The sequence below is a fragment of the Allobosea sp. 01N443 genome, from assembly GCF_056399325.1.
Window position 1 is genome coordinate 168077 of record NZ_JBFTRC010000001.1, and the last position, 41342, is coordinate 209418.

Sequence of the window (41342 nt, forward strand, 5' to 3'; positions counted from 1 at the left end):
GAAGGTTGCAATGCTCGCTTTTTCGACCTTCGGCCATCCGGCGGGCGAGCGCTCCGAGAAGGTGCGCGAGGCGGTCAAGATCCTCGATGGGCAGCGCGTCGATTTCGAATATGACGGCGAGATGGCGGCCGATGTCGCGCTCAATCGCGACGTGATGAGCCAGTACCCGTTCTGTCGCCTGACCGCGCCGGCCAATGTGCTTGTCATGCCGGCGTTCCACTCGGCGTCGATCTCGACCAAGATGCTGCAGGAACTCGGAGGCTCGACCGTGATCGGTCCGCTGATCGTCGGTCTCGACAAGCCGGTGCAGATCGTGCCGCTCGGCGCCAAGGATTCCGACATCGTTAACATGGCGGCGCTGGCAGCCTTCAATATCGGCGGCTAAGCGCGCTCGGCAATCCAGCGCCCCCGGTGCTGGATTGCGTCGCGGCCTCTTGGCGATGACGGCCAGGAGTTCGGGACGCCTTCTTCCTGCGGGTCTCGGCCGTCCTCCTGGCCGGGGCCGAGCGTTCGGGGTCCGGCCTTTGGTGCGGCCGCTCGCAATCGGTATGCTCCGGCCCGAACAGGTCTTGTTGCCGCCGCCGCTCTCATTCGTGCGCCTGGCCTCGCGCCTTTGCTTGTCGGTGCAGGCGGATTTGTTGCCGTGCGGCATGGCTCCATCGCAGGTTTCTCGGTGGGGCAACTCACTGTTCCAGATCGGGTTCGAGCCGGGCGCCGGCGCAGTTCGAAGGCTGGGCCAGTCCTGAAATTGCCACGGATAGCGCAGAATCTGCGCTCTCGGGCCTTCTTCTGCTCAACCCAACTTGGAACGGGACTCGTCCGTCGATGCCGGATGAGTTCGCTCGACCGGGAGGACGTGATGCGTGAACCCGATATGCAAAAACTTGACGCCCTGATCGGCAATCTCGTGGGCGATGTCGGCGCCTCCGTTTCGGGCGCGCTTGTTGTGCTCGGGGACAGACTTGGGCTCTTCAAGGCGATGGCGGATGGAGAGCCCGTCAGCCCGCAGATGCTCGCGCAAAGGACCGGCTTGAAGGAACGCTATTTGCGGGAGTGGCTGTCAGCGCAGGCGGCCGCCGGCTATGTGACCTATGACGAGGGCAAAGACCGCTTCAGCCTGACCGCGGAACAGGCGATGGTCTTCGCCGAGGACGACAGTCCCGCCTTTTTCGCGGGCGCCTTCGAAATCGTCCAGTCGATGTGGATCGATGAACCCAAGGTTGCGGAAGCGTTCCGGACCGGCAAGGGCTTAGGCTGGCATGAGCACAGCAACTGCCTGTTTCGCGGCACCGAGCGCTTCTTCCGGCCCGGGTACAACAGCCACCTTGTGGCAGACTGGCTCCCGGCACTGGACGGCGTGCAGGAGCGCCTGGAGGAGGGCGCCGTCGTTGCCGATGTCGGCTGCGGCCATGGCGCTTCGACCATTCTGATGGCCTTGGCCTATCCCAAGTCCACCTTTACGGGCTTCGACTATCACGGGCCCTCGATAGAACGCGCGCGCGTCGCGGCGGAGGAAGCCGGTGTCGCCGAACGCGTGTCCTTCGCACAGGCCAGCGCGAAGGACTTTCCAGGTCGGTCCTGGGATCTCGTCGCCATGTTCGACTGCCTGCACGACATGGGCGATCCCGTCGGTGCAGGCAGGCACGTCAAGGAGACCTTGGGCCCGAACGGCACCTGGATGATCGTCGAGCCCTTTGCGCATGATAGCCTGAAGGACAATCTCAATCCGGTAGGCCGGATCTATTATGGCGCCTCGACTTTGATCTGCACGCCGGCCTCCCTGTCTCAGGAGGTGGGCCTCGGGCTTGGCGCCCAGGCCGGCGAGATGCGCCTTCGCAAGGTTGTGCTCGATGCCGGATTCTCGCATTTCCGGCGTGCGACCGAGACCCCGTTCAACATGGTCTTCGAGGTTCGGGCCTGAGAGAGCCCCCGCCGGCGTTTCAGCCGGTGGCCGTCGCCGCGTCATAGGCATCCTGCAGCATCAAGCGGCAGGCTTCCGCCTGGTCCCGTGCCGAGGGGAGGGTGATGTACTGGGTGATCTCGGCAAGGTCGCGCAGCGCGACGTCGACGGCCGTCAGAAGGTCGATGTCCAGCGGTTCCGGCATGGTGAGCGGCTGTACGGGTAAGCGGAACTGGAGGATCTGGCCCATTGGGAACTCTAACTGACGGCGAATCGTGCCGTCAGTTTCGTTCCGCAGGGTCAGTAAGACGTTAACGCCGAAGYGGAATGTGACGGGAACAGCGTCCTGCCCGAAATCCGTGGCCGCGCTCGCTCTACACAGTTCAATCATTGTTGAACTATTTGCAAGGATGCTGAAGTATCCAGGCCCCGCGCTGGACTAGTCGATGAGGCCGCAGTCGCGCCGAAATGCTCCCCGGGAAATGATCCCGCGCACTCTGCTTAAAGCGTTCTTTACAGATTTTGGTGATTTGATGGGAAATGCACGGCTCTGCCGTGCAGCCTGTCCGCCAGCCCTTGCCTGCAAGGGCTCCTTCTTCTTGGCCGCAACCACGCGCGAGCGTGTCGCGTTGATAACAAAAAATATAATGCGTCGGGGCGCAGTTCGATGAAGTCCATCCGTATCAAGATCCTGACCATGCTGCTCATTGTTGCAGCGGCCGCGCTCATTTCGGCAGTGCTGAGTTTCTATGCACTCTCGAAGGCGGATAGTCTGAACGAACGCGCAAGCAACCAGGGCGACATCGCCTTGCTGACGGAGCGGCTCAACGGGCACGTAACGGGTGTCGTGATGGAGTCGCGCGGCATCTACATGGCCAAGAACGCGCAGGAGATCGAGCAATACGGCAAGGGGATGGAAGATCGCTTCCCGCAGATGCGGCAGCTCGTCGAACGGCTGAAGGCGCTTTCCCCGGCGAGCGAACAGGAACGTGTTTCTCAGATCGAGAAGGCGGTCGCGGATTTTATCACCTATCGGACTGAAACCGTTCGTATCGGGCGGCAGGTTTCGGCCGCTGCGGCCAATGCGCAGGGCAATACCGATCTGAACCGGGCGAACCGGAAGGCCGTGAACGATCTCCTGGTCGCATTCGGCAAGCGCAACGAGGATGCCGGAAACGCGCTCGGCGACGAGGCGGCGGCCTTCACGACGCAGGCCAGGCTGGTTCTGCCGCTGGTGCTGCTCGTGACCCTGGTGGGTGCGCTCGGTGCAGCATTGATCTTCGCGCAGCGCTCGATCACCTCGCCAATCCTCGCCCTCAGTGCTGTCATGGAGCGCCTGACCGCCGGCGATACCAAGGTCGATGTGCCGCATGTCGCCCGTCAGGACGAGATCGGCACCATGGCCCGCGCCGTCTCGGTGTTGCGTGAAAGCACCGAGCAAGTCGCCGCACTGCAGGCGGAGGAGCGCGCAAGTGCGGAGCGTCGCCTGCGTCAGGCCGAGTCGATGGCCTCGGTCGTGTCGGATGTCGGCGAGGTCGTTGCGGCTGCTGCGTCCGGTGACTTCTCGGCGCGGCTCGCCATCGATGGCGCTGACGAACAGATGCAGAAGCTGATCAGCGGCATCAACGAGATCAACGCGGTGGTTGATTCTGCCACGACCGAGTTCGCGAAGGTGTTGCAGGCTGTTGCCTCCGGTGACCTGACGAACCGGGTCGATACCACTTATCGCGGTCGCTTCGCCGATCTGAAGGGCGCGATCAACGAGACCGTCGATCGCCTGTCCTCGACCGTGCGCACAATCCAGGTGACCGCCGGCGATGTCGGTCTGGCGTCCCGCGAGATCAACACAGGCGCCGACGACCTGTCGAAGCGCACCGAGGAGCAGGCGTCCTCGCTCGAGGAGACCGCCGCGACGACCGAGGAGCTTGCTGCTTCGGTCAAGGCTTCGGCCCAGTCTTCGAAACAGGCCGCGACGATCGCGGAGGACGCGATGCGAGCTGCGCAGTCGGGCGGCGAGATTGCCGGCAGGGCCGTCGAGGCCATGGCGCGCATCGAAAGCGCTTCGAAGAAGATCTCCGACATTATCCGCGTGATCGACGATATTGCCTTCCAGACCAATCTGCTCGCGCTCAACGCGGCGGTCGAGGCGGCGCGAGCCGGAGATGCCGGCAAGGGGTTTGCGGTCGTTGCGTCGGAAGTGCGTACCCTGGCGCAGCGCTCAGGCGCCGCCGCCAAGGACATCTCGGGGCTGATCTCCTCCTCGAATGCAGAGGTCACCGAGGGCGTCGAACTCGTGCGTCAGGCCGGTGCGGCCCTGACCGAAATCCTCGATGCGTCGCAGAAGGTCGCCGCCACCATCGCTGAGATCTCGACCGCGTCCGGCGAACAGGCCAATGGCATCGACGAGATGAGCCAGGCTGTCGCGCATCTCGATGAAATGACCCAGCAGAACGCGGCTTTGGCCGAGCAGAGTGCTGCCTMCGCTGCGTCGCTGACGTCGCGGATCGGCCAACTCAACGACCTCGTTGCGGCCTTCCGGACCGGGCCGGAGCAGGGACGGCCGATGGCTGCCCCGATCGCGACCGCTGCCGTCACCCAGATGGCGCCCCGCCCCGCGCGCCTTGCGACCAGGGCAGCGTCCTACGCGCCGCCCGCGTTGCGCGCCTCCGATGTCGAGGCGATCGATGCAGGAGGCCCCGAGCCCGAGCGCCTGCGCCAGCTTGCCGAGGCGGCCTTCGCGCAGACCAAGGCTGCGCCGAAGCGCCCCGTCATGCCGGCCAAGAAGGTCGTGAACGGCCGCGCGTCCGATGCGGGCTGGGAAGAGTTCTGAGCCTGCCGCCTAAGCGCACGATGCACATCAAATGAAAAGGCCACCGGGTTCGCCCGGTGGCCTTTTCGTATCAGCGGAGAGACGTGGCCTGTGCGAGGCTGCTCAGGCCCATTCGCCCTGGCGGAAGACTGCGACGCGGCTGCCATCGGCATGTACACCGTCGATATCGACCTGGTTCGAGCCGATCATCCAGTCGATATGGATGAAGCTCTTGTTGCCGCCTTGCGCCGCGATCTGCTCGGGCGTGAGCCTGGCGCCATCGACGAAACATTTCGAATAGCACTGGCCGAGCGCGATATGGCAGGAGGCGTTCTCGTCGAAGAGCGTATTGTAGAACAGGATGCCACTCTGCGAGATCGGCGAGGAATGCGGCACCAACGCCACTTCGCCGAGGCGACGCGCACCCTCATCGGTGTCGAGAACCTTGTTCAGCACCTCCTCACCACGCGTGGCCCTGGCCTCGACGATACGCCCTTCTTCAAAGCGCACCGAAATGCCATCGATCAGCGTGCCCTGATGCGAGAGCGGCTTGGTACTGACGACATGGCCGGAGACCCTCCTTGCATGCGGCGTGGTGAAGACCTCTTCGGTCGGGATGTTGGCATTGCAGGTCACGCCGTTCTTGGCAGTCGAGGCGCCGCCCTGCCACTCATGGCCGTCGGCAAGCCCGATCGTCAGGTCCGTGCCCGGCCCTGAAAAGTGCAGCGAATGGAAGTTCTGCCCGTTCAGCCACTGCGTCCGGCTGCGGAGCGTCGCATTATGCGCAACCCAGGCCGAAATGGGGTCGGCACGGTCAACCCGTGAGGCGGCGAAAATCGCCTCGGCCAGCTTGGCGACGGCGATGTCCTCTGCCTCGTCCGGGAAGACCTGGCGGGCCCAGGACGCGGTCGGATAGGCCAGGATGTTCCAGTTGATATCGAAGCCGGCGATTTTCTCGAGAGCGGGCTGATAGGCGATCGAATTGGCCTTGTTGGCCCGCGCGACCTTTGCCGGATCCTGGCCTGAGAGCAGCATCGGGTTGTCGCCAACGATGGCGAGGCGTGCGGTGTTGGCGGCAAAGGCCTTGCCGACGCCTTCATAGAGCCAGCCCGGCGCCCGGTCGAAGCTCGCATCCGGGGCATGGCGATAGCGTGAGAGCGTTACCTCCTCATCCGCCAGCATCGGCGTCACGAGCCCGGCACCGGCCTTGTAGGCGTGCTCGGCGATCCGCCGGACCAGTGGCAGGGCGGCGACCGGCGCGGTCAGGAACAGATCCTGCCCGGCCTCGAGATTCAGGCCGACCTTGACGGCGACTTCGGCGAGCCTGTCGAGCTTGGCCGGATCGATCGATGCCAGGATATTCGGCTGATGCGTGGTCATGGAATACGGCCTCTCATGCTTGGCAAATCCCTGATCGGCATCATGCAGCCGATCAGGGCGTCTTTGCGGTTTGGCAACAAGAACATCGCCCACTTGGTCAGGTGCAATGGGCTAAGGCATCGGCCCGAAAAGTGGATTGCGGTTTTCGGGAAAGCCGATGCAAATGCAGAGGCTGGATCCTCGGATCGGATACGATATCGGGTCCGAGGATCTAGCCGAGCAAATTGCGCAGCGTGCGCATGAAGGCGCGCGAACCGGGCTCGATCAGGGCATCGGGAAAATCGAAATCCGGGTTGTGCAGCTGCGGCGAGTTTTCGCCCGAGCCTAGGATGAACATCGCCGATTTCGCCTGGCGGCCGAACAGGCCGAAATCCTCGGAGCCGCGCGAGGGCGAGCCCTCACCGTGCCGCAGCTTCTCGTCATCGAAGGCCTTGCGCAGGAGCGCCACCGCCTCGGCATCGTTTTCGCAGTGATGGAAGACGTCGTGATAGCTCAGCTCGATGCCAAGACCCGATGCTTCAGCCGCTTCGCGCACCAGCGCTTCGGCCCGTGTGCAAAGCGCGCCCATTTGCGCATCGTTCAGCGTGCGCAGCGTCGCCCAAATTTCGGCCCGGCCGGGTGCGATGCCAAAGGCAGCTTCGCCGATTGCAGCGTGGGTCACGGTGACGAGCGCATAGGCCGCGTCGAGTGGACCGCCGGGGCCGAGCGCCGTCAATGCCGGCATCAGCCGGGCTACCGCCGCAACCGGGGAGATGCCGTGTTCCGGCATGGAGGCATGCGAGGTCTTGCCAGTCAGCACGATCTGCAGTCCGCGCGAGGCGCAGTTTGCCGGACCTTCGGAGAGCGTGATGTAGCCCAATGGCAGGCCGGGTTTATTGTGCAGCGAGAATGCGTAATCCGGCGCGATTTCTGCGAATTTCGGATCGGCGATGACGGCGGCGGCACCTGCGCCGTTCTCCTCTGCCGGCTGGAACAGCAGCACCGCGCGGCCGCGCTGCGGCCGTTGGCGGCCGAGCCCGCGTGAGAGCGCAGCGACCATGGTCATGTGCCCGTCATGGCCGCAGGCATGGGATTTGCCCGGCACCTGGGAGCGATGGGGGCTCTCGGAGATTTCCTCGATCGGCAGGGCGTCGAGTTCGCAGCGAACCATCACTGTCGGCCCCGGCTCGCGCCCTTCATAAATAGCCGCGACGCCGTGGCCGCCGAGCCCGGTCACGATACGGTCCGGCTCGCTCGGGGCAAGGAAGGCAACCACTGCCTTCGCCGTCTCCTGCTCCTCGCCCGATATCTCGGGAGAGCGGTGCAACTGCTGCCGCCAGGCGACAAGCTCGACCATGTCGGAGTTGGTGAGAAACATTCCGCTATCCCCTGAGCGCCGGCTGAACCAGACCTGATGCCGGCTTCGTATGGCCAGAGAATTATCAACTTGCGTGGGCCGGCAAGCGCCATTCTTGCCTGCGGGGGGCGCGCTGTGCTCATTCCTGGCCCACAAGCCGAGTTTACTGCGGAGGCAGCCCCCCGACGCAAGGCCTCACCGGCTGCCTTCGAAACCCGCCAGGTACTTGCCCAGCAGTGCGTTGAGGGCCGCGTTCTCATCCGCGGAGAGAATGGAACTCAGCTGCGCCTGGGTTGCGACATGTGCTGTGACAGCAGCCTCGATTGTCGCAAATCCACGCTCGGTCAGTGAAATGATGAAACTGCGGCGATCTTCGGGGTTATGGGTGCGCTCGACGAGGCCCGTCTTCTCGAGCTGGTCGATGCGGTTCGTCAGCGTGCCCGAGGTGATCATCATCGTCGCCAGCAGATCTCCCGGCGACAGTCTATAGGGAGGGCCGGAGCGCCGCAGTGTCGCCAGCACGTCGAAACTTGCGCTGTTGAGGCCATGCTCGGTGAAGGTCTTCTCCATCTCACGGCCGAGATGCTGCGAGAGCCGCTTCATGCGGCCGAACAACCCCATCGGCGTGACATCGAGGTCCGGTCTTTCCCGGTTCCACTGCGCGAGAATTCCGTCGACATGGTCCATGCCGCCATCGTTGCGACCAAATATCTTGACGTCAAGATAATGAGCGAGACCGCCATCATGGCCCGCAATGCCGACTTGCTGCTGACCGCGATCGCCCCAGCTATCTGGGGCAGCACCTATCTGGTGACGACGGAGTTCCTGCCGCAGGGCTACCCACTGACCGTGTCGATGCTGCGTGCGCTCCCGGCTGGCCTCCTGCTGCTGCTCGCCGTCCGGCAATTGCCGCAGGGAATCTGGTGGGGACGGGTTCTCCTCCTCGGCGCGCTCAATTTCTCGCTGTTCTGGTGGATGCTGTTCATCGCAGCCTATCGGCTGCCGGGCGGTGTCGCGGCGACCGTAGGGGCGATCCAGCCGCTCGTCGTCCTGCTCCTCGCGCGTCTGCTGCTCGGTTTCGCCATCCGCCCGCTCGCCATCGTCGCGGCCATCGCCGGCATGGCAGGTGTCGCGCTGCTGATTCTGACGCCGCAGGCTGCGCTCGATCCGCTCGGCATCGCCGCTGGTCTCGCCAGTGCGCTGTCGATGGCGGCGGGCACGGTCCTGAGCCGGCGCTGGCAGCCGCCGGTCTCGCCACTGACCTTCACCGCCTGGCAGCTGACCGCGGGAGGAGCCCTGCTGCTGCCAGTGGTCCTCTGGCTCGAACCCGCACCGCCGACGCTGACCGGCACGAACATCCTCGGCCTTGCCTATCTCGGGCTGATCGGCGCTGCCCTGACCTATATCCTCTGGTTTCGCGGCATTGCCCGGCTGGGTCCCTCGACGGTCTCGCCGCTCGGCTTTCTCAGCCCGGTGACGGCTGTCATGCTCGGCTGGTCGGTGCTCGGCCAATCGCTCAGCCCTGCCCAGATCGCCGGCATGGCGATCGTCCTCGGCAGCRTCTGGCTGAGCCAGCGCGCTCAGCAGACTGTGCCGGCCAGCGCTCCCACGGTGGCGAAACCCCGGGAGGCGTGACGGGGCACGCCTCCTCGCGCGTGTCGTCGGTTATCCCTGAAACAGCTCTTCGTAGGCGAACAGTCCCTGATGGCCGCCGGTGTGCCAGAACACCACTGTCTCGTCGGGCCTGAACGCGCCACGCCGCACCAGCGAAAACAGCCCGGCCATAGCCTTGCCGGTATAGACGGGATCCAGAAGGATGCCCTCGAGGCGCGCGACACTGGTCACGGCTTCGAGCATCGCCGTCGTCGGCTGGCCGTAGCCGGGCCCGATCTGCGTTGCGTCGATCGTGATCGAGACATCGGCGACGCTCTGGCTCCCAGCAAGCGCGAGCGTGTCGCGCGCAAGGCCGGCGACGATACCGCGGGCCTCTTCGGCCTGCCGCGAGACGCTGATGCCGTGGACGGCGCAAGCGAGGCCCAACGTCTGCACACCTGCAACGATGCCGGCATGAGTGCCACCGCTGCCGGTCGCCAGCACGATATGGTCGATCTGTCGGCCTGCGGCCTTGGCCTGCCCGTCGAGTTCGACCAGCGCATCATGATAGGCGAGGCCGCCCAGTGCATTGGAGCCGCCGATCGGGATGAAATAGGGCCGTCGGCCCTGCGCACGCAGCGCAGCCAGGTTCTGTTCGAGCGCCTCCATGGCGTCCTGCTCGGCGGTCAGGATGCGAATATCGGCGCCGAGCAATCGGTCGAGCAGGATATTGCCGTTGGCCCGGTAGCTCGCGCTGCGTCCGCTGATCTTGTCGGTCAGGAGCAGAACGCAGCCGAGGCCGTTCCTGGCGGCGGCCGCAGCCGTCTGCCGCGCATGATTGGACTGGATGGCCCCGAGCGTGACCAGCGTATCGGCCCCCTGCTGCAGCGCTTCGCCGACGAGATATTCGAGCTTGCGCGCCTTGTTGCCGCCGCCGGCAAGGCCCGTGCAGTCGTCCCGCTTGATCCAGATCGAGGGAGCGGGGCCATGGCGCCCGAGTTCCCGCGACAGCCGGGGCAGTTCCTCGAAGGGGGTCGGCAGGATCGAAAGCGGAGCCCGGCTCCGCTCAGCCAATGACCAGGGCTTGTTCATGTCGATTGTTCCTCACCGAGACCGGCGCAGTGGCGCTGCGGCCCACCATAGCGGCGGGTTGGAAAAAGGCAGCCGCGCCAGGGCGGGACAGCCATGCGCCTGGCTGTCACATCCTCCTCGAAATTCGCGGATCGAGCTTGTCGCGCAGCCCGTCGCCGAGCAGGTTGACCGCGAGCACCACCAGCGCCAGCGCGATCGCCGGACAAAAGATCGTCCAGGGCGCGCGCGCCAGGTAGAGTCTGCTGGAGGCGATCATGTTGCCCCAGCTCGGCGTTTCCGGCGGCACGCCGGCGCCGAGGAATGACAGCGACGCTTCCACCAGGATTGCCGACGCGCAGATATAGGTCGCCTGCACGATCAGGGGCGCGATGGTGCTCGGCATGATGTGAAGCACCAGAATCCGCGGCGTCCGCGCCCCACAGGCGATCACCGCCTCAACGAAAGGCAGCTCGCGGACACTGAGCACGATCGAGCGCACGAGCCTGACCACGCGAGGCAGTTCCGGAATGGCGATGGCGGCAATGACGATTCCGATGCTGCCCTGGTTGAGGGCGACCAGCGCGATCGCAAGCAGGATCGCTGGAATCGCCATCAGCCCGTCCATCAGGCGCATGACCGGGGTCTCGATCCAGCGGTAATAGCCGGCCATCAGGCCGATAAGAAGCCCGGCGCTGATCGAGATCGTCGCGACGGTGAGGCCGACGATCAGTGAGACGCGTGCTCCGTAGACGGTGCGGGCGAAGACATCCTGGCCGAGATGGTCGGTGCCGAACCAGAACTGCGCGGATGGCGGCAGCAGCCGGCGTGTTGGCGCCTTCAGCATCGGGTCGCCGGCGAGCAGTGGCGCGAAGATCGCGATCGCGACGAAGAAGATCAGGATGGCGCCGCCCAGCAGCATCGTCGGGTTGCGCCGGGCGAAGCGCCTGAACCGGGCGCCGAGACTGCGCGGCGCAGGGCTGAGGGTGGAAGGGGCGGTATGGGCCGTGATCACGCTCATCGCTTCGCTCTCTCAGTACCGGATCCGGGGATCGATCAGCGAATAGGAGAGATCGACGAGCAGATTGACCAGGACATAGATGCCGGAGAACAGCAGGATCACGCCCTGGATGATCGGATAGTCACGCTTCGAGATGGCATCGACAACGAGCCGTCCGATGCCGGGTATGTTGAACACAGTCTCCGTGATGACGACGCCGCCGATGAGAAGCGCGACGCCTATGCCGATCACCGTGATGATCGGTACGCCGGCGTTCTTGAGCGCATGCTTCATCAGCATCGTCTTCGTCGTGACACCTTTGGCCTTTGCCGTCCGGATATAGTCTTCCTCGAGCACCTCCAGCATCGAAGCGCGCGTCATGCGCGCGATCAGCGCGATATAGGCGAGGCCGAGCGTGACGGTCGGCAGGATTAGGTGGAGCAGCCACGGCCCCACGCCATCGGCGAGCGGCTTGTAGCCCTGGACGGGAAGCCAGCGCAGCTCGATAGCGAAGATGTAGATCAGGCCGTAGCCCACGACGAAGGCCGGCATTGAGAATCCGAGCACGGAGAAGCCCATCAGGGCACGGTCAACCAGGCTTCCGACCCTCCAGGCCGCGATCACACCGAGGCTGACCGCGATGCTGACGGCGAAGAGCATGGTCAGCAGCGCGAGCGAAAGCGTCGGCTCCAGTCGTTGGAGGATCAGCCTGCTGACTGGCGTGTTCGAAAAGATCGAAACCCCGAGATCTCCGCTCAGCACGCGTGCGGCCCAACGCCAGAATTGTACCAGCAGCGGATCGTCGAGCCCGAGCCGCTGACGGATGGCGACGATCTGCTGGGGCGTCGCGTAATCGCCGGCGATGATCGCGGCTGGATCGCCGGCCGAGAAATGCAGCAACAGGAAGACGAAGATACCGACGAGCGTCATCACCAGCAGGGTTTGGGCCAGCCGTTGGGCGATGTAACTGAGCATGGGGTCGATCGTCCTCCTTCAGCCTAAGCAGGCCGGTCGCGCCGCGCGCCGGCTGCGCCGTCCACCAGCCCGCCGGAATGGTCCGACGCCGGCCGGGGCGGAGCCCGGCCGGCGGAGGCGGCTACCCCTTCTTGACATTCCAGAACGGGATCAGCTCCGGCATGCCGATCAGCCCGGTGAGATTGCGCAGGGCCGCGGGCTGGAACCATTGCCCGTAATACATGTGCGGCACGAAATCCCACGCGTTCTGCTGCATGTCGCGCGCGATCTGCCGGCGTTCGGCATCATTCGAGGCGGCCGCCCATTTGTCGCGGAAGGCTTCGTGCTTCTCGTCGGTCGGCCAGCCGAACCAGCCCTTCTCGCCATTGGCGGCATGGCCGCTGAGCGCCACGGGATTGCCGAAGGCATTGACCGAACCCGAGGTGAAGAAGACGTTCCAGCCGCCCTGGTCCGGGGGGCTCTTGACGGCACGCCGCGTGATGACCGCGCCCCAGTCCGAGGCCTGCAGCGACACGTTGAAGCCAGCCTGGCGCATCCACTGCGCGATCAGGTTCGCGGCATTGTTCATATAGGCGATGTTGGTAGCGTGCAGCACGACGACGGGGCGGCCGTCATAGCCGGATTCCTTGACGAGCTGCTTGGCCTTCTCGATGTTCTGGCCGCCCTTGAACCAGTCGATATTGGCGTCGTTCTCCATCGGCGTGCCCATGCCGAACAGCGAAGAGCAGCCCTTGAAGTATTTCTCGTCGCCGAAGGTCGCCTTCATCACCTCGGTCGGGTGAATCAGGTAGAGCATCGCCTGGCGGGCCTTGACGTTGTTGAACGGCGGGTGGAGCCAGTTGACGCGAGCCCAGCCGAGCTGGCCCTGTTTGTTCAGGACCTCGAGCTTGATCTCTTTCTCGCCCTCCAGCGAGGACAGCAGATCGACATTCGGGTACTCGATCATGTCGATCTCGCCGGCGCGGATGGCAGCGATCGCCGTCGCCTCGTCCGCGATGTTCTCGTAGACGACGCGGTCGACATTCACGACCTTGCCGCCGGAGGTGAAGACGGCCGGCTCCGAACGCGGCACATAGTTCGGGTTCTTGTCGTAGACGTAGCGCTGGCCCTGGACGACGGCGTCTTGGTTCATGACGAACGGGCCTGAGCCGATGATCGTCTGGATCTGCTGCATCGGGTCGGTCTGCGCTTCCTTCTCGCGCATGATGTAGCAGGCATTGGTCGCCGCCTTGGCGAGCCAATCGACAGCCAGGCTGTAGGGTTCCTTCATCACGATCTGGAAGGTCTTGTCGTCCTTGATCGGCGTATCGGCGAGGCGAGCCATCATGTGCTGGCCGCCGCCGTCGCGCGCGCCCCAGCGCCGGATCGAGGCGACGCAGTCGCGCGCCGTCACCGGCGTGCCGTCGGTGAAGCGCAAGCCGTCACGGAGTTCGAAATTATAGGTCTTGCGATCGTCCGAAAGGCTCCATTTCGAGACCATCTGCGGCTTGGCGTCGAATTTGTCGTCGACCCCAAACAGCGTGTCGTAGACCATGGCAGCATGGTAGGAGGTCATGTTCGCGGTCGTCCAGACCGGGTCGAAGACGCGAAGATCGCCATGCAGCACGGCGCGGACGGTGCGTGAGACGGGTGGGGTGGTCTGGGCCCTCAGGCGGGCAGGCGCGGCGGTCAGTGCTCCAGCGGCGAGACTGCCCTGGACGAATCTGCGGCGTGTGGTCGTCATGTCTCTCTCCCTCCAAGAGATGCTGAATGACCGCGAGCATTCGCTTCGTCTGGCCACCCTCGGTGATCAAATCACGGTCAAGTCTCCATCCACGTGGCCAGGCTCAGACGACGATGCGGCCGGGCGGCAGCGGGTCGTGGGGCCAGAGCGGCCGGGCGATCTTGCGATAGGGGTATTTGCGCACGTCGAGATGCGAGGGGCCGCCGCCGTCGGTGTAGATCACCGCACTGGCGATCGGCCCATAGGCGGCATGGAAATGGTTGGTCGACTTGACGCTGACGATGCGCTTCTGCGTCGGGTCGATGCCGACGCTGGTAAAAATCTCGAGCCCCAGCGCCTGCGTGCGATGCGATAAGAGCGCGACGTCGATGCCGTCGATGCGGATGCCGACGGCATTGCCGATCGGGACCTTGGCTGTGCCGAAGCTCTGGGTGCCGTTGCGGATGGCTCCGAGCACGGTGACGTCGCCGTCGACCGGCTTGCCCGAGGTCGAGGCGGCCTTGCCGCCGAAGCGCAGCGGGATGGTGGCGCCGACACCGGCGGTCAGGCAGAATTCGACGGCGACAGGGTCCCAGACCGGACCGATCGCCGCATCGCGAATACCCCGTTCGCGCAGGCGGTGGATGATGTTGGTATTGTCGGACGCCGCCCCCCCTCCGGCATTGTCGGTCGAATCTGCAATCACGCTCGGGCCGTTAGCAGAACTGCCGAGAGCCCGGTCGAGCGCTTCGTCGAGCGGGACCACCGGCGGAGCGAATTGCCCTTTCAGGGAGCGGAACTCCTCGCCGAGCCGCGCGGCGAGCGCATCTCCGGCGGCCTTGGCATTGTCGGTGACGACCAGGACCCGCGTGCCGATCTCCGGCACGTCGCCTTGCTGGAAACCGTGAGCGAGCGAGACCGAAAGCACGGCGTCCTTGCCCTCGAGTKCGCTCATCCGGTCGACGAAGGAGCGCCCGGGCTCGCGGGTGGTCGGCACCAGCTCGATCATCCGGCAGTCATAGAGCGACATCACCGGCTTGATCGTGCCACGGATCGTCGCAAGGATGATGTCGACCAATTCCTCGGCCCGCTCGACGAAGTCGATATGCGGGTATTCCTTGTAGAGGATGATGGCGTCCGCCAGCCGCACGCGCTTTTCGGTCAGGTGGCAATGCGGATCGAGCTCGACACCGATCGGCACCTTCGGGCCGACGATGGCGCKGACATGTTCCAGAATGTCGCCCTCGCAATCGTCATAGCCATGCGCGACCATGGCCCCGTGCAGCCCGAGCAGGACGCCGTCGACCGGCATTGCGGCGTTGAGTTGGCCGAGGATCTCGTCCCKCATCTCCTCGTAATCGGCCTGGGCACAGGTTCCCGAGGGCTCGGCCCAGAAGCAGGAACCTTCGATCAGCGTGAAACCGTCTCGCTCTGCCCGCTGGCGCGCCACGTAAAGTGGCGCGGTGCAATGCGTCGCCCGGTCGGGATGCTGACCTGCGGGAAAATAGGCCGATGCCTCGAAATTCGCGCGGGATGTCGGGATAGGCGAAAACGTATTCGTCTCGGTAGCAAGCGACGCGGCGAACAGACGCATAATCAGAGCCTTCCCGTTTCGTGCGGAGGCAAGCTCCGACGTCAGCAATGCGCCTGTCAAGCTGCGTCGCAGCAAGAAATCCTGCTTTGTGATGCTCGCAATCCCGGAGCTGAGGTCAATGGCCATTGACGACGGCAATGGGGGCATTCGTCATTCTACATCCTATCCGCGCAAATCCACTTTTCCCGGTCATCAGGGGTGTAGGAGAATCCCGCCGGCCGCGTGAAGCTTGGGCCCCCGGATACCGCCCATCATGTCGCTGCGGGCCGCTGTGGCCGTCGGCCCGCCTGCGCTTTGGACGACTTCGGGCCACACCGCGTTGGAACCGCCGGCCGTCGGCGGCGTTAGCCAGCAAGACGGGTCGCGAGGATTTGCCCCATGAACAGTACTCGAATTGGCGGGCTGCTCAGCATTGGCCTGAGCACCTTTGTTCTTGTGACACCCGCTCACTCTGCCGGGTTCTTCGATGAACTGGCCCGAGCCGTGTTCGGGAGACCGCCTCCGCAGGTTTACCCGACTGGGCCTGAACCGCTCGATGTGACCGTTCGGCCGACGCGTCGTTCGCATCAGCGGAAAGCCGTCGTATCCAGGCCGACGCCTCCAGTCGTAAAACTCGATCCGGCCACCGATCACTATTGGTACCTGGACGACCCGACCCTGCGCCGCGGCGATATCGTCGTTACGCGTTCGGACGTTCTGGTCTTTGAGGGGCGCGCCAGTCAAAACCACAGTGCCAGCGATTTTACTGCCCTCGGGAAGTCTCGCCTTGTATCCAGGTCCACCCAGCAGAGGGTCGAGGCGGCGGCGGGCGGTCGCAAGTTCGAGCCAGACCCCGGCCCACGAACCATCGCCGAGCGCGACCCTGCGAATTGATCCGCGGCGCATGGATCATTGCACGGCAGGCGGCCGCTCGCAGGGCGGCGTAACCCGTTGCTGCTTCGCGAGCTCGCTCTCACGATGCGCCCCGCATCGCGTTCGAGCGAGAAGTGCTGCTGATCCCCGCGGAGAGCGATATAATCAGCCCGATCGAGAGGAACCCGCCTGACCATATCTGCTGCTGACCGTTGAAATCCCCTGGAGGAGGACCCGGATCATGGCCGCCAAGGAGTTGAAGTTCTCGTCCGATGCCCGCGAGAGGATGCTGCGCGGTGTCGAAATCCTGGCCAACGCCGTCAAGGTCACGCTTGGTCCCAAGGGGCGCAACGTCGTGATCGAGAAGTCATTCGGTGCGCCCCGCATCACCAAGGATGGCGTCGCCGTCGCCAGGGAGATCGAACTTGCCGACAAGTTCGAGAACATGGGCGCAAGGATGGTGCGCGAGGTCGCTTCAAAACAGCATGACGCCGCCGGCGACGGCACCACGACGGCAACTGTATTGGCCCACGCCATCGTCCGTGAGGGAGCCAAGGCCGTCGCCGCTGGCATGAACCCGATGGATCTGAAGCGCGGCATCGACATGGCGGTCGAGGCTGCGGTGGCAGATTTCAAGAAGAGGGCCAAGACGGTCACGGCCAATAGCGAGATCGCTCAGATCGGCACCATCTCGGCCAATGGCGACACCAAGATCGGGGCGATGATCGCCGCGGCCATGAAGAAGGTCGGCAACGAGGGTGTCATCACGGTCGAGGAGGCAAAATCGCTCGAGATCGAGCTCGATGTGGTCGAGGGCATGCGGTTCGATCGTGGCTATATTTCACCCTATTTCATCACAGATGCGGAGAAGATGCGGGCCGAGCTCGAAGACGCCTATATCCTGATCCACGAGAAGAAACTCTCCTCGCTCCAGGCCATGTTGCCGCTGCTCGAGGCGGTGGTGCAAACCGGCAGGCCGCTGCTGATCATCGCCGAGGACGTGGAAGGGGAGGCTCTCGCCACGCTCGTGGTCAACAAGCTGCGGGGTGGCCTCAAGGTCGCGGCCGTCAAGGCTCCGGGCTTCGGCGATCGCCGCAAGGCCATGCTGGAGGATATTGCGATCCTCACTGGCGGAACCGCCATTTCCGATGATCTCGGCATCAAGCTCGAGACCGTCACGCTCCAAATGCTCGGCAGCGCCAAGAAAGTCATGATCGAGAAGGAAAGCACCACAATCGTTGACGGTGCCGGCAGGAAGAAGGAGATCGGCGCTCGCGTGGCACAGATCAAGGCGCAGATCGAGGAGACCAGCTCGGACTACGATCGTGAGAAGCTCCAGGAGCGTCTGGCCAAGCTCGCCGGTGGCGTTGCGGTCATCCGCGTCGGCGGCGCGACCGAGATCGAGGTCAAGGAGAAGAAGGATCGTGTCGACGATGCCATGCACGCGACCCGCGCGGCGGTCGAGGAAGGCATCCTGCCGGGGGGCGGCGTGGCGCTGCTGAGGGCGATGAAGGCCCTTGCCGCCGTCAAGCCCGCCAATGCCGACCAGAGAACCGGCGTCGAGATCGTGCGCCGCGCGCTGCAGGCTCCGGCCCGACAGATCGTCGAAAACGCCGGCGCCGACGGTGCGGTCATCGTCGGCAAGCTGATCGAGAAGGATGACTACAACCAGGGCTACAATGCCGCGACAGGGGAGTATCAGGATCTTGTGGCGAATGGGGTGATCGATCCGGCCAAGGTGGTGCGGACCGCCCTTCAGGATGCGGCGTCGATCGCCTCGCTGCTGATCATGACCGAGGCGATCATTGCCGAGCAGCCGAAGAAGGAAGCGCCGCAGGCGATGCCGGGCGGCATGGATTTCTGATGATTGATACGGGCGGACTCGATCGGGTGTCGCTTGCGAAGGAGATCCGGCTGGATCATTGGGGGTGTATCGCGCGCGCCAGCTCGGAGGTTTCTGGCGCTGTCTCTCACGCGCCACCACGGTGCGCCTGCTATTCGTGGGTCAGCTTCAGCGGGTGTACCGGCTTGTTTCGCCTCGCGCGCATTGCAACGGCGAGCCCTGGAATGAGATCGAGACGCCTATAGACACAAATGCCGGTCGCGACATTCCAGAGCACCATGGTCGCCGTGGTGGCCACTGCCGCGCCGATTGCGCCGTAGAGCGCGATTCCTATGGCGCAGGCTGCGACGTTCGCGGCGGCGCTCGCAACCATGATGACCGCGGCGGCGCGCTCATGACCGGTCATGGTCAGGAGGTTCTGATGCGGGCCGGCCGCCGCGGCAAAGACCTGACCGATCATCAGGATCTGAGCAACATGAACTGCGGCGACGAAATCCTTGCCAAACCATCGTAGCCCCGGCTCGAGCACCACCAGAAGCGGCACAGCCAGCATGACCGCCCCGACGAAGGACAACACGCTGGCGCGCGCGAACAGCGCCTGCAGGCCCAGCCGGTCCCCGCGCGCGTGAAGGTCCGCGATCGTGGGGGCAAATACGGTGCTCACGGCGACGCGCGGCAACAGGAGCAGCATCGCCACATTGAAACCGACCGCAAACGTACCAGCATCCCGGATGTTGCCGGTCCAGCCGAGCAGCATCACCCCCGTGCGGTTCATCAGGGTGTCGACGGCCGTCATGATCATGATGGGAAAGACGGCGGTCAACCAATAGCGCGGAGCGTAGGCCGAGCTCACGCCTCGCAGAGCAAGGGGCCAGAGCTGGCGCATGATCACGCAGACAACGCCCACCGTGACCGCCGAGCTGATCAACAGTGCAGCCATGACGAGCGCTGCGTCCAGCCGCCATGAAGCTGCGGTGGCGGCCAGGACGACAAGCACGAGCAAGAGGCCGTCACGGACGATGCGTTCCGGCAAAAGAGCCGAAACGATTCCGCCGAAAGCGCGTAGCAGCGTCGCACCGATCAGATACATCGTGACCAGCGGGACTGTGGCCATTCCGATCAGCAGGCTGATGCTGAGCTCCGAGTGCGGGCGAGCGGAGGAAACGGCCACGATTCCGGTGCCGATTCCGGCGAGAACGATGGCTGCCACGAGGGTCCAGCCCACGGCAAACTGAATCACACCACGCGCCAGAGACCACTCCCCCTTCGCACCATAGGCCGGCACGAACCGAAGCAGGGCAACATTGAAGCCGAGGGTCGCGCTGTAGGCCAGGAGGCTGACCCAGGCAAAGGCGTAGGAATATGTGCCATAGCTGGAAAGGCCGACCAGCCGGGCGATCTCGAACTGAGCAACGCTCGTAAGCCCTGCGCCGCCGACATAGACGACCAGAGCCCAAACGCTCCCGGATGAGAGCCGGTGAGCGAGGTCACTGCTGCCCTTCGAACCGGTTTCGCCGCTTGAGGGCGCGGCCGCGGGCTCAGATAGAGCGGTCGCTGTCGGCGCATTATCGCTGCGGGCCAGCCGGGTGGCGGTGGCGTAACCTGTCAACATCAGATCAATACCCAGCGTTGTGACTGTAATCGATCATGACCGACGCCAGCTCATGAAGCTGCGGATGTCTTTGAAATGGAAGCCGGCATCGTGCTCGGTATCGACCCAGGTCAGCACCGACGCCACTCGGGGAGCGCCATCGGCGTCGGGCCCCGGAGCGCCGCCGACCAGCCGTAGCGCACTCTGCGCCATTTCCCGGCCGGTCTGTGCCCAGCGCACCACGAGCAGTATCTGGTCGGCCCAGCCCGCCAGAAAACTCGCTTCCAGCCGATCGACCGCTGCGGGCCCRTCGATCACGATGAAGTCGTAGGTCTCGCGGAACTGATCAAGCCAGTGCGGAACTTGCGGGTTTGCGAGGAAATGAAGCAGGTTGCCATCGAGTCGAGGCGGCGGAATGTAGTCGACCCCAAGCTCAGGAAGGTGCTCCACCGCATCGGCGATCGGTCGGCCGCGGCTCAGGACGTCGACGAGATCGACGCCGGGGGCGGCCGCGCGCGCCATCGTCACGATGTCCCGTTCAGGGAGCCCGCTTGGCTCGCCGAGGTCGATCAGGAGCACGCGCAGTCGAAGGCGCGCCGCCGAGAGGACAAGGCTCCGCGCGACCGTGGTCTTGCCTTCGCCCGGAAGGGCGGAGCTGACAAGGATGATCTTCGACGCGAAGCTGCCGGAGCCCCTTGGCAACACGGAGATCAGCAATGAGCGGATTGACCGCGCATAGACTGATTGAGGCTGCTGCCGCAGCAGATCCTCGATCCGCTTTGCGTGCCGGAGCGTGACCCGCGGGACCTGCCCGAGGCAAGGAACGGCCAGAGCTTCGGCGGCTTCATCCGTGCTGCGAAGAGTGTGATCAAGTCTGTCGATGCCGAGCGCAAGCAGCACGCCCATGATGCCGAAGACCATCACGCCAGGCGGAATGAGGAAGGCCGGGTGAATCGAACTTGGCCTTTCCGGCGGCCACGCCGACGCCATGACCCGGACGTCCGGCTGAATGAGCTGGACCTGTTCGTTTGCCTGCTGCTGACGGCTCAGAAGGGCATCATAGAGCTGGGCCACTGCGGCCGCCTGACGCTCGAGAGCCCGCAAACCGGACATGCTGGCCGCGGTTTCGGTCGCCGCCGCCTTCAGGGACTGCAGCCGCTCCTCGATTGATCTGGCCTGAGCCTGGAGAATGCGACCGTCGGTCTCTACCTGGCTGAACGCCTGATCGATCGCCTGCTCTGTCGCACGGTCCGCTTTCCGGCGCGGCTCCGGCTGAGGCTCCTGACCGACTGTCGCTGGTGCTGCTTCGTTGTGGGCGAACTCGGCCAGGCTCGCTGATCCCAGTGCATCCGCAAGGGCGGAGGTGGGTGCGCCGCGCTGGCGCAAGTCGTTGAACCGGTTCAGCCGTTGTTGCGTCGCGGCGAAATCGGACTTGGCCAGGGCCAATTGCCGGGCCAGCTGTGCGATCTGCTGGCCGGTTACATCAGGGGTGCCATCGACCGCTGCGCCATGGAGCAAGCGGTAGGCCTGCAGCTCCTCTTCGGCACGCGCCACCTCCAGCCTCATTTCGGGAACGCGCTTGGCGAGCCAGACCACAAGCTGCTCCGCGTCGGTGCGCTTTCGTTGCGCAATATCCTCGATGTAGACATTCGCGACGGTGTTCGCGATCTCGGCTGCACGTCCCGGATCGGAATCCGTTGCAACAACTGACAAGACTCTCGAACGTCGCTCTTGGCCGATCTTTACGGAGCGCTTCAACTGCTGGGCCAGCGCGCTTTCGTTACTGTCAGGGGAGTGGCTGTCAGCGCTACGCCGAAACGGCTGCGTGAGAAACGACCAAGCGGCACCGAGCCCATCCTGGACACGGTGCAGCCAGGAGTCCGGTTGCTTCCCTGCCGCCACCACTTCCTCATGGGCAAGAAGGAGCGCGGAAGCGACCCGTCGCAGATGCGCATCGGACGAAAGCACGGCCAAGTGCGTGTCGATCGCCGCATCGTCGATGGCTTGGGAGGCCTGGGATGTGCCACTCGACCCTTCCGAGGCTCGATCGACCACGATTTGCGTCGTTGCCGTATAGGTGGGCGACATGATCAGGCCAACGATCGCGACCCCTCCGCCGCCGAGGAGCATCATTGCAAGGATCAAACCCCGCCGCCTCGACAGCGCGTGGACGATCCGCTGGAATGGCAGCGGCCCTGGCGCCGATCCAATGATCGGTCTGGTTATCCGCGTCGTCGGTTCGAGTGGCGGCAGATCCGAAGGTCGTGCCGTCGCGATGAACCGCTGGCCCTTGCCGGTCAACGCTTCCATCGTCAGCTCCCCTGCAATGCGAGGTCGAATTCACCGACCGGTGTGGTGGCCGGCGGACCTGCGCCCTCGTCGAGCCAGGCCTGGAGCATCAGCACAGCCCAAAGCGCAAGCGAATGGTCGCGGCGGCCGCTCAGATGCTCCGCCCAGCACGCCTGGACCGCCGCCACGTCGAGAAGATCGTGGCGCCGCAGCCGCGATTCGGTCAGCAGGTCGGCCGCCCAGGCCCGTAGCGGCCCCTTCAGCCAGGCACCGACAGGCACGTCGAAGCCCTGCTTGGGGCGTTCGAACAGGTGCCGGGGCAAGTAGCGCGCAAGAACCTGTCGCAAGATCCACTTGCCCTGGCCGTGGCGGACCTTGACCGCTGTCGGCAGGCGCCAGGCGAATTCGACAACGCGATGATCCAAAAGCGGACAGCGGGCTTCCAGGCTCGTCGCCATGCTTGCCCGGTCGAGCTTCACCAGAATGTCGCTCGTCAGATATCCAGTCATGTCCCGAAAGATCAGTTGCGACACCAGATCGTCGAGGACGGGAGCATCGGGCTCGGCAGCTTCGGCGTCGCGCGCCAGGGTTAGCTCCGAGACACGTGTCAGCCGCCGGTAGATTTCCTGGTCTCCGTTCGCGGCGAAGAGATCGGAAAGACGCCTCAGGCGGTCGCCGCGCAGCGAACGCCTCAGCCGGTCCGGCACCGGCAGCCGATTGACGAATTCCTCGCTGGCGCCATTCGCCAGGTGAACCAGGAAATCTGCAGCGGTGCGGCGGAGAATGGGGGGCAGGCCAAGCAGGGAAGCCAGCCGCACCGCAAGAAAATGCCTGGAGTAGCCGGCAAAGCATTCATCGCCACCATCGCCCGACAGAGCCACGGTCACATCAGTGCGAGCGAGACGGGAGACGAGCAGGGTCGGGATTTGCGACCAGTCGGCGAATGGCTCGTCCCAGATGCGTGGCAATTCGGGGATGACCTCGCGAGCCTCCGCTGGCGTCAGATGCAGCTCCGTATGATCTGTCCCGAGGTGCCGGGCGATACGCCCGGCCTCGACCGACTCGTCATAGCCTCGTTCGCGAAATGCAATCGTGAACGTGCGCACCGGCCTGTCGGACTGGGCCTGCATCAGCGCGACGACGGTCGAGCTGTCGATTCCTCCGGAGAGGAATGCGCCGAGCGGAACGTCGGCGACCATCCGCTCGCGCACGGCGAGACGAAGCAGTTCGTCAAGCTCCGCGACCAGTGCGACATCGTCGGAAACGAACGGATTCTTCCGCCCCTCTTCGGCCACGGCAGCCAGGGACCACCATTGGTGGATCCTCGACTTGAGAGTTGCTGTGTCGGGAGCGTCGGCGATCTCGTCGGCGCTCACCGACAGCATGGCTCCAGGGGGCAGCTTGAACACATCGTGCCAGATGCAGCACCGATCCGGCATCGTGCCGCGCGCCAGCATGGCGGCCACAGCCTCTCGATCGATCCGGGCTTGAAAGCCCGGAAAGGTGCGAATTGCCTTCAGCTCGGAGGCAAACACAAGGGCACGTCCGATGCGCGCGATGTAGAGTGGCTTCTTCCCCATCCGATCTCGGACCAGATGGAGAACACGCGCCCTTCGGTCCCAGAGGCCGAGTGCGAACATGCCGGTGAAGCGCTGGAGCGCCCTCTCCAGACCCCAGCTTTCGATCGCGCCGAGCATCACCTCGGTGTCGCTGCCACCACGGAAGCTATGCCCGAGATCTTCGAGTTCGCGGCGCAGGGTATGGAAATTGTAGACCTCGCCGTTGAAGGTCATGACCAGCCGTCCGCTGTGGGAAAGCATCGGCTGGTGGCCGCCCTCGGTCAGGTCGACGATTGCGAGGCGTCGATGACCCAGTGCGACGCCTGCCTCACGGTCACTCCAAAACCCGTCGCTGTCCGGCCCACGATGGCGAATGGAAGCCGTCATCGGCTTGATCGCACCCAGTAACCCGGGGTCCGCAGCGTCGGGGGGCAGAATGATACCCGCAATCCCGCACATCCTGTCATCTCCCGTAGTGAGCGGACACCGTCGGCCTTCGCGTGCAGCCCTCGGCCAAGCACAGGGCGAGGGCGAACCAGAAGATCGGGTGGCGAAGAATGAAGTGGCTGATGCTGAACACCGCCACAGAGCAGATCAGTGCCGAGAGGGCATCGAACCGGGCGTGCAGCGTGAGCAAGAGGGTACTGCCGACGAGCCACGCCAGAGTGGCGAGGCCAAGCACGCCTCCTTGGGTGTACAGGTCCAGGGGCGTGCTGTGCGCCTCGAACGGGCCGGGCAGGTTCTGCGGGTTAGGACCCGTGGGGCGTTCGGAATGCGGCCCCGGACCGAGGCCCAGGGAGGCCGACCCCAACCCTTTCAGCAGTGCTTGCTGCCAAAGCAGAAACCGCAGATTGGCTGTGGCTACGGTCCCGTCCCCGCCTTTGTCCTTGGCCAGGCTTTTGGCGAAATCCTCCGCCTCATCGGCAGCGGCGATGCCGTAGGGCAACAGCGCGATCGTGGTGGGCGGGGCCGCCAGGATGAAGAGGACGGCTGCGATGTAACGCATGCTGTATCCTGGCATGGCCAGCCAGGTTCGCAGCCGCAACCCGATCAGGAACGTGCTCGAGATGACCGTGGCGCCCAAGAAGGCGTCGCTCTTCGTCAATCGCCCGAAGACCACGGGCAGGACCGCCAAAGCAAAGCCGGAGACGCGGCCGAAGCCCGTCTCCGCGCTCATCGCCAGATGGAGCGCGAGCGGACCAAACACGGCGCAATAGAGCGCAGCCTGGTTGGGGTTCTCGGACCAGCCGCGAAAGCGGTCCCAGTACCATGGATCGAGCGAACCCTGAGGGAGCAGCCCCCAGCCGATGGCAATCTGCAGCGCGAGGCCGATATTGCCGAAGACGATGACGAACCAGGCGGTCTGCCGCAGGCGGTTGTCACTGTCTGGTTCGGCCATGGACAATATCGTCACACAGGCCATGAGCAGATAGGCGGTGGAGTCATGCACCATGGCGCCGACGTCGGTCAGCGGATCGAAGAGAAGTCCGATGCACGCGCCTATGCTCAAGGTGAGCGCGAACACGGCCCAGAATGCGCTCAGTCGGGTCAAGGCTGAACTGGCCGCCATCGGGTACCCGGCCAGAAATCGGGTCGCCGACAGGGCGATCCAGAGCGCAAGGCAGAGCTCGCCTAGGCCGATCGGCAGGCCGGGCAGGCGGAGCTGCGATGCGGAAGACAGCACGAGCCCCGCTCCGAGGAGCGCATTTCGGATCATTCCCCTTCTCCGACACCGCGGAGCGCGCCGGCGCCCTCCAGAATCGGCGATCGCGACCTGCCCGCAGCCTTGTCCGTACCACCCTGTTCCGACAGAACCTGCCGATAAAGCTCCGTGTAATGTCCGACGATCGTCGAGAGCCCGAATTCGCGTCGAACCAGCGCTACGGATCGACCACCCATTTCAAGCGCTCTGCGCCGGTCTTCGAGGAGCTCGAGGATGCTGCTGGCGAGAGCGCCCGGGTCGCGCGGTGGCACGAGGAGGCCGTTCCAGTGATGCGTGACCACATCGCTGCAGCCGGGCATGTCGGTCGTGACGATCGGCAAGCCCGCAAGGCCGGCCTCCAGCAGCACGCGCGGGATCCCCTCCCGATATTCCGTCGGCAGGACGAACAGATCTGCAAGGCCGAGCAGGGCCGGCACGTCTTTCCTCGCGCCCAGCGCCATCACATGGGGCGCCTGCCGGTCGATCTCGTCCTGAGCGACTGCGAAGGGCCCTTCACTTTCTCGTGGACCGACGAGCAGGAAGCGCACACCCGGGCGCACCTTCCTGACCAGCGAAGCAGCCTCCAGTAGCGTCGGAATTCCCTTCTGTTGCGTCAGCCTGCTGACCGTGATGACGATCTCGTCCGTCCCGAGGCCGAGCTGTTCCCTTAGCGCCGCAGTGACGGGGCCACGGGCGTGCGATCGATCGAAGGCGGCAATGTCGATGCCCGATCCGCGGATCAGATGAGCGCGGTCCCCCCGAACCAGCCTGTGACTCTCGAAATAGGCCTTGTCGTCGCGGTTCTGGAAAACCGTAGCCGCGGTCCAGCGGGAGGCGAGCCATTGCAAGGCGCAGTAGACCGACCGGAGGGCGAGCGCGCGGGCCGTCTCGGACGAGAATACCCAACCCATCCCATTGATGGTTCGCACCACGGCGACCTTGCCCCGGACCGCGAGGGGTGCCAGCAGATTGGGCTTCGTATCGAAGCTTTGGACAATGTCTGGGCCGATATCCGCGATCATCTTCGCGAGCTGGCGGATGGCAGCGAGATCGGCGCCGCGACTGTCGAACCGGTCGAATTGATAACGCCGATGAGCCAGGCCGGCTTGCAAGAAGGCGGCCCCGTCTGTGGTCGAGGCTGCCGTTATCCGAAAGCCGCGGTCCTGCAAGGCTGCGAGGAACGGGATGCGCAGCGAATGGTCCTCCCCTCCCACGCAAAGCACATGCGGAACCATTTTGACTCCTCCTGCCAGGAGCTGGGACTGCGGGGGGCCTGACCCCTGAGTGCAAGCGCTCGGCCTGATGACCTTTTCCGGCGCGTTCCTGCCCCACAGGACCGTATCCGGTAGGAAATCACGGTATGGAGCAGGCTCTGCACTGTCCTCATTCATTTGGATGACGGATCGGAACCGGACGTAAATGGCGTAKGGCGCCGGCATCGGTGCGTTTCCGCATGGTCGGGGGAAGAATCCGGCGATCGCCGGCCTCATCGCTTCAGAGGCGGCAGGGTGTTCGCCTTGAAGCCGACAGCTTCTGCCTCACGCTATGGTTTGCGTGGAAGAGGCCGGCTCGGCCCGGCTGACAGCGGATTCACGTGCTGGCAGGCGTAGGATGCCAGCATTGGGGCGGGGCCGCCGGAAGAGGCGTCGCGGTAGCGGCCGTGGCGCGAAAACCAGACAGCCGGCCAACTGTGCAGGGACCGGAGAGAACATGTAGTCTCCCGACGCATCTTCAGGTCGTCACGAATTTGTGCGTGCAGCCGCCGTGTTTGATCTCGAAACGGCCTCGGAGCGAGCCTGTCCGAATGGAGGGCGAGCCCCCGGGGCTCGAGTCTGTCGAGGGCGGCCACTTCCAGGGGCTCTATCTCCATGCGCGCATGGCGACGATTACTTCTACCCACGGGGGACCGTGAGCATTCCGTGTCACGCTGGCATCAGCCCGCCTGCTGCCCCGCCGCGGCCCGTTCGTCCAATTTGGGTAGCCCTTCCTTGCCGGGGACAGCGGCCGGTGTATGCAGGCCGGCCGGTATGGCCTTTCGGGGGGGCGGGACCTTAACCTTTGGGTGTAGGCAGACTGGCTCCTTTGAATGCGTTTTCGCTCGGGGGTTTTCTGATATTGTTCCCTCATGGTTCCGATATTGTTCTATAGTAATGTATCCGGAGCGTATGAATATATAAGATAATTTTCCATACTGACGATATAATCAAAGGTAATTTGAGTATAATATGTAGTAACTTCCGCTCCTTGTGCGCGATATCTTGCAGCGATTAAGTTTACGTGCGCTGTGAGTAGCTGCGTCATCTCAACCGACATGGTTTGCGGGGCGAGGTTAAGCGGATGGTCTCTGGTCCGGAATGCGGAACATCGAGGAGAGTGCCGATATGTCTTTGGTCAGCGGATCTGTCGAAGCGCCGGCGCCCCTGGGTGCGTCCGTCCGTCATGCGATGCCCTTGAATGCCGGCCTCGTCGGGCCTCTTTGCGCGTCCCCAGTTCTCGACCAGGAAGAGGGCGGGGCGGGCGTAGCGCCCCCAAGCAATTATCGCGGCACCGTGGCTCTGAGCATGCTCGACCGCATCGGCTGCGGCTATCTTGTCCTCGAGGACCGCCGGAAGATCGTCGAAGCCAACGCCACGGCCCGGCTGATCCTTGGCCGTGAGGCGGGCTCGGTTCAAGGCCTCGACCAACTGACGAGCGCCTTCAAGCGATTGATCGCGCGCGCGCCGAACCGCCCGTCACTCGGCCCGCTGACCTGGATCGTCATTTCGGACAAGGACGATGCGCCTCTCGTTCTCAATCAGGTCGCGGACGACATGCCGGACGGCACCAGCGTAGTGATGCTTCTCGATCTTGATGCTCATCTGGAGCCCAATCCCTTCATGCTTCAGCGCATGTTTGGCCTGACCATGGCCGAGACGCGCCTGGCGATTCAAATGGCGCGCGGCGATGTGCCGGCGGATGTCGCCCGCAGTCGGCGTCTCAGCCGAACCACCATTCGCTCCCAGCTGGCCTCGGTCTTCGCCAAGACGCAGACCAGGCGCCAGGCGGAGCTGGTCACGCTGCTTGCCCGTGTCGCGGTCCTGCCGTGAGGAGCGGGCTTGCTTCGGCGCGCCGCCTCGACCCGGAGCAACGCAGCGCCGGTATCGACAGGCTTGTCCGCTGGAAGCACTGGCGGGCTGTCGCCTGGTGCGCCTTCTCCCTCGTCGGCATTGCCTCGATCCTGCCCGGAAGCATCGAGTTCAGAACCCGGGCGCCACCCGAGCTGGAGCACGTGTTCGCCTATGCGATCACGGGCGGAATTTTCGCGGTGGTCTACGGGCGCAAGGGCGCCCCCTTGTCTGCCGCCTTGCTGATCATTGGCGCCGTCGGGTTCGAACTGGCCCAATTTTGGATTCCGGGCCGCACGCCACGAGTCGTCGATGCGGCGTGCAGTATTGTCGGCAGCATGATCGGGCTGGCGGCTGGTCTCGTCCTGCGCCGAGCGTGGTCGAAGCGATATCGGGTTTCGAAGTAGCACGTTCGGCGAGGCGGATTGGTGATTTGACTTGGGCTGGTGACATCGGTTGCTGTGGCGGAGCCAAGACATTGCGGCGATGCGGGCAGCTCGGCGAACGGAAGCTCTGCATCGCTTCTCCTCACATCGCAAGGACAGGTGAGAAACCGTCCGCTACGCCCTTGCGGATGCGCCGGTCTGATGCGGCAAACAGGGACGTCTGTCGCAACCGCAGGCTTTCACGCGCGCGCCAGCCTGTTGCCTGTCTTGCTCCGACGCCGGAGTGGTCTGACGGGGGCGATGGCGTTCCAGGCGGATAGCTGGCGAAGGCGTGATCTCGCCAGCGATCCGATGGCATTTCTGACGGTCCTTCGCGGGGGGCGTCCGCAGTATCCTTCGAATGGACGATGACGCTCACAAGGCGTCTCCATAGTGTCCTCTGACGGCCTGACCCGCTGCTTCGCGAGACTGTGCAGCCATGATGTGCTCGGGCCACAGGCAGAAGTCGATTGGCGCCGGGGCTCGACGAGACGCATGGAGCGACGTTCCGTCGATCAGGGTGGTTGGGATGCTTGGATAGGAATGGGCCGGGCGCGTGGCAGGTGAGGCCGCACATCGCTCAAGGCGTATTGCGGTCATGGAGGTAGGAATGACTAACGCCGCAATGGGAGCAGCCGGACGTCTCAGTGCCAGACTCTCGGCCAAGCTTCAGCAGTCAGCCGACGTCTTGCAGGACGAGGGTGCACTCCGCTTTCTGGAGTTGTCCGCTCTATCGCTGAGCGCGCCAGTCCGATCAATGCGCGTGCGGATCGCCGTGTCAGCGGACGCCAAGCGCGCTATCGCCAAGATAAAGAGCAGCTCTTGCGGGCGAGGGCTTTTCATCGATTGCGGATCAAACGTTGGGCAGGGATATAGCGTATTCAGTCGGTACTATACCGAAGAATATTTTGATTTCATCATGATAGAGCCCAACAAGAGTTGTCTGCCATATCTTCAGGCGCTCCAGGCGAGTTCGAGTGCGAATATCGAGATCATCGGTAAGGCGGCGAGCGTCCGGGAGGGCTTCACCAAGTTGTTTGGGCCTCCGTCGGATCGACGCCAACCTACCTATGAAGGGCGATCGATCGTTCCCGAGCACAATAGCAGCCTGTATGCCGCGGGGGATGCAGATTCTGACGTCGTAGAGACATTCTCGCTGTCGAACCTCATCATGGCAAAGAAAATGCTGTATGATGTCGTCGTTCTCAAGCTCGATGTCGAAGGTGCGGAATACGAAATACTATTCGATATGATAAATACAGGAGCTCATAGAGAATTATACGCGGCATATATAGAGTTCCATTCCATTTACATGAAACGTCTCGAGAGAGAAATCAAAGTAGTGGCGGAATCCAATATCCGAAAGACGATAGAGAGAGATGGGATATTGTTTAGGGAGTGGATATAAGGCCTCTTCGATTTGGATAGACCAGACTCCCATGGCGGTTTTCTGGACATGGAGATCAACATCTCTCTGTTCGGCCTAATTTTCCGAGGTCAGGACGCGGCTCTGAGCGTCAAGGCAAGAGGAAGAGGCTTGTAATGATCCTCGAGATGTTCGGKCCGTCCGGGGCGGGAAAGACGACGATGGCGTCCGCCCTGACCGCCCATCTGCGCGGTCTCGGCTATGTCGTGACCCCCCTGATCGGCGTGAGGGCTCACCCGCTGAGACGCATTATCCTCAAATGCCTGGCCAGCGCCCGGTTGCTCAACTCCGCCGGTTCGGCCGGCGGCGTCGCGGATCTCTTCAGGATACTGCCACCGAAGGATCGGCTATGGGGCGTTCGCCTGCATTGGCACCTGGCACTGCTCCATCGCGAATGGACTGCGGCGCAATCCTCGGATGCGATCACGATCTTCGATCAGGGCATGGTCCAGGCGGTGGCCTCGCTCGTTCTGCTCAGCGGCATAGTCGAGCGCGACCCTGTCGGACGCGCGCTCGACTGCGTGCCGAAGCCGGACCTGCTCATCCGCTTCGAAGCGCCACGCCCCCTCCTGGAGGCGCGCCTTCGGGATCGTCGACAGAGGATCGGCCCGCTTCAGCGCTACCTCGAGATCGACCTGCAAGGCAGCCTGGACCACGTGGACCATGTCGACCTGATCTCCGGCCTGGTCGGTGCGCGCGGGCTCCCCATGATCCGAGTCAGCAGCATTGATGCCCCGAGCCGCAATCTGTCGATCGATCGGATCAGCGCCGCAATTCTCGCCAGGATGCGCCCATCGCGAGCCGTTGCGGAAGAGCCCGCAGCACGCGGCTATGCGGCGCTCTCCCATTAGAGCATCGGACCGGACCCCGTTTCCGGTCCGATGACCCAGCTTTCCCGAGAGCCGGAATCCATTTCACCGGCCGATTCTTTTGATCCGGCGTCGGGGCGGGGGGCAGGCATTGGCTGGGGTGACTCGAGTTGCCGCCAACGGCGGAGGCGACCGCGATCATCGGCCCTGCGGCAGGGGCTGTCGCCCGTGAGAGCCAGGATATCACTCAGCGCCAGGTGGATTGTGCAGGGCGAGGGCAGCCGCTGTGCAGGCCGCGGTCAGCGGGCTCCCGCAGCCCGTGTCGCGCAGCCTGGTCGCTGAAGAGGGACCAGAGACACGCGGCATCGGGAATCCTCTCGTCGAAGGGGCCGCCTGGACCCTGCACCGGACCCGGCCAGCCGGCTTCTCCAGGAGAGGCGGGATCGGGGGGGCGCGCCGGCCGGGAGTGAAGGCTATCGCGGGAAATACGCGACGCCGGGCCCGGAGGCAGAAGAGCCGATGGCGGCATGCCCCGCCTCCATCATGCAAACGAACGAAGACAGTGGGTTACGGCGCTCATAGCATCCTCTCCCAGATGACCGGGTGAACTATGTGCGTGGTGATCCAACCGGTGCCTTGTGCCGTGACGTGTCAGGCACTCCGACACCGCTCCACCGCTGTCATGCCCGGCGCCACACGTAGCAAGCCGGAGCGGCACGTGGCCGCAGACCACTTATAGGAGGCTCGGATGAAGGCTGTGATCCAATGCGGCGGCAAGGGCACCCGTCTGCGCCCCTATACTTCGGTCCTGCCGAAGCCGCTAATGCCGATCGGATCGAGGCCGGTCCTGGAGCTGCTGCTCAAATGGCTCCGCCGGAACGGAATCCAGGAGGTTTTCGTCACGACCGGATATCTCGGCCATCTCATTCGCAGTTTCTGCGGAGACGGCGCGCAGTGGAACATGAAGATCACCTATACCCAGGAAGTCGAGCCGCTCGGTACGATCGGCCCACTTTCGCTGCTGCGGGACCAGCTCGACAGCACGTTCCTCGTGCTCAACGGCGACGTGCTTACCGATATCAGCCTCAGCCAGTTTGCCAGCTTCCATCGGCACCATCCGGGCCCGGTGACCATCGCGACGACCACTCGCACGATCAAGATGGATTTCGGCGTGATCGACGAGGTTGATGGCGAGGTCAAGACCTTCCGGGAAAAGCCGGCGCTGCCGCATCTGGTGAGCATGGGCCTGTACTGCATGGATCCCTCAGTGTTCGAGTTCATTCCGTCGGGAGTGCCCTTCGGGTTCGACGACCTGATGTTCCAGATGCTGGAAACTGGCACGCCCGTGCACGTCTTCAAGCACGAGGGTGTGTGGCTCGACATCGGTCGCGTCGACGACTTCCACAAGGCGCAGGACGTCGCCTGGGACGAGCAGTCGGTTGTGATCGAGCACCCTGTCGCGGCCTGACGACGCCGGTCTGGCCGGCGCCGCTCGGCGCCGGCGACTTGTCCGCCACGCGTGATGGAGCCTTCCATGTTGCTGGTTGCCGAGCCCATCCTGGGCCCCGAAGAGAAGACTGCCCTTGCAGAGGTCATCGACAGTGGCTGGCTGACCATGGGGGACCGGGTCAGAGCTTTCGAGCAGGCCTTCGCCGAAGTCCATGGCGTCGAGGATTCCGTCGCGGTCAATTCCTGTACGGCGGCCCTCCACCTCATTCTGCATGCCCTGGGACTGGGGCCAGGCGACGAGGTCCTGGTTCCCGCCCTGACCTTCGTCGCCACCGCCAATTGCGTGGTCTATGTCGGCGCGACGCCCATCTTCGTCGATATCGAGTCGGCGGATGTTCCGCTGATGTCGCTGGCCGACGCCGAGGCCCGCTGCACCGCGCGGACCAAGGCCGTCATTCTCGTTCATTTCGCCGGCTATCTCGCCGATCGCGAGGCCTGGCGGGACTTCGCTCGCCGGAAAGGGCTGCTGGTGATCGAGGATGCTGCACATGCGCCCGGGTTGAGGCAGGTCGGGACCTTCGGCGAAGCTGCCGCGTTCAGCTTCTACGGCAACAAGAACATGACCACCGCCGAGGGCGGCGCGATCATCGCCCGCGATTCCGCCCTGCTCGAGACGATCCGGCAGGCGCGGGGGCACGGCATGACCAGCGGAACGCGCCAGCGCCTGAACGCGCGCACGCCGACCTATGATGTCACCATGCTTGGCTTCAACTACCGCATGGACGAGATGCGGGCCGCCATCGGTCTTGTCCAGCTGCGGAAGCTGCCGGGCTGGAACGAGGTCAGGAGCCGCCTGGTGGCCGATTACCGGCAGCTCATCGCCGAACGCTGCCCGTCCGTTACGGTACCTTTCCAGCAGCCGCGGCTATCCACGTTCCACATCATGCCGGTTGTCTTGCCGGCCGGTGTGGTGCGGCAGGAGGTCATCGATCACCTGCGGGAGAACGGCATTCAGACGACGATACACTACCCTCCGGTTCATCTCATGACGCTTTACCGTGAGCTCTGCCCCGGTGTGCAACTGCCGCGGACCGAAGACTTCGCGCTGCGCGAGCTGACCTTGCCGCTCCACCCGCGGATGGAAGCCGAAACGGTCGAACTGGTCGTGGACACATTGGCGCGTGCCGTGCAGGCCGAAACCGTCGTCAAGGCCGTCGCATGATGCCCCGTCAGATCCGTGTCGGGCATTCTGCGGCGGGCGTCGATATGAACGCGGTTGCGAGTCGCGCCTTCGACATCATCGTCGCATCTGCAGCCGCCCTGGTCCTGGCCTTGCCCATGCTGGTCATTGCCTGCGCCATCTGGCTGGAGGGCGGTCGGCCGATCCTGTTTTCCCAGGCCCGCCTGGGAAAGGGCGGGCAGCCCTTTCGCATGTACAAGTTCCGTAAGTTCGCAGCCACCTGCGGCACCGAGGGATGTCCCCTGACCATGGCCAAGGATGGGCGGATGACACCGGTCGGCCGCGTTCTGGCCGCGACCAAACTCGATGAGCTTCCGCAACTTTGGWACGTCCTGAGGGGCGACATGGCCATTATCGGGCCGCGTCCCGAGTCGCTGGCCTTTGCCGATTGCTTCCAGAATGGCTTCGAACAGGTTCTGGAGCACAAGCCAGGTCTGTTGGGGCCTAGTCAGATCCTGTTCCGCAACGAGGGCAGTCTCTACCCGCCGGACATGGACCCGACGCGCTTCTATCGGGATGTGCTGTTTCCGACCAAGGCGCGGCTCGATCTCGCCTATTTCCCCCATCACAGCGTCGTCGGCGACATTGGGTGGCTCATGAGGGGCGTTCTGGCCGTCTTCGGCTGGGTCCCGTCGCAGGCCGTGCCCGCTCAGCGGACAGGCCGGCCAGGTGTTGCCGAAACCCGTGAAGCAACCAAGTCCGAGGGAGCAGCTCAATGAGCTACAGCGGCATGCGCGTGCTGGTGACCGGAGCCGATGGTTTCATCGGGTCCCATCTGACCGAGGCGCTGGTGCGCGACGGCGCCAAGGTCACGGCCCTTGCCCTCTACAACTCCTTCGACAGCCATGGCTGGCTCGACGATGTTCCAGAGGCCACCCGCAATCAGCTGAATCTCGTGCGGGGGGACGTTCGCGACGCCGCGTTCATCGGGCGAATCGTGCAGGGCCAGGAGATCGTTTTCCACCTCGCCGCTCTGATCGCCATTCCCCATTCCTACTTGGCTGCCCAGTCCTATGTGGAGACCAACGTGTTGGGGACGCTGAACGTGCTCGAAGCGGCGCGCCAGCATGGCACGGAGAGGATCGTCCACACCTCGACCAGCGAGGTCTATGGCACGGCGCTGACGATGCCGATCAGCGAAACCCATCCACTCCAGGGCCAGTCGCCCTATTCGGCGTCCAAGATCGGCGCCGATATGATGGCCGAGGCCTTTGCGCGGTCGTTCGGGCTTCCGGTCGTGACACTCAGGCCGTTCAACACGTTTGGACCGCGTCAAAGCGAGCGGGCAATCATCCCCACCATCATTCGCCAGGCGCTCGATCCGGCCTGCACGGCCATCATGGTGGGCGACACCACGCCGATCAGGGACCTGACCTTCGTCGAGGACACCGTCGCGGCGTTCATGGCCGCAGGCAGCGCGGTCGCGGTCGATTACGGACACGCTTATAACGCGGGCAGTCAGCGGGCGGTGACCGTTGCGGACCTGATCGAACTGATCCGCGAACTGAGCGCGTGCCAAAAGCCGGTTCTGCGCGACGAGACGCGGATGCGGCCGGTCAATTCCGAGGTGCGGGCACTGCTGGCCGACTGCTCCCGCTTCGAGCGCGAAACCGGCTGGCGACCGCGCACGAGTCTGCGCGAGGGCCTGGAACGGACGATCGCGTGGTGGCTCACCCGCGTGGCGGCGGGGCAGGTTCGCCGCCAGAAGGACTTCATCACATGAGGTCGGTTCTTCCGAGATCATGGCTTGGGGCGTTCCTGGCCGCCGCGCTCGTGCCGGCATTCTGGCCCGCGGCCGCAGCCGACGACCTCTCTGCCGCGCAGCTGGTCGCGCCGGTGGACATGCCGCTGCCCGGATATCTGCAGCCTGCATCGGACCCGGCCTTCGGCGTGGCATTCACGCGGGTGACCCGGCCGGGGCCACTGGGCTCGGGCATCGTGTGCGGCCCCGGCCACTGCAGCCATCGTTATTCGAGCGCCCAGGCCTGGAACGCGGATCAGAGCCTCCTCGTCATCGTCAATGGCTGCAACGGCTTGTGCTTTCTTGATGGTCGCAGCTATGCGCCGCTCTTCCGGCGCACCCGGAGCGGCGAATGCGAATGGCACCCACGCAATCCGGAGCTGATGATCTGCGTTGGGGGGCAGACTGTTTCGTTCTGGGCGCCGCGGACCAATCTCGAGCGCGTGGTCTACACCGCAGACCATCATCGCAACCTTCAATTCGGCCCCTACAAGGGAAACCCGTCCTGGGACGGTCGCCGTATCGTCGTGCGGGCACTTTCGGAGAGTGGGGCACTGGTTGCCTTCGCCTACGACCTGACGACCCGGACGAAGTTTCCCGACATCGCGCTCGCCAAGCTCCCAGGCCAGAGCAATGCCTGCTCCATCTCTCCCTTGGGCGTGCATGTCTATTGCCTCCAGAGCTTGCCGGACGAGACCAACCAGACCTTCATTTTCACGCTCGAAGGGGCACTGGTGCAGAGCTGGACCGAAAACCACCGGCCCGGTCATGGTGACATGACGGTGGATGCGGACGGCCGCGAGGTCTATGTCGGCATCAGCAAGGCGCCTCCCGATCAGTTCCAGGTCATCAAGCGGCGTCTCGATGATGGTGTCGTCACCGCCTTGACCCGCTATGGCGAGGCTCAGCACGCTTCCCTGGCGATGCGACGGCCCGGTTGGGTTTTCCTAAGCTATTCCGGAATGCCKGACGAGGTCGGTCGCCACGGGGGGTGGGCGCCRTTCGCGCAGGAAATCCTGGCACTCAAGATCGACGGCAGCGGCGAGTTCCGGCGGATCGCACAGACCAGAAACGCGCCCCATGACTACTGGAGCGAGACCCACGCTTCGCCGTCACCCGATGGGTCGCAGATCATCTGGTCGAGCAACTGGGGGCAGGCAGGCGGCCCCGTCTTCGATTTCGTCTCGCGCCTGGATTGGCCCGACGAGGTCGCCCCTGCCGGACAGCACGCGAGAGGCCAGTGAAATGACCCTGTTTGCAGTCAAGCGTTCCAGCCTCGGCAGGCTCGCATCAGGTGTCCTGCTGGCAGCCTGCCTGGGTGGCGGAGCCCATGCCGGCGCTCCGTACCGGCTCGCTCCGGGCGATACCATCGAAATGGCCCTGGCCGGCCTGCCGGATCAGCGTCAGCGCGCGACGGTCCAGCTCGACGGCACGATCGCATTGCCGGCTGTCGGGTCGGTCGTCGTCGCAGGCCTCACCCCGGCGGAGTTCCAGAGCCGGATGGAGGCCCTGATGCCGACCAAGGTCTTCCGATTTCGCGCTCCAGATGGCCGCGAACAGGTCCAGGTCGTCAGGCCGGGCGACGTGACCACCTGGGTCGCCGAATACCGGCCGATCTATGTCGCCGGCGACGTGCTCACCCCCGGCCAGCAGGCCTATCGGCCGACCATGACGGTCCGGCAAGCCATTACCGTTGCCGGCGGATACAGCCTTCTTCGCTCTCGTGCCGGGCAGCTCGGCCCGGATCCTGTTGATATGAGGCGCGATCACGACTCGCTCTGGACCGAGTATCTGAAGGAGTATTTCCACGCGCTGCGCGTCCGCGCTGAATTGGATGATCAGGAGACCTTTGATCTGCGCCCGCCGAGGAGTTCGCCCCTGCCCACGATCGTGGCCTCGGGCGTTGCCCAGAGCGAGGCGGAATCGCTCAAGATCTCGCTGGCCGATTTCCGCGACGAGCGGAGTTTTCTGGAGCGCGCCGTAAAGGAGGCAGGCGAACAGGTCACGGTGCTGATCCAGCGCGAGCAGGAAGAGGAAAAGGGAGTGCAGGCCGATTCCCAGGAGCTTGAGCGGGTCAATAAGCTGTTTGGAAGCGGCGCCCTCGTGAGCCAGCGTATCAGCGAGAGCCGACGCGCGCTGCTCCTATCGTCATCGCGCCGCCTGGAAACCACCGCTCAGTTGATGCGGACGCGGCTTCAGGTCGAAGAATATGGTCGCCAACTCGAGCGCGTCGCCAATCAGCGGCGGATCACTCTGTTGCGCGAGCTGAGGGACTCCAATCTACGCCTGGCGGATCTCAGCGTGAGAATTCAGGCGATCAGCGAAAAGCTCCGCCCCCTCGGCAATGTGAGCTCCATGCCAGCTGCAGGCAACGACCTTCGCTCGGAGGTCGTCATCGTCCGTAAGGCTGGCCAGCAATGGCAGCGCTTGCCCTCCACCGAGGACACCGAGGTCGAGCCGGGCGATGTCATCGAGGCCGTGTTCCGCGGAGAGGGGGCCACTGCTGCAGCCGTCCAGTAGCGGCCAGCAGGATCGAGGCCCCGATGCCGTCCGCGCATTCGTCAGGGAACGCCGAGCCAACCGTCCGCTGTGCCCTCCCCATCGGCGTCTCGACGCGCGCATCCGGCATTGGGGGCTACTTTGGGCCGCCGGCACACGCTGGCGATCAGGCCGGGCAATCGATGTCGCCGGGCCAGGCACCTGCCCTTGCCAAAGGCTCGGGCCGGGTTTGAAATTACCAAGGCACCTATGGTGCGCGGGGCAGCACGTCGTTGCCAAAGAAGTCCGTTTGCCGTGGTCCGCTTGCCGTGTTCGCCTGGAGATAGGCCGGGCCGCCTCGGCCGGGAGCGGGGCCCACGTCGAGATAGCTGCGCTCGGCCGAGGCACGGGGCGCTGCGGTGGATACAACGGCGGGTGAGGCAAATTCCTCGCGCGGCGTGCAGCCTGCAATACTGGTCAATAGAATAAGGCTGGAAACAACCAGAGCAGCTCTCATCGCGCGATCTTTCAACTCATTTCATGCGATAATAGTATCCGAGAAAAACACGGGGCCGGCAAGTTGGCGATCTCACGTCAGAACGGCGGTCGTGGAGCTTGAACGCCGAGGTCGCGTGGGAGAACACTGCGCTCCGGCCCCCTGCTTCCAGTGATGGTCCTCAGGCTCGTGACAGGGAAGTGCCATTCATCGCCGGTACGGTTTGCTACCGGCGCGCGAGGAGATGCCGTTCGTTCGCCTCAGGCATCTCCTGGAATCAGGTCGCCATGGCTGAGGCTGCGCCGACCGGTCCATGCAGGAGAGAGCTCAGCAATTCGCTCGCTCCTGACCACAGGATCTGTACGCCCAGGCAGAACAGAATGAACGCCGAAAGGCGAACCGCAATTTCGGTGCCGCCTTGCCCGAGAAGCTTTTGCACGCGAACGGCATAGGTAAAGCAGAGCCAGATGCTGAGGGCGATTACGGCGATGGCAAGGAGGCTGGCGAGAACGAAAACGACCGCGCCAGAGGACGCCGTGAACGTTGCGCGTGAAAGGCCGATACTGATCGTGACAGCGATCGTGCCAGGACCGGTGGTCAGTGGCAGGGTCAGCGGATAGAAGGCCTGCGTCAGGAGGTTGGCGCGCGACACATCGTCCGCATGCGCGTCGAAATCCTTCTGGCTGCCTTCGTTGAGCAACTTCCATCCGGATACCGCTACGATCAGCCCGCCCGCCACGCGCAGGATGGGGATCGAAATTCCGTAAAACTGCAGGATGAGCGCGCCCAAAAGGAACGCTCCCATCAGGACGAAGAGCGAATTCACCGCGATACGCCGCGCGAGGATGCGCCGGGTGTCGGGCACTGCGCCGCGTGTCAATCCCAGGAAAACAAGTGCTGACCCCGGCGGATTGACCACGGGAAAGATGGCTGCGAGCACAACCAGGAACGTATTGATGGCCGCGGACATTCAAGCCGGCTCGATATGGTGGGGGCTGACGATGCACAGGTTTGGGCGCTTCTCCGCGGGAAGCAGCTCTCCGGAAAGAGCAAAGCACGCATCGTCGCCCTGTCCACCCGGCTGAACGGGATGCCGTTCACCGTCGTCTCCGATCGCATCCTTCATTGCTGAGCCCTCAAATTGTCATGGCACCCTATTCAGGTTCTCCGCTGTGCTGCGCGTCCAGTGGAGCCATGGGACGGGCACCGCATCAAGCCGGACTGTGACGGCCTCCCGGCTACTCGACTGGTAAAGCCTGGTTGGCGCGGCGGATGTGGACACGGTATGGCGCCGCGATCATGTCTCGGCCATCGATCATCACCGTACGCCTTGCTGTATCTGGACGTCAAAGCCTGCAGGTCAGTCAAACCCTGGCTTGGAACGAGCCGTCAAACGGCAGGTACGGTCGCGCCTCGATTGTGGTGACGGTTCCGGGGGTGCAATCGGCTCGATCGGCCGCGGTCTCGTGGCGTGTCGACGTGCTACCGGCTAGTCTGCCGACCAGATGAGGCGTTTCAGGCGACGTGAAACATCAAACGGAGCTCGCCGGAATTCTGCTCGCCCTGCGAGTCGTCCTCGCAGGCACGCTCGCCTTTGCGCTCGCGTATCTGCTGAGACTTGAGCATCCGGTCTATTCGTTCATTGCAGCCGTCCTGACGGCCTCCTTCAGAAGATAGGCAAGTCTATTTTGATCTGCGGCGCGTCGTTCGCTCCCTCCTTCATCTTTCACTATATCGTCACCGTTCTCATGAAGCCGGACCAGTCCGACGCTGTGATGAAGAGCATCATGGCTACACCAATGTGTGCTTCATGAGGTCCACATGAGCCCCCTGGAGAGACACAAGCCCTCCGCGCGTCATGCCTGTCTCGATGGCGAGGACGATGAAGGGCTTTAGATACCATGCGGTCCTTGGGCCTATCGCGCCGAACAGCTTGGCCAGTTCGCCCTCATGAAGCCTTCTGTCTCTGGCCTCAGAGTCCTTGGGTATCTTGATGGCTCGCACGGGATTGCTAGGGAGCGGAATGCTCCACTCCTTGATGGCGAACTCGAACACATGCCGCAGAATGACAAGCTCGCGGCGCACGGTGGCAGGCTTGCCCTGTGCGGGCCACGGAAACCCCTGAGACTCCTCCTAGGCGCTCCTCAGCGACCTTGTGCGTGAGCATGAACTTGATACGCGCCCTCTCGTAGCGAGCACCACGCTTGGAAGGGCTGACCTCCTCGTCATATCGCTCAAGGAGGTGCGCAACGATTATCGTGCGGAGATCACGGATCGAAGGTGATAGGTGGGCTGTGTCTATCTGAGCCTCAAGGCCTCTCGCCCATGCGGACGCAGCAGCCTTCGTGGTGAAACTCTTGGAGACGGGAGGGCTGCCCTCGCGCCTAACCTGAGCTTGCCAACTGGAACCTCTCTTGCGGATCGTAGCCATAAGCACCCTGTGACAGCTGTGACAAATGCTGCGACAGACAGGGATTCTGATGGTCTCTGAGGAGGGGATTCCAAAGCATAAGCCCTTGAAAACAAAGGCTATCTTAAAATGGCGCGCCCGACACGATTCGAACGTGTGACCTTTGCCTTCGGAGGGCAACGCTCTATCCAGCTGAGCTACGGGCGCAATCCGTGGATGGTGGATAGCTGATTGCCGGACGCTCGGCAACAGGCGTTTGATCGAGGCGGCGAAGGCCGGTTGGCAGAGCTCTCCAGTTCGTATCGTGTCGGGTGGCCGCGGTTGGGGCTGGATTTTAAGCCGCCCTCGCGAAGCCGCCGCTCATCGCCTGTTGCCAGACATGCGCAGAGGCGCGGCGCACCTTCGGCGGAGAAGGCCATGGGCTAGGTGTTTGATCCCGGGCTTTGATGGTGCAGTCTTTTCGCGTGAGTGGAAGGAGGCGCTATGGGCCAGGTTCACCATGGGAGCGCCACGACGACAGAGGCGGTTCGTCGAGCGATACAGCATAGTCAAGAGAGCCTGAGGGCTCTGG

The 41342-nt window shown here is 64.0% G+C and carries 32 protein-coding genes and 1 tRNA gene (1 of these 33 cut by a window edge); 17 read left to right on the forward strand and 16 right to left on the reverse strand.

What is annotated here, in order from left to right; all coding sequences use genetic code 11:
* On the forward strand, positions 1-385 hold the 3' portion of the coding sequence (locus tag AC1DRP_RS00830) for an NADP-dependent malic enzyme (RefSeq protein WP_441504911.1). Its footprint begins 1901 nt before the window's first position; the window shows 385 of its 2286 coding nt (coding positions 1902-2286); its start codon lies beyond the left edge, outside the window; the stop codon is at positions 383-385.
* A 474-nt stretch (positions 386-859) separates the two neighbouring features.
* A complete protein-coding gene (locus AC1DRP_RS00835) occupies positions 860-1921 on the forward strand; it encodes a class I SAM-dependent methyltransferase (protein ID WP_441490630.1) in 1062 nt (353 codons plus the stop codon).
* 19 nt (positions 1922-1940) lie between these two features.
* On the opposite strand, the gene AC1DRP_RS00840 is transcribed toward AC1DRP_RS00835, so the two are convergent.
* Complete coding sequence (locus AC1DRP_RS00840) at positions 1941-2150, reverse strand: hypothetical protein (RefSeq protein WP_476767561.1); 210 nt, start codon at positions 2148-2150, stop codon at positions 1941-1943.
* A 417-nt stretch (positions 2151-2567) separates the two neighbouring features.
* Here AC1DRP_RS00840 and AC1DRP_RS00845 point away from each other — a divergent pair, with 417 nt between their 5' ends.
* Positions 2568-4730 (forward strand): methyl-accepting chemotaxis protein, encoded by a 2163-nt coding sequence (locus AC1DRP_RS00845; RefSeq protein ID WP_476767562.1) that lies wholly within the window; start codon positions 2568-2570, stop codon positions 4728-4730.
* Positions 4731-4832: 102 nt separating this feature from the next.
* Here the strand turns inward: AC1DRP_RS00845 and AC1DRP_RS00850 are convergent, their stop codons facing one another.
* The 3 genes from AC1DRP_RS00850 to AC1DRP_RS00860 all read right to left on the reverse strand — a co-directional run bounded on the left by AC1DRP_RS00850 (position 4833) and on the right by AC1DRP_RS00860 (position 8112).
* A complete protein-coding gene (locus AC1DRP_RS00850) occupies positions 4833-6089 on the reverse strand; it encodes an aminopeptidase (protein ID WP_476767563.1) in 1257 nt (418 codons plus the stop codon).
* A gap of 211 nt (positions 6090-6300) precedes the next feature.
* A complete protein-coding gene (locus AC1DRP_RS00855; protein ID WP_476767564.1) occupies positions 6301-7446 on the reverse strand; it encodes an amidohydrolase in 1146 nt (381 codons plus the stop codon).
* Positions 7447-7620: 174 nt separating this feature from the next.
* Positions 7621-8112, reverse strand: coding sequence for a MarR family winged helix-turn-helix transcriptional regulator (locus AC1DRP_RS00860; protein WP_441504906.1), 492 nt, complete (start codon positions 8110-8112; stop codon positions 7621-7623).
* Positions 8113-8169: 57 nt separating this feature from the next.
* Between AC1DRP_RS00860 and AC1DRP_RS00865 the strand changes: the two genes are divergently transcribed.
* Positions 8170-9060: an EamA family transporter gene (locus AC1DRP_RS00865; RefSeq protein ID WP_476767573.1), complete on the forward strand. Its 891-nt coding sequence runs from the start codon at positions 8170-8172 to the stop codon at positions 9058-9060.
* A 30-nt stretch (positions 9061-9090) separates the two neighbouring features.
* On the opposite strand, the gene AC1DRP_RS00870 is transcribed toward AC1DRP_RS00865, so the two are convergent.
* The 5 genes from AC1DRP_RS00870 to AC1DRP_RS00890 form a co-directional block, all read right to left on the reverse strand.
* Positions 9091-10110: a D-cysteine desulfhydrase family protein gene (locus tag AC1DRP_RS00870; protein ID WP_476767565.1), complete on the reverse strand. Its 1020-nt coding sequence runs from the start codon at positions 10108-10110 to the stop codon at positions 9091-9093.
* A gap of 106 nt (positions 10111-10216) precedes the next feature.
* Entirely contained in the window at positions 10217-11107 is an 891-nt protein-coding gene (locus AC1DRP_RS00875) for an ABC transporter permease (RefSeq protein ID WP_441490637.1), read from the reverse strand.
* 12 nt (positions 11108-11119) lie between these two features.
* Positions 11120-12061: an ABC transporter permease gene (locus AC1DRP_RS00880; RefSeq protein ID WP_441490638.1), complete on the reverse strand. Its 942-nt coding sequence runs from the start codon at positions 12059-12061 to the stop codon at positions 11120-11122.
* A 121-nt stretch (positions 12062-12182) separates the two neighbouring features.
* Entirely contained in the window at positions 12183-13784 is a 1602-nt protein-coding gene (locus AC1DRP_RS00885; RefSeq protein ID WP_441490639.1) for an ABC transporter substrate-binding protein, read from the reverse strand.
* A 103-nt stretch (positions 13785-13887) separates the two neighbouring features.
* Entirely contained in the window at positions 13888-15357 is a 1470-nt protein-coding gene (locus AC1DRP_RS00890; protein ID WP_476767566.1) for a M81 family metallopeptidase, read from the reverse strand.
* Between the two features lie 378 nt (positions 15358-15735).
* Between AC1DRP_RS00890 and AC1DRP_RS00895 the strand changes: the two genes are divergently transcribed.
* Both AC1DRP_RS00895 and groL read left to right on the forward strand, forming a co-directional pair.
* A complete protein-coding gene (locus tag AC1DRP_RS00895) occupies positions 15736-16230 on the forward strand; it encodes a hypothetical protein (RefSeq protein ID WP_441490641.1) in 495 nt (164 codons plus the stop codon).
* 220 nt (positions 16231-16450) lie between these two features.
* Positions 16451-18073 (forward strand): chaperonin GroEL, encoded by a 1623-nt coding sequence (gene groL / locus AC1DRP_RS00900; protein ID WP_476767567.1) that lies wholly within the window; start codon positions 16451-16453, stop codon positions 18071-18073.
* Positions 18074-18203: 130 nt separating this feature from the next.
* Here groL and AC1DRP_RS00905 read toward each other — a convergent pair whose 3' ends face one another.
* Genes AC1DRP_RS00905 through AC1DRP_RS00925 form a run of 5 tightly spaced genes read right to left on the reverse strand, consistent with a single transcriptional unit; the run spans position 18204 to position 26428 of the window.
* The gene (locus AC1DRP_RS00905) at positions 18204-19664 is read right to left on the reverse strand and encodes a lipopolysaccharide biosynthesis protein (RefSeq protein ID WP_441504903.1); all 1461 of its coding nucleotides are present in this window, start codon (positions 19662-19664) and stop codon (positions 18204-18206) included.
* Positions 19665-19697: 33 nt separating this feature from the next.
* Positions 19698-21953: a GumC family protein gene (locus tag AC1DRP_RS00910; RefSeq protein WP_441504902.1), complete on the reverse strand. Its 2256-nt coding sequence runs from the start codon at positions 21951-21953 to the stop codon at positions 19698-19700.
* A gap of 2 nt (positions 21954-21955) precedes the next feature.
* Positions 21956-23950 carry an asparagine synthase (glutamine-hydrolyzing) gene (gene asnB / locus AC1DRP_RS00915; protein WP_476767568.1) on the reverse strand — a complete coding sequence of 665 codons (1995 nt, stop codon included), beginning with the start codon at positions 23948-23950 and terminating at the stop codon, positions 21956-21958.
* Positions 23951-23954: 4 nt separating this feature from the next.
* Positions 23955-25208, reverse strand: a complete 1254-nt coding sequence (locus AC1DRP_RS00920) for an O-antigen ligase family protein (protein ID WP_441504900.1) — start codon at positions 25206-25208, stop codon at positions 23955-23957.
* The gene (locus AC1DRP_RS00925) at positions 25205-26428 is read right to left on the reverse strand and encodes a glycosyltransferase family 4 protein (RefSeq protein ID WP_441504899.1); all 1224 of its coding nucleotides are present in this window, start codon (positions 26426-26428) and stop codon (positions 25205-25207) included. The genes AC1DRP_RS00920 and AC1DRP_RS00925 overlap by 4 nt, the downstream gene beginning before the upstream one ends.
* A 1326-nt stretch (positions 26429-27754) precedes the next feature.
* On the opposite strand from AC1DRP_RS00925, the gene AC1DRP_RS00930 reads away from it, so the two are divergent.
* The 10 genes from AC1DRP_RS00930 to AC1DRP_RS00975 all read left to right on the forward strand — a co-directional run bounded on the left by AC1DRP_RS00930 (position 27755) and on the right by AC1DRP_RS00975 (position 37907).
* Positions 27755-28279, forward strand: coding sequence for a helix-turn-helix transcriptional regulator (locus AC1DRP_RS00930; RefSeq protein WP_069882281.1), 525 nt, complete (start codon positions 27755-27757; stop codon positions 28277-28279).
* Positions 28276-28704, forward strand: coding sequence for a VanZ family protein (locus AC1DRP_RS00935; RefSeq protein ID WP_441504897.1), 429 nt, complete (start codon positions 28276-28278; stop codon positions 28702-28704). The genes AC1DRP_RS00930 and AC1DRP_RS00935 overlap by 4 nt, the downstream gene beginning before the upstream one ends.
* A 628-nt stretch (positions 28705-29332) precedes the next feature.
* Positions 29333-30130, forward strand: coding sequence for an FkbM family methyltransferase (locus AC1DRP_RS00940; protein ID WP_476767569.1), 798 nt, complete (start codon positions 29333-29335; stop codon positions 30128-30130).
* 179 nt (positions 30131-30309) lie between these two features.
* Positions 30310-30999 carry a hypothetical protein gene (locus AC1DRP_RS00945; protein ID WP_476767570.1) on the forward strand — a complete coding sequence of 230 codons (690 nt, stop codon included), beginning with the start codon at positions 30310-30312 and terminating at the stop codon, positions 30997-30999.
* 706 nt (positions 31000-31705) lie between these two features.
* Entirely contained in the window at positions 31706-32425 is a 720-nt protein-coding gene (locus AC1DRP_RS00950; protein ID WP_441490651.1) for a nucleotidyltransferase family protein, read from the forward strand.
* A gap of 66 nt (positions 32426-32491) precedes the next feature.
* Positions 32492-33628: a DegT/DnrJ/EryC1/StrS family aminotransferase gene (locus AC1DRP_RS00955; RefSeq protein WP_441504894.1), complete on the forward strand. Its 1137-nt coding sequence runs from the start codon at positions 32492-32494 to the stop codon at positions 33626-33628.
* Positions 33629-33672: 44 nt separating this feature from the next.
* Complete coding sequence (locus tag AC1DRP_RS00960) at positions 33673-34365, forward strand: sugar transferase (protein WP_476767571.1); 693 nt, start codon at positions 33673-33675, stop codon at positions 34363-34365.
* The gene (locus AC1DRP_RS00965; protein WP_441490654.1) at positions 34362-35369 is read left to right on the forward strand and encodes an SDR family NAD(P)-dependent oxidoreductase; all 1008 of its coding nucleotides are present in this window, start codon (positions 34362-34364) and stop codon (positions 35367-35369) included. Before AC1DRP_RS00960 ends, AC1DRP_RS00965 begins: the two co-directional genes overlap by 4 nt.
* Positions 35366-36631: a hypothetical protein gene (locus AC1DRP_RS00970; protein ID WP_441504892.1), complete on the forward strand. Its 1266-nt coding sequence runs from the start codon at positions 35366-35368 to the stop codon at positions 36629-36631. Before AC1DRP_RS00965 ends, AC1DRP_RS00970 begins: the two co-directional genes overlap by 4 nt.
* Before the next feature lies 1 nt (position 36632).
* Entirely contained in the window at positions 36633-37907 is a 1275-nt protein-coding gene (locus tag AC1DRP_RS00975) for a polysaccharide biosynthesis/export family protein (protein WP_441504891.1), read from the forward strand.
* Between the two features lie 731 nt (positions 37908-38638).
* Here AC1DRP_RS00975 and AC1DRP_RS00980 read toward each other — a convergent pair.
* Complete coding sequence (locus AC1DRP_RS00980) at positions 38639-39331, reverse strand: MarC family protein (RefSeq protein WP_441504890.1); 693 nt, start codon at positions 39329-39331, stop codon at positions 38639-38641.
* Positions 39332-39885: 554 nt separating this feature from the next.
* Here AC1DRP_RS00980 and AC1DRP_RS00985 point away from each other — a divergent pair.
* On the forward strand, positions 39886-40038 hold the full coding sequence (locus tag AC1DRP_RS00985) for a hypothetical protein (protein WP_441504889.1): 153 nt from the start codon (positions 39886-39888) through the stop codon (positions 40036-40038).
* Between the two features lie 863 nt (positions 40039-40901).
* Here AC1DRP_RS00985 and AC1DRP_RS00990 read toward each other — a convergent pair.
* Positions 40902-40978: transfer RNA gene (locus AC1DRP_RS00990), tRNA-Arg, on the reverse strand.
* Positions 40979-41342 lie beyond the last annotated feature (364 nt).

Excerpts from the sequence above, each read along its gene's own strand:
- AC1DRP_RS00925 (WP_441504899.1), bottom strand. The coding sequence starts at position 26,428 with ATGGTTCCGCATGTGCTTTGCGTGGGAGGGGAGGACCATTCGCTGCGC.
- AC1DRP_RS00840 (WP_476767561.1), bottom strand. The coding sequence starts at position 2,150 with ATGGGCCAGATCCTCCAGTTCCGCTTACCCGTACAGCCGCTCACCATG.
- AC1DRP_RS00920 (WP_441504900.1), bottom strand. The coding sequence starts at position 25,208 with ATGATCCGAAATGCGCTCCTCGGAGCGGGGCTCGTGCTGTCTTCCGCA.
- AC1DRP_RS00895 (WP_441490641.1), top strand. The coding sequence starts at position 15,736 with ATGAACAGTACTCGAATTGGCGGGCTGCTCAGCATTGGCCTGAGCACC.
- AC1DRP_RS00870 (WP_476767565.1), bottom strand. The coding sequence starts at position 10,110 with ATGAACAAGCCCTGGTCATTGGCTGAGCGGAGCCGGGCTCCGCTTTCG.
- AC1DRP_RS00835 (WP_441490630.1), top strand. The coding sequence starts at position 860 with ATGCGTGAACCCGATATGCAAAAACTTGACGCCCTGATCGGCAATCTC.
- AC1DRP_RS00855 (WP_476767564.1), bottom strand. The coding sequence starts at position 7,446 with ATGTTTCTCACCAACTCCGACATGGTCGAGCTTGTCGCCTGGCGGCAG.
- asnB (WP_476767568.1), bottom strand. The coding sequence starts at position 23,950 with ATGTGCGGGATTGCGGGTATCATTCTGCCCCCCGACGCTGCGGACCCC.
- AC1DRP_RS00850 (WP_476767563.1), bottom strand. The coding sequence starts at position 6,089 with ATGACCACGCATCAGCCGAATATCCTGGCATCGATCGATCCGGCCAAG.
- AC1DRP_RS00940 (WP_476767569.1), top strand. The coding sequence starts at position 29,333 with ATGACTAACGCCGCAATGGGAGCAGCCGGACGTCTCAGTGCCAGACTC.
- AC1DRP_RS00875 (WP_441490637.1), bottom strand. The coding sequence starts at position 11,107 with ATGAGCGTGATCACGGCCCATACCGCCCCTTCCACCCTCAGCCCTGCG.
- AC1DRP_RS00885 (WP_441490639.1), bottom strand. The coding sequence starts at position 13,784 with ATGACGACCACACGCCGCAGATTCGTCCAGGGCAGTCTCGCCGCTGGA.
- AC1DRP_RS00975 (WP_441504891.1), top strand. The coding sequence starts at position 36,633 with ATGACCCTGTTTGCAGTCAAGCGTTCCAGCCTCGGCAGGCTCGCATCA.
- AC1DRP_RS00905 (WP_441504903.1), bottom strand. The coding sequence starts at position 19,664 with ATGTTGACAGGTTACGCCACCGCCACCCGGCTGGCCCGCAGCGATAAT.
- AC1DRP_RS00965 (WP_441490654.1), top strand. The coding sequence starts at position 34,362 with ATGAGCTACAGCGGCATGCGCGTGCTGGTGACCGGAGCCGATGGTTTC.
- AC1DRP_RS00945 (WP_476767570.1), top strand. The coding sequence starts at position 30,310 with ATGGCGTCCGCCCTGACCGCCCATCTGCGCGGTCTCGGCTATGTCGTG.
- groL (WP_476767567.1), top strand. The coding sequence starts at position 16,451 with ATGGCCGCCAAGGAGTTGAAGTTCTCGTCCGATGCCCGCGAGAGGATG.
- AC1DRP_RS00880 (WP_441490638.1), bottom strand. The coding sequence starts at position 12,061 with ATGCTCAGTTACATCGCCCAACGGCTGGCCCAAACCCTGCTGGTGATG.
- AC1DRP_RS00980 (WP_441504890.1), bottom strand. The coding sequence starts at position 39,331 with ATGTCCGCGGCCATCAATACGTTCCTGGTTGTGCTCGCAGCCATCTTT.
- AC1DRP_RS00930 (WP_069882281.1), top strand. The coding sequence starts at position 27,755 with ATGCTCGACCGCATCGGCTGCGGCTATCTTGTCCTCGAGGACCGCCGG.
- AC1DRP_RS00950 (WP_441490651.1), top strand. The coding sequence starts at position 31,706 with ATGAAGGCTGTGATCCAATGCGGCGGCAAGGGCACCCGTCTGCGCCCC.
- AC1DRP_RS00860 (WP_441504906.1), bottom strand. The coding sequence starts at position 8,112 with ATGGACCATGTCGACGGAATTCTCGCGCAGTGGAACCGGGAAAGACCG.
- AC1DRP_RS00955 (WP_441504894.1), top strand. The coding sequence starts at position 32,492 with ATGTTGCTGGTTGCCGAGCCCATCCTGGGCCCCGAAGAGAAGACTGCC.